Source organism: Pauljensenia sp. OF14-1SRA, assembly GCF_027694595.1.
Classification (GTDB): domain Bacteria; phylum Actinomycetota; class Actinomycetes; order Actinomycetales; family Actinomycetaceae; genus Pauljensenia; species Pauljensenia turicensis_B.
The window spans coordinates 1-57,671 of record NZ_JAQEVQ010000013.1 but is presented as its reverse complement, the minus strand read 5'-3'; the positions used below and the strand labels follow the sequence as shown (position 1 = coordinate 57,671).

54 protein-coding genes, 1 tRNA gene and 2 pseudogenes (1 of these 57 running past the window's edge) are annotated in these 57,671 nt (G+C 55.8%); 22 read left to right on the top strand and 35 right to left on the bottom strand.

Features of this window, described 5'->3' with window-relative positions:
* The 3 genes from PG731_RS07515 to PG731_RS07505 form a co-directional block, all read left to right on the top strand.
* Positions 1 to 319 carry the final stretch of a pyridoxal phosphate-dependent aminotransferase gene (locus tag PG731_RS07515; protein ID WP_270773140.1) on the top strand. Its footprint begins 896 nt before the window's first position, so only the last 319 of its 1,215 coding nucleotides appear in the window; the start codon falls outside the window, past its left edge; its stop codon occupies positions 317 to 319.
* Positions 320 to 501: 182 nt separating this feature from the next.
* Positions 502 to 1,311 (top strand): alpha/beta hydrolase, encoded by an 810-nt coding sequence (locus PG731_RS07510; protein WP_270773139.1) that lies wholly within the window; start codon positions 502 to 504, stop codon positions 1,309 to 1,311.
* Positions 1,311 to 2,474 (top strand): adenosine deaminase, encoded by a 1,164-nt coding sequence (locus tag PG731_RS07505; protein WP_270773137.1) that lies wholly within the window; start codon positions 1,311 to 1,313, stop codon positions 2,472 to 2,474. Before PG731_RS07510 ends, PG731_RS07505 begins: the two co-directional genes overlap by 1 nt.
* 25 nt (positions 2,475 to 2,499) lie before the next feature.
* Here PG731_RS07505 and PG731_RS07500 read toward each other — a convergent pair.
* Positions 2,500 to 3,633 (bottom strand): annotated as a pseudogene (locus PG731_RS07500) (UDP-N-acetylmuramate dehydrogenase); the annotation flags it as partial.
* 276 nt (positions 3,634 to 3,909) lie between these two features.
* Between PG731_RS07500 and PG731_RS07495 the strand changes: the two are divergent.
* Positions 3,910 to 4,863: a cation diffusion facilitator family transporter gene (locus tag PG731_RS07495; protein ID WP_270773136.1), complete on the top strand. Its 954-nt coding sequence runs from the start codon at positions 3,910 to 3,912 to the stop codon at positions 4,861 to 4,863.
* A gap of 891 nt (positions 4,864 to 5,754) precedes the next feature.
* Here the strand turns inward: PG731_RS07495 and PG731_RS07490 are convergent.
* The 7 genes from PG731_RS07490 to PG731_RS07460 all read right to left on the bottom strand — a co-directional run bounded on the left by PG731_RS07490 (position 5,755) and on the right by PG731_RS07460 (position 12,746).
* Complete coding sequence (locus PG731_RS07490) at positions 5,755 to 6,273, bottom strand: hypothetical protein (RefSeq protein WP_270773135.1); 519 nt, start codon at positions 6,271 to 6,273, stop codon at positions 5,755 to 5,757.
* Entirely contained in the window at positions 6,273 to 6,596 is a 324-nt protein-coding gene (locus PG731_RS07485; RefSeq protein WP_101628464.1) for a hypothetical protein, read from the bottom strand. The genes PG731_RS07490 and PG731_RS07485 overlap by 1 nt, the downstream gene beginning before the upstream one ends.
* Complete coding sequence (locus PG731_RS07480; RefSeq protein WP_270773133.1) at positions 6,583 to 8,001, bottom strand: hypothetical protein; 1,419 nt, start codon at positions 7,999 to 8,001, stop codon at positions 6,583 to 6,585. Before PG731_RS07480 ends, PG731_RS07485 begins: the two co-directional genes overlap by 14 nt.
* Positions 7,991 to 8,722, bottom strand: a complete 732-nt coding sequence (locus PG731_RS07475) for an ATP-binding cassette domain-containing protein (protein WP_101628466.1) — start codon at positions 8,720 to 8,722, stop codon at positions 7,991 to 7,993. Before PG731_RS07475 ends, PG731_RS07480 begins: the two co-directional genes overlap by 11 nt.
* A gap of 1,119 nt (positions 8,723 to 9,841) precedes the next feature.
* Positions 9,842 to 9,917: transfer RNA gene (locus PG731_RS07470), tRNA-Thr, on the bottom strand.
* A gap of 105 nt (positions 9,918 to 10,022) precedes the next feature.
* Positions 10,023 to 10,838: a DsbA family protein gene (locus tag PG731_RS07465; protein ID WP_101628468.1), complete on the bottom strand. Its 816-nt coding sequence runs from the start codon at positions 10,836 to 10,838 to the stop codon at positions 10,023 to 10,025.
* Positions 10,839 to 10,901: 63 nt separating this feature from the next.
* Positions 10,902 to 12,746 (bottom strand): serine/threonine-protein kinase, encoded by a 1,845-nt coding sequence (locus PG731_RS07460; RefSeq protein WP_270773128.1) that lies wholly within the window; start codon positions 12,744 to 12,746, stop codon positions 10,902 to 10,904.
* Positions 12,747 to 13,010: 264 nt separating this feature from the next.
* On the opposite strand from PG731_RS07460, the gene PG731_RS07455 reads away from it, so the two are divergent.
* From PG731_RS07455 to PG731_RS07445, 3 genes are all read left to right on the top strand, one after another.
* On the top strand, positions 13,011 to 14,135 hold the full coding sequence (locus tag PG731_RS07455) for an ABC transporter ATP-binding protein (protein WP_270773126.1): 1,125 nt from the start codon (positions 13,011 to 13,013) through the stop codon (positions 14,133 to 14,135).
* A 159-nt stretch (positions 14,136 to 14,294) separates the two neighbouring features.
* Positions 14,295 to 15,551, top strand: a complete 1,257-nt coding sequence (locus tag PG731_RS07450) for a DUF4032 domain-containing protein (RefSeq protein ID WP_270773124.1) — start codon at positions 14,295 to 14,297, stop codon at positions 15,549 to 15,551.
* A gap of 76 nt (positions 15,552 to 15,627) precedes the next feature.
* Entirely contained in the window at positions 15,628 to 16,377 is a 750-nt protein-coding gene (locus tag PG731_RS07445) for a glycerophosphoryl diester phosphodiesterase (protein WP_270773122.1), read from the top strand.
* Between the two features lie 134 nt (positions 16,378 to 16,511).
* On the opposite strand, the gene PG731_RS07440 is transcribed toward PG731_RS07445, so the two are convergent.
* The gene (locus PG731_RS07440) at positions 16,512 to 17,690 is read right to left on the bottom strand and encodes a hypothetical protein (RefSeq protein WP_270773121.1); all 1,179 of its coding nucleotides are present in this window, start codon (positions 17,688 to 17,690) and stop codon (positions 16,512 to 16,514) included.
* Between the two features lie 166 nt (positions 17,691 to 17,856).
* Positions 17,857 to 18,112 (bottom strand): annotated as a pseudogene (locus tag PG731_RS07435) (class II fructose-bisphosphate aldolase); the annotation flags it as partial.
* Between PG731_RS07435 and PG731_RS07430 the strand changes: the two are divergent.
* Positions 18,105 to 18,242 (top strand): hypothetical protein, encoded by a 138-nt coding sequence (locus PG731_RS07430; protein WP_270773156.1) that lies wholly within the window; start codon positions 18,105 to 18,107, stop codon positions 18,240 to 18,242. The pseudogene PG731_RS07435 and the gene PG731_RS07430 sit on opposite strands and share 8 nt — an antisense overlap.
* 108 nt (positions 18,243 to 18,350) lie before the next feature.
* Entirely contained in the window at positions 18,351 to 19,670 is a 1,320-nt protein-coding gene (locus tag PG731_RS07425; protein ID WP_270773119.1) for a hypothetical protein, read from the top strand.
* A 221-nt stretch (positions 19,671 to 19,891) separates the two neighbouring features.
* Here the strand turns inward: PG731_RS07425 and fbaA are convergent, their stop codons facing one another.
* Positions 19,892 to 20,908: a class II fructose-bisphosphate aldolase gene (gene fbaA, locus PG731_RS07420; protein ID WP_101628475.1), complete on the bottom strand. Its 1,017-nt coding sequence runs from the start codon at positions 20,906 to 20,908 to the stop codon at positions 19,892 to 19,894.
* A gap of 207 nt (positions 20,909 to 21,115) precedes the next feature.
* On the bottom strand, positions 21,116 to 21,739 hold the full coding sequence (locus tag PG731_RS07415; RefSeq protein WP_270773152.1) for a TrmH family RNA methyltransferase: 624 nt from the start codon (positions 21,737 to 21,739) through the stop codon (positions 21,116 to 21,118).
* A 149-nt stretch (positions 21,740 to 21,888) separates the two neighbouring features.
* Between PG731_RS07415 and PG731_RS07410 the strand changes: the two genes are divergently transcribed.
* The 4 genes from PG731_RS07410 (at position 21,889) to PG731_RS07395 (ending at position 24,699) form a co-directional block, all read left to right on the top strand.
* Positions 21,889 to 22,398, top strand: coding sequence for a PH domain-containing protein (locus PG731_RS07410; RefSeq protein ID WP_270773117.1), 510 nt, complete (start codon positions 21,889 to 21,891; stop codon positions 22,396 to 22,398).
* Positions 22,399 to 22,443: 45 nt separating this feature from the next.
* Positions 22,444 to 23,268 carry an HAD-IIA family hydrolase gene (locus PG731_RS07405; protein ID WP_270773116.1) on the top strand — a complete coding sequence of 275 codons (825 nt, stop codon included), beginning with the start codon at positions 22,444 to 22,446 and terminating at the stop codon, positions 23,266 to 23,268.
* Between the two features lie 225 nt (positions 23,269 to 23,493).
* Positions 23,494 to 24,063 (top strand): orotate phosphoribosyltransferase, encoded by a 570-nt coding sequence (pyrE, locus tag PG731_RS07400; protein WP_101628478.1) that lies wholly within the window; start codon positions 23,494 to 23,496, stop codon positions 24,061 to 24,063.
* A 240-nt stretch (positions 24,064 to 24,303) separates the two neighbouring features.
* Positions 24,304 to 24,699 carry a hypothetical protein gene (locus PG731_RS07395; protein WP_270773114.1) on the top strand — a complete coding sequence of 132 codons (396 nt, stop codon included), beginning with the start codon at positions 24,304 to 24,306 and terminating at the stop codon, positions 24,697 to 24,699.
* 155 nt (positions 24,700 to 24,854) lie between these two features.
* Here the strand turns inward: PG731_RS07395 and PG731_RS07390 are convergent, their stop codons facing one another.
* The 3 genes from PG731_RS07390 to PG731_RS07380 form a co-directional block, all read right to left on the bottom strand.
* A complete protein-coding gene (locus PG731_RS07390) occupies positions 24,855 to 26,855 on the bottom strand; it encodes an NlpC/P60 family protein (RefSeq protein ID WP_270773113.1) in 2,001 nt (666 codons plus the stop codon).
* Positions 26,856 to 27,097: 242 nt separating this feature from the next.
* Positions 27,098 to 28,381: a hypothetical protein gene (locus PG731_RS07385; RefSeq protein WP_270773112.1), complete on the bottom strand. Its 1,284-nt coding sequence runs from the start codon at positions 28,379 to 28,381 to the stop codon at positions 27,098 to 27,100.
* Positions 28,382 to 28,561: 180 nt separating this feature from the next.
* A complete protein-coding gene (locus PG731_RS07380) occupies positions 28,562 to 29,347 on the bottom strand; it encodes an SDR family NAD(P)-dependent oxidoreductase (protein WP_270773111.1) in 786 nt (261 codons plus the stop codon).
* A 242-nt stretch (positions 29,348 to 29,589) separates the two neighbouring features.
* On the opposite strand from PG731_RS07380, the gene PG731_RS07375 reads away from it, so the two are divergent.
* Positions 29,590 to 30,387, top strand: coding sequence for an exodeoxyribonuclease III (locus tag PG731_RS07375; protein WP_270773108.1), 798 nt, complete (start codon positions 29,590 to 29,592; stop codon positions 30,385 to 30,387).
* Positions 30,388 to 30,424: 37 nt separating this feature from the next.
* Here the strand turns inward: PG731_RS07375 and PG731_RS07370 are convergent, their stop codons facing one another.
* The 14 genes from PG731_RS07370 to dnaK form a co-directional block, all read right to left on the bottom strand.
* The gene (locus tag PG731_RS07370) at positions 30,425 to 31,237 is read right to left on the bottom strand and encodes a serine hydrolase domain-containing protein (protein ID WP_270773107.1); all 813 of its coding nucleotides are present in this window, start codon (positions 31,235 to 31,237) and stop codon (positions 30,425 to 30,427) included.
* 163 nt (positions 31,238 to 31,400) lie between these two features.
* A complete protein-coding gene (gene clpB, locus PG731_RS07365; protein ID WP_270773106.1) occupies positions 31,401 to 34,037 on the bottom strand; it encodes an ATP-dependent chaperone ClpB in 2,637 nt (878 codons plus the stop codon).
* A gap of 248 nt (positions 34,038 to 34,285) precedes the next feature.
* Complete coding sequence (locus tag PG731_RS07360; protein WP_270773104.1) at positions 34,286 to 35,275, bottom strand: DUF5692 family protein; 990 nt, start codon at positions 35,273 to 35,275, stop codon at positions 34,286 to 34,288.
* A 203-nt stretch (positions 35,276 to 35,478) separates the two neighbouring features.
* Positions 35,479 to 36,138, bottom strand: coding sequence for a TetR/AcrR family transcriptional regulator (locus PG731_RS07355; RefSeq protein ID WP_270773103.1), 660 nt, complete (start codon positions 36,136 to 36,138; stop codon positions 35,479 to 35,481).
* Positions 36,139 to 36,179: 41 nt separating this feature from the next.
* Positions 36,180 to 36,860 (bottom strand): YbjN domain-containing protein, encoded by a 681-nt coding sequence (locus PG731_RS07350; RefSeq protein WP_101628488.1) that lies wholly within the window; start codon positions 36,858 to 36,860, stop codon positions 36,180 to 36,182.
* Entirely contained in the window at positions 36,857 to 37,309 is a 453-nt protein-coding gene (locus tag PG731_RS07345) for a YbjN domain-containing protein (RefSeq protein ID WP_270773099.1), read from the bottom strand. Before PG731_RS07345 ends, PG731_RS07350 begins: the two co-directional genes overlap by 4 nt.
* 213 nt (positions 37,310 to 37,522) lie before the next feature.
* The gene (locus PG731_RS07340) at positions 37,523 to 37,693 is read right to left on the bottom strand and encodes a hypothetical protein (RefSeq protein WP_165778241.1); all 171 of its coding nucleotides are present in this window, start codon (positions 37,691 to 37,693) and stop codon (positions 37,523 to 37,525) included.
* A gap of 120 nt (positions 37,694 to 37,813) precedes the next feature.
* Positions 37,814 to 38,704: a hypothetical protein gene (locus tag PG731_RS07335; RefSeq protein ID WP_270773097.1), complete on the bottom strand. Its 891-nt coding sequence runs from the start codon at positions 38,702 to 38,704 to the stop codon at positions 37,814 to 37,816.
* 120 nt (positions 38,705 to 38,824) lie between these two features.
* Entirely contained in the window at positions 38,825 to 39,562 is a 738-nt protein-coding gene (locus PG731_RS07330; protein ID WP_270773096.1) for a type 1 glutamine amidotransferase, read from the bottom strand.
* A gap of 11 nt (positions 39,563 to 39,573) precedes the next feature.
* Positions 39,574 to 40,914, bottom strand: a complete 1,341-nt coding sequence (locus PG731_RS07325) for a MurT ligase domain-containing protein (protein WP_270773094.1) — start codon at positions 40,912 to 40,914, stop codon at positions 39,574 to 39,576.
* 102 nt (positions 40,915 to 41,016) lie between these two features.
* Positions 41,017 to 41,565, bottom strand: coding sequence for a heat shock protein transcriptional repressor HspR (locus tag PG731_RS07320; protein ID WP_270773092.1), 549 nt, complete (start codon positions 41,563 to 41,565; stop codon positions 41,017 to 41,019).
* 3 nt (positions 41,566 to 41,568) lie between these two features.
* Complete coding sequence (locus PG731_RS07315) at positions 41,569 to 42,582, bottom strand: DnaJ C-terminal domain-containing protein (RefSeq protein WP_270773089.1); 1,014 nt, start codon at positions 42,580 to 42,582, stop codon at positions 41,569 to 41,571.
* Positions 42,583 to 42,633: 51 nt separating this feature from the next.
* The gene (locus PG731_RS07310) at positions 42,634 to 43,320 is read right to left on the bottom strand and encodes a nucleotide exchange factor GrpE (protein ID WP_270773087.1); all 687 of its coding nucleotides are present in this window, start codon (positions 43,318 to 43,320) and stop codon (positions 42,634 to 42,636) included.
* Positions 43,317 to 45,173 (bottom strand): molecular chaperone DnaK, encoded by a 1,857-nt coding sequence (dnaK, locus tag PG731_RS07305; protein ID WP_270773085.1) that lies wholly within the window; start codon positions 45,171 to 45,173, stop codon positions 43,317 to 43,319. Before dnaK ends, PG731_RS07310 begins: the two co-directional genes overlap by 4 nt.
* 453 nt (positions 45,174 to 45,626) lie before the next feature.
* Between dnaK and PG731_RS07300 the strand changes: the two genes are divergently transcribed.
* The 3 genes from PG731_RS07300 (at position 45,627) to PG731_RS07290 (ending at position 48,046) form a co-directional block, all read left to right on the top strand.
* Positions 45,627 to 46,790, top strand: coding sequence for a methyltransferase domain-containing protein (locus tag PG731_RS07300; RefSeq protein WP_270773151.1), 1,164 nt, complete (start codon positions 45,627 to 45,629; stop codon positions 46,788 to 46,790).
* Positions 46,791 to 47,054: 264 nt separating this feature from the next.
* Positions 47,055 to 47,423 (top strand): recombinase family protein, encoded by a 369-nt coding sequence (locus PG731_RS07295; protein ID WP_270773150.1) that lies wholly within the window; start codon positions 47,055 to 47,057, stop codon positions 47,421 to 47,423.
* Between the two features lie 14 nt (positions 47,424 to 47,437).
* A complete protein-coding gene (locus PG731_RS07290; RefSeq protein WP_270773084.1) occupies positions 47,438 to 48,046 on the top strand; it encodes a DUF6037 family protein in 609 nt (202 codons plus the stop codon).
* A gap of 297 nt (positions 48,047 to 48,343) precedes the next feature.
* Here PG731_RS07290 and PG731_RS07285 read toward each other — a convergent pair whose 3' ends face one another.
* The gene (locus PG731_RS07285; protein ID WP_270773081.1) at positions 48,344 to 48,574 is read right to left on the bottom strand and encodes a DNA cytosine methyltransferase; all 231 of its coding nucleotides are present in this window, start codon (positions 48,572 to 48,574) and stop codon (positions 48,344 to 48,346) included.
* A 68-nt stretch (positions 48,575 to 48,642) separates the two neighbouring features.
* Positions 48,643 to 49,635: a ferrochelatase gene (hemH, locus tag PG731_RS07280; RefSeq protein ID WP_270773079.1), complete on the bottom strand. Its 993-nt coding sequence runs from the start codon at positions 49,633 to 49,635 to the stop codon at positions 48,643 to 48,645.
* A 242-nt stretch (positions 49,636 to 49,877) separates the two neighbouring features.
* Here hemH and PG731_RS07275 point away from each other — a divergent pair, with 242 nt between their 5' ends.
* From PG731_RS07275 to PG731_RS07260, 4 genes are all read left to right on the top strand, one after another.
* Positions 49,878 to 50,171: a hypothetical protein gene (locus PG731_RS07275; protein ID WP_270773077.1), complete on the top strand. Its 294-nt coding sequence runs from the start codon at positions 49,878 to 49,880 to the stop codon at positions 50,169 to 50,171.
* Positions 50,165 to 50,653, top strand: a complete 489-nt coding sequence (locus tag PG731_RS07270; protein ID WP_270773076.1) for a DUF523 domain-containing protein — start codon at positions 50,165 to 50,167, stop codon at positions 50,651 to 50,653. The genes PG731_RS07275 and PG731_RS07270 overlap by 7 nt, the downstream gene beginning before the upstream one ends.
* Positions 50,654 to 50,823: 170 nt before the next feature.
* Positions 50,824 to 51,144, top strand: coding sequence for a hypothetical protein (locus PG731_RS07265; RefSeq protein ID WP_270773075.1), 321 nt, complete (start codon positions 50,824 to 50,826; stop codon positions 51,142 to 51,144).
* A 702-nt stretch (positions 51,145 to 51,846) separates the two neighbouring features.
* A complete protein-coding gene (locus tag PG731_RS07260) occupies positions 51,847 to 52,299 on the top strand; it encodes a GNAT family N-acetyltransferase (RefSeq protein ID WP_270773074.1) in 453 nt (150 codons plus the stop codon).
* Positions 52,300 to 52,495: 196 nt separating this feature from the next.
* Here the strand turns inward: PG731_RS07260 and PG731_RS07255 are convergent, their stop codons facing one another.
* Positions 52,496 to 52,732: a hypothetical protein gene (locus tag PG731_RS07255; protein ID WP_270773072.1), complete on the bottom strand. Its 237-nt coding sequence runs from the start codon at positions 52,730 to 52,732 to the stop codon at positions 52,496 to 52,498.
* A gap of 36 nt (positions 52,733 to 52,768) precedes the next feature.
* The gene (locus PG731_RS07250) at positions 52,769 to 53,608 is read right to left on the bottom strand and encodes an aldo/keto reductase (protein WP_333558945.1); all 840 of its coding nucleotides are present in this window, start codon (positions 53,606 to 53,608) and stop codon (positions 52,769 to 52,771) included.
* Positions 53,609 to 53,649: 41 nt separating this feature from the next.
* On the opposite strand from PG731_RS07250, the gene PG731_RS07245 reads away from it, so the two are divergent.
* A complete protein-coding gene (locus tag PG731_RS07245; RefSeq protein WP_270773070.1) occupies positions 53,650 to 54,951 on the top strand; it encodes a M18 family aminopeptidase in 1,302 nt (433 codons plus the stop codon).
* A 341-nt stretch (positions 54,952 to 55,292) separates the two neighbouring features.
* Here the strand turns inward: PG731_RS07245 and PG731_RS07240 are convergent, their stop codons facing one another.
* Positions 55,293 to 56,861, bottom strand: coding sequence for an aspartate:alanine exchanger family transporter (locus PG731_RS07240; RefSeq protein ID WP_270773069.1), 1,569 nt, complete (start codon positions 56,859 to 56,861; stop codon positions 55,293 to 55,295).
* An 88-nt stretch (positions 56,862 to 56,949) separates the two neighbouring features.
* A complete protein-coding gene (locus PG731_RS07235) occupies positions 56,950 to 57,582 on the bottom strand; it encodes a TetR/AcrR family transcriptional regulator (protein ID WP_270773068.1) in 633 nt (210 codons plus the stop codon).
* Positions 57,583 to 57,671 lie beyond the last annotated feature (89 nt).

Below are 57,671 nucleotides of genomic sequence, written 5' to 3'. Positions count from 1 at the left end.
GCGTGAGGCATTCGACCGCAGGCGCAAGACCATGATCTCGATGCTTTCCCAAATCGACGGCCTCGATGTTCCGACCCCGAAGGGCGCGTTCTACGCCTACCCGAGCGTCGAGGGCATTCTGGGGCGCGAAATCCGTGGCAAGGTCCCCACAACGTCGGCTGAGCTTGCCGACCTAATCCTCGAAGAGGTTGAGGTTGCTGTGGTGCCCGGCGAAGCGTTCGGCCCATCTGGCTTCATTCGTCTCTCCTACGCCCTGTCTGACGGCGACCTTGTTGAAGGCGTCGGTCGTATTCAGGAGCTTCTCGCGCAAGCGCACTGAGACTAGGCCTTACTAGCACCTCCCCACGACTTCGCGCCCAGGATGTAGACCACCCACAAAGGGTCTGCATTCTGTTCACGCGTGGCATGTCTGGACGAACGGACGGCTCTGAGAACCGCACAGGTTCTCAGAGCCGTCCCGTATTCGGCACAAACTGCCTTCCACCTGTCACAATAGAGTGCATGAATATCCAGTATCGTTCCGCGTCAACGGACACCCCGAAGGGCACCGTCTTGCTCTGCCATGGATATGCTGAGCACTCGGGCCGTTTTCTTCCCCTGCAAGACGGACTTGTTGAAGCTGGATACGATATCGCGTTCTACGATCACTATGCTCATGGCACGTCCCCAGGCCCACGTTCGCAGGTTGATGTTGGTCGCCTCATCAAGGATCATCTCGACGCCCGACGCATTGTGTTAGCGCACGCGCGCACATCGGACCTCTTCCTCTTTGGCCATTCCATGGGTGGTTTGATTACCGCAGCATCGCTTCTTCTGAACCCCTCGAACGTGACCGGTGCGGTCTTGACGGCTCCAGCATTCCGCCCGCTTCCTCCGTTGCCGGCTGGCGTGGCTCACTTACTGCTTCCGCTTGCGCGCGTTTTCCCCGCTGTGACGGCACAGAAGCCTCGCAAAGCAGATGACCCTTCCATCCTCTCTCGAGACCCCAGAGTCCAAGAAGCGTTCGATGCTGATCCACTCAACTACACGGGTGGCGTTCCTCTGATCACGGGAGCAACAATGATCACTCAGGGCGACCGTGTCCTGAAGAATGCTCACCGCGCCACGACTCCCATGCTGATCCTTCACGGAAACGCAGATCAGTTGGCGTCGTTGAACGGCTCGAAAACTTTCGTTCAGAACGCACTGGCATCACACCCCGATGCTGATATTCACCTGCGAATCATTGACGGCGCGTACCACGAGGTCCTCAACGAACCCGAGGGTCCAGGCCTGATTAAAGACATCGTAGCCTGGCTGGACAGGCACTGATGTCCCAGTTCGTCGCCTCGTCCCCTATCCGCCGATTCACTGACCAGGTCAAACGCGCACGCCCAACCCAACCGAATCTGACTGTCACGGCACACCAAACACCTGGTCGACGCGATTTGTCGCGTCTACCGAAAGCGCATCTGCACCTGCATTTCACTGGAGCAATGCGCCCGCAGACTCTGATTGACCTGGCCGATGAACAGGGCGTTCGCTTGCCCAGCCACCTTCTGTCCATCGACCCGTTAAAGGTTCCCGCCGACGGACGAGGCTGGTTCCGCTTCCAACGTTCCTACGATTCTGCGCGTCATCTGGTGCGCTCAGAATCCGCCATGCGACGCATCGTCCACGAAGCTGTAGAAGACGACGCGAAAGAGGGATCGGTTCGCCTTGAAATGCAGGTGGATCCGACCTCGTACGCCCCGTGGGTTGGTGGCATCACTCCGGCTCTCGAAATCATCCTTGACGAGGCCCGACAGGCGTGGCGCGATACGGGCGTGGAAGTGGGAATTATCGTTGCCGCATCGCGTATCCGACATCCTCTCGATGCTCGAGTTCTGGCACGATTAGCCGCGCAATATGCTGGTGAAGGTCCAGGCAAGGTCATCGGTTTCGGCTTGTCGAATGACGAACGCGTGGGCACAACCAGCGAGTTTGGTGCGGCCTTCGGCATCGCACGGCGCGCAGGACTGGCTTCTCTTCCCCACGGTGGCGAACTGCTAGGACCGGAGTCAGTACGCAATGTTGTCACCGCACTCAACCCAGCGCGACTCGGCCACGGCGTGCGTACAACGGAAGACCCAGACCTGCTTCGCAGGCTCATTGACGAAGGCGTTGCTTTCGAAGTCTGCCCGACCTCAAACGTCCATTTGGGGGTCTACCAGGACTTTTCACACGTTCCCCTGCCTGTTCTTATGAAATACGGGGCAACGGTGGCACTGGGAGCAGATGACCCGCTGTTATTCCGTTCGCGACTGGTCGAACAGTACGCACGAGCACGCGACATCTTTAGTCTGTCCGATCAACAGATCGCAGACTTGGCTTCTCAGTCAATCAACGCTTCCCTGGCATCAAGCGCTTCGAAGAGCCAATGGCACGCCCACATTCAGGCGTGGCTCAACACGCCCCCATACGACGGTCGCAACGACTCAGCGGAGGCCTCGTAAACCGTCGAGAAAGCGGAAGCGGACGCTACCAGCTGACCCCAACCGCGACAGGCTCGGGGACTAGGGTGATGCCGAATTTTTCTTGGACGCCGGCGCGGACCGCGAGCGCAAGCTCGACGACCTCGTCGCTGGTGGCATCCCCGCGGTTGGTCAGGGCAAGAACGTGTTTCGTTGACAGCGAGGCGCCGTTTTCGCGCGCTCCGTCCACTGCCCAGCCTTTCGTGAAGCCCGCGTGGTCGATCAACCATGCAGCTGACGTTTTCGTCATGCCATTTCCGGCGTCAAAGCGTGGGGCTTCGAGTGGGAGCGCGGCAGCGGTTTCGGCATCGATGATGGGGTTCGTGAAGAAGGAACCGGCACTCCACGAATCGTGGTTGTTGGGGTCGAGCACCATGCCCTTTGACGTGCGGAGCTCAAGGACAGTATCACGCACACGCTGAGCATTCGCGCTCTGCCCTTGTTCAACGCCCAAGCGATTCGCGAGTTCGCGGTACAGGACGGGCGCGGAATGATCGGAGATTGTGAGACGGAACGTAGCTTCGAGGACGACCCAACGCCCGGTCGGCCCCCATATACGTCCCTGGTCGTCGCCTTCGCGGACTGAGCGCTTAATAATCGACTCACGGTAGGCAAGATCCAGTTCGGATGCATTCAAGCGCTTCTCGCACTGTTCACCGCGATCCCAGACGTCAACGTAGGCAAGCGTGTCAGCGATCTCGTGACCGTAGGCTCCAACGTTTTGGACAGGCGCAGCTCCGACGGTTCCGGGGATGCCGGACAGGGCTTCGATGCCCGAGAGGCCTTCGGCAAGGGTCCACTGAACGAATTTGTCCCAGACGGCGCCGGCAGTCGCCGTGACGAGAACGGTGTCGTCTGAGCTCTCATCACGAGTGATCTGCTGACGCCCATCTTTGATGACGATGCCTTCGAATGGGTCGTCGGAGGCAAGAATGTTTGAGCCACCGCCGATCATCAAAATTGGGAACTCAACCTTGTCTGCACTGTCAAAGGCTGCGATCAGATCGGAACGCGAATCGGCAAGAATATAGGTAGCAACCGGCCCCCCAACGTGGAAGGTCGTCAGTTCTTTCAGCGTCGTCATTGCCATTAGAGCTCCCTTATCAATTACTGTCTCTATCCTACGAGCAGGTACCGCCGGCTAGTCTTCGGCAGGCTCGATTCCACGCTCCTGACACATGGACTCACTCAACCGAAAACGCAGTGGTCACATCAGGTCGTATTGTCATTAAACGCCCTACGAGAGCCTCTCACTCACATAAAAACGACCTTTTTCCTAAGAAAGAACCAAGCAACTAAGGTATGACTTACTTAGATGCACGCCTCTTGGCTCCATTCAAGTTTTCCGCACTCTACGCGCTGGTACAGATGATGGATTCACGAGGCCGCGCTCGATTGATTCGACGAGAGGATGGTCATGGGGCACAAGAACGAGCACGCTCATCACCACGATGACGCTCACGGTCACACACATAGTCACGGGGCGAATGCGTCACGCACACGCCTTGCGATCGCACTTGGCATCACCGCATTCATCCTGGTGAGCGAAGTTGTCGTCGCAATCCTGACCGATTCACTGGCTCTTCTTGCCGACGCCGGTCACATGACAGCGGATTCTGCGGGCCTCGTATTGGCACTTGTTGTCGCCCACCTGGCTCACAAGCCCGCGACCGACCGTTCGACGTGGGGGTTACGTCGCGCCGAGATTATCGGCGCTGCTATCCAGGCTGGCGGGCTCGCCGTTATCGGCATCATCGTTGCCGTGCGCGCCGTGATGAACCTCGTCAACCCGCCCCAGATCGAATCTGGCGGAATGCTCATCATGGGCGTTATTGGTCTGGTCGCAAACGTCGCATCACTGCTTGTTCTCATGGGGGGTCGCGAAGCGAACCTCAATATGCGCGCCGCTTTCTTGGAGGTTGCGAACGACGCCCTAGGGTCGATCGGCGTTATCGTTGCTGCCGCGGTTATCCATTACACCAACTGGACCCGAGCGGACGCCCTCGCTTCCCTGCTGATCGTCGTACTCATCTTCCCCAGGGCAGCACTTCTGCTTCGTAGCGCCGGCATGGTTCTGATGGGGTTTACTCCCGAGAACCTCGACCTTGCCGAGGTTCGCGATCACATGCTCCGCATTGAAGGCGTCGAGGCAATCCACGACTTGCACGCGTGGACCGTCGCAACGGGTATGCCCGTCCTGACAGCACACATCATCATCAGCGAAGAGGCTTTCCAGGCCGGCAGAAGCGAGCAGATTCTTGACCGCCTACAAAATTGCGTCGCCAAGCACTTCCCCGTTGGAATCAAACACTCCACATTCCAGCTTGAGACTGCCGAACACCTGGCCCACGAGCAGATTGAGTGCTCATAAAGCCTAAGACAAAAGGGTGTAACGAGATGTTTAGCAACCCATTTGGATACACGGGTCTGGGTGGGTGCAGTTGACAGGATGGTGGCGTTATCGACGAGCGTGTTCCATGCGTCGTCGCTGTAGTCCAGGTTGGGGTGGTTGGTACGGTAGGCGTGAGCTTGCTCGATGTGTTGGCATTTTTCGAGGATCTGGCGGATCCGTGTCTCGAGATCGTTGTAGTTATGGATGTGACGTTCATAGTCGGCTTAGAGCTGGTCTAAGGCGTGTTCGTAGGCGTCTTGTCCTTGAGCATGGGTGGCGTTGGTGGTGACGAGCTGGCTAACCCCGGCTGGCTAATACTGCCTCACGAGCGAGCGCTTCTCGTGCGAGTTATTCTCCTAGCTCGGTGGTATCGCAGGTGTGGGCGATGATCACATCGAGAACCTCTTGCCTCGGCGGTGGGACAGAGTCGCGACTGCATGGTGAATGCGTCACGGATCTCCTCTTCGCTGAAATCGGGCAAGCGTAAAATCACAAGCGCTCGCAACCTTCCACGCGTTCATTACGATACGAATATTCTTCAGTACGTGACTAACATCCATATCGTACGGACTTACGACTAGCAGTCCCATAGGTACGAACCCAGGTAGACCGGATTCCAAACATTTACCGACCGTGTTTCCGCACGCCACAAAGCAACAATAGGACTATCTACAATCACTCCATCCTCCCCAATATCGATTCCGAAACGGACCCATATTTGGGAGCTGCAAAGCAACACAGAATCAGTTCGCATCGGGAAGGCACCCAATTATATAAGAGTTTTCGGACCAACTCCCGCCGACAAACAGAAGAAGGCGTCTATCTCACTATAACTTACTGGTGCCGGTCGCAGGTAAACGAAACAGGTTGTCACCGATTGACGCGCACCTGAGACCCCCAATTTCGAACACCAATTACTAACGCCCTTCCATCCCCAAAAAAGGGAAGTAAAAATAGCAAATGAAGCGCGTACCATCCCAGCAAGCCAGAGTTCGGGAAGACAATGCTCAAAATAACCCCGAATGCAACCGCGGCTATCGGCCCGCTTAAAGCAGTTGCAAAGATACCGCGGCCGGTACTGCTCCCAATGCCACGTACGGAAAATCGGAATAAATTAAATTCCAGTTCAATACGAATTAGCTCATTCATCGTTAGACAAATAAAAACAACATGTGCCATCTCGTGGATAAGACATCCAAGGGCGATACCACAAAATAGGTGCTTCAGGAACGCGCATCCTAAAGCAAAAAGAAACCTATCTTGGTAGAGGAAGCCTACAACAAATACGCCACCAGAAATCAGAATGCCGGCGCAAAAAAGCCACCCATAAGCTCTAAGAAATCCGGAAATAACCTGAAAAACACCACGCAACAGGTACGGCGAGTTCATTAATAAGCATTTGCTCCGCGCTGTTCCAGAAACTTCTTCCGCTTCCTCAACACTGAGAGAATGCTTAGAAATATCATAAAGATCGCGAAGATCCCAATAAATACCAAAGTCAATACCAATGGATTCTCAACGCCCACACCGACCATTACAGAACCCGCACCGCTTTCATGCGCATCAAAGAAAAGACTTCCGAATAGCCCAACGTGGTGACCGAGTTCCTTACCCTTGGTGAACATAAGCAGTATGACGGTAGCTCCGGAAACGACTGCTGTGGTAATTAAGGCGAGCGTTGCCGCGGCAATAATCCGCTTAAATATCTGCATAGTAGTTCCTCCTTTGTGTCGAAGCAATGCCGATTATCGAATAATACATACAGAGCGATGCCACTAAGAACCATACGACAGTCGTGTATTCGTCCGGAATTTCCCAGATTAGCGTGGTAAAAGCTATTAAAACCACAAGCGCCAAAGCTGTCACAATTCCTAATAGCACAGAAAACGGATTATGTCTCTCTGCTGGAAAGAAAATACTCACAGCGAGCGCAGCAATAAGAACAACCACACAGATAAACAATGTCTTTAACGCTTCCAATAAGGCCAGCCCCTTCACCATGCTTAATCCTAGTATGGGGAACGAGATCAACATCTCGACTACCAAGTATGGTGCCGATAAATATAAGTAATATCGCAAGGGATTTAGTCGGTACCGATACGTTTTACGTATCGGCTCAATTGTTGTAACTGCGTACACTGCCTGAAGAGATATAATAGCCAACCAGTATGGCGGGTAGTATCCCGGTATCCAAAGCACAACCACCGACAGAGATAAAACGAAAAACGTCGCTAAAAGAAATTCCCCATTACGTATCACGGCGCGCAGACATGAACCGAGTAGTCCCGAGGCATACGGCATAGGAATATTGAAAAAATATTTCCATTGCGAGTAATGATTCGGGGCTATCAAGATAATAAGTGCGGTTATAGCCAGCATCGTGGCGATAACAATACTCCCCGCCAAGAGAAGGCCGATCCTGTCATACAGGAGAACGTAAAGGCGAGAGTACCCGTAGTAAGGGCGTTGCTCATAAAATGCATCAAGAAACTCTGCAGACTCGCGTTTAACGTAGACGTACGCACCAAAGAGCATTGCGCCGAAAAGACAAGGTAGCAAAATGCTGCGCCATCTCTCGATATGCAATAGGTGTAGCACCCTGTCGAAACTGAGATACATCGCATCTAACAACAAGTAAAGAACGATCACTTGCACAATGATCCCAAACACAATCTCAGGAAGCACATCTAAACCACCACGAATTACAACCGAAGCTGTTAATGGTGCAGTTATTGAAGCAACGCAGAATAAGACTGTCATTCCTTCAAAAAGTGTGTAGGCGAGAATCCGCTGCTTATTTGTGACCGGGAAGGTATGTGTAAGCTCTATTAATCTCCCCGCCTTCATGAAGAGAACCCGAACGACGATAAAGAACAGTAGAGTCCACAACCCTACGGTGAGAGAAATGCTCTGACTTACCAACAGAACCGCGCTGGCATCGAGAACCATGCCCCGAACCACGATAAATGTGAGTATGCAAAAGCCGACATAGCTGACGCTTACAGTAGCCAAAAGCATTGCTTTTGAAATTCTGCTTTGCATTGCGCGATGAACAAGCAGACGGCGGATAAAAAACAGGAAGAGAAAGCGAACCAACCTTAGCGTGTTACCGTTCACCGCAGGTACCTTGATCTCGGGTAATACTATCCTTTACGAAAGCATCGATAGTCCCATATTTCGATACCAGCGACTGGCAATCTTCATGTACCAATATGCGACCATGACTCAAAAGGATTATGGTGTCAGCAATCCGCTCCAACATAGCAAAGTCATGAGTACAAAGGAGCACTCCGTGGTCTCCGGCAGCCAACTCGAGCAGGTCAGCTTCAAAGCTATATAGAGCCTCTATATCTATGCCGTTCGGAGTTTCATCAATCATAGTAAGAGGACGTGCCACCATCAGTGCTGCGATAAGTTGAACTTTCTTTCGCATCCCATGCGAATAATCCTCAATCAGATCTCCCCAACGATGTTCCATCTGGTAGCGCATGAACAAGCGTTTAAGTTCGTGAAGATCGCATTTTAGTCCGTACATCCTGTGGATGAACTGTAGATACTCAACCCCAGTCAAGAACTCTGGCAGGTAATCGTTCGATGCTACCAGAATCGAATTTCTCTTCGCTTCCTTTGCGTCATTTGGGGCAGCGCATACATGAACTTCCCCAGTTTGCGGTTTGAGAAGATCACCGGCCACCCGTATAAGGGTAGATTTCCCTGAACCGTTCGGGCCGATTAGACCGGTGATCCCCCCAAACTGCACTGAGAGCGAAAGATTCTTTAAGACTTCATGATCCTTTGAGTATCCAAACGATACATTTTGTAGACTTAGCGCCTCCACTAGCCCTCTTTTCCGATCAATCAGTCGAATCTCTCGTCATACGTTTAAGAGCATTCAGCCCAAACTGAGACGTACCATTTACCCCATTCCCATCTCCCCGTGAACCTCTTACCTTGGTAGGTTACACACCAAACGGCAAGGGCTGTGGCGACTACTACAGCAATTGTTAGCAGTACTGCCATTAATACCAGGAACCAAGCGTCATACCTGATGAGTAAACTATCAAATCTATCAACCACATGACGACCAGTCTGCTTTGCGGCCGCATGCGCACGCCAGATCTTGTTGCCAGCATAGGCACGAGGTGCCTCCAATACTTCCTTCACGATAGAATCCTCCTTGATCCACTCTTCCGTCGAATTCGGGTGCTGCACGCTCGGCTCCCGCCTCTAAGTTACCTAGGCAATTCTGCTTGCGTCAATAGGTTTCGGCCTTTCAGGTTCTCCTACACTGTCCGGTGACAACTGGTTTGGCAAGTATTGGACTGACTGGGAGAAGTAGTTGTTATGCCGAAGCGGCATTCGGAGGAGTTCCGCCAGGAGGCGATGCGTGTTGCGTTAGCTCGTGATCCGGGTGTGTCGTTGGCACAGGTGCCACTGATTTTGGGATCCATGCGGCGCGCTGCAATGAGTGGCGGCGCCAAGAGCGTCTCGAGCCCGGGGAACAAAAGACCTCTGCTGCTCGCTGCTGCAGGAGTTGCCTGAACTGCGGTGTCGTGACCATCTGCTCTAGCAGGAAAACTAGGCGTTGCGGCACATGGCCGCGCATTTATCGCAGGCGAGTCCGAGCTGGGAAGAGCATTCTTCCCGCTTAGTCCAAGCAGTTGCCGTAAGAGGGAATCCCTGCGGCGTTTACGCGAATGGGCTCTCCCCCGCACACCCCACAACCCCCAACCACACCGACCAGAAACACCACGAAATTCCGGAAGGAACCCCCACCCCAAAAGAAGGACTCTGACCATACAAAGACTGGGCCGGACACGCCCACTAGACCCACGACACACCACCTAAAGCACACGTTTGCGCCTATAACCCCAAAAACCCGCGATAACAAGCAAAAACACCCATCCCGATTCGCTACCCAGCCAAGCCAGGCGTTGTATCAAAATGGGTGTCTAAGTGGAGCCGCCTATCGGACTCGAACCGATGACCTGCTGTTTACAAGACAGCTGCTCTACCAACTGAGCTAAGGCGGCTTCGACAATTCAACGAATCGTCATCACATAGTGTGCCATGAAGAACGGGGTCCCGACCAATCGGCCAAGACCCCGCACTTCACGTTAGTCAGTTCTTCGAACTCATCAAAGGCCAAGTCCTGAACGCAAGGACGCCATGATCGAAGCAGAATCAGAGCCCGACAAGGTCAGCTTGTCCGTGTGATCCTTAATGAACTCCGGCGTGCCTTTCGACTCACGGTTCGTGAAATTCGCGTTGCTCCACGTGTCGGTGGCGGTTGTCAGATAGTCGGTGGCCACGTTCACGGGCAGGGACGAAACCACGTCAGAGGAAACGCCCACCTGAGAAGCGATCGTCTTCACCTGTTCCCAGGAGTTCGTCGCATTCTGAATCACCGTACCGTTACCAGCCTTGTACTGGGCAGCAAAGTACGCCATCAGACCCTGGTGAAAAGCCCCCCAGTGCTCAGGATCCCGCTGAGCTACAATCAGCGAAGCAGAGGTAGCGACATTCGCGTATTCCATGCCGACCGTCTTCACGGGCTGGAACTCAATGTTGTATTCGCCGTTGTCAGCGCCTGCGAGCAGGTCTTTGCCAATCAGAACCTCAAGATTCGCGCAGTGGTGGCACGAGTAGTCGAAGTATTCGGTGACGGTCGGAAGAGAGTCATCAACCTGGCCGATACCAAGATGCGAGTAACGAATCGGCTGGCCCGACGCGTAGTCGCCCAAGTAATCACTGGGGTTCGCGTTCTGCGCTTCATTCTTTGCAGAAATCTGCTGAGAAATAATCACACCAACGGTCGCAATCACCGCGATAACGATGACTGTAACGACTGCGATGATGATTGAACGTGTGCGACGCTCAGCCTTTTCCTGCGCTTCGCGCATCTGCTGAGCTTTCGCGCGCACGGAGGTATCCGTTACCTTCTTGCCTGCCATGGTTTTCCTTTCACAGGTCACATCTTTAAGGCAACCCTACCTAGCGCTAGGCGCGTATGCAGTTCAGAGCGCGCCTCCTGTGACGAGGAACCATGTGGCACCTACCACGCCAACGGCAAGGAGGCCGGCAATCGCACGCACCCATACTGGGCCCAGCAGTCGCCTGACTGCCATGCTGGTTCCAACTCTTAGATCGGAAGAGGTTGGCATCAACCAGGCTGAAACGATGGTCGCTAGGACAACGATCCATACGCCGATTGAGCCAATCGGTTCGGTTACTAAGGGGTCGAGTGTCGCATTCGGATCGGATGCCAGGACAATGTCCAGTAGCCGCATCCACTGTCCGCTTCCGCCGTGAGCAACCGTGTAGAGATTCCAAGCGAGATACGGGACGATTCCGCCGATACCTAGCCCAAACGTCACCTGCACCAGAGCGCGAATAAAGAGCAGTGGCGACGAGGCCACGGTCGCAGCAGTATCACTGGATCGCGCAATGCCGGCCCGGACACGGCGGTTTTCTCGATGCCGATGGAACGCACCACCAAACGCCATGAAAAACATGAGCACGATGACCGTAGCAGTCCCCATCACTCCTGCGAACATGGGGATGAGAGCAAGTGGCATCGCAATGATGCACCCGAAGATCCACACGGTTCTGGGAAGGTCAGCTTCATATCCCAAGTCCTCATACCGGTCATCGACGTCGAATTCATCCGCCCCCGGCCCCGTCCACTGCCCCGGAACCGCCATCGCATGAGGATCCACGTATCCGCCAACCACCTGCCCATACATGCCAGCAGGTGCGCCATTCGGGTAGGTCAGCGATTGAAAGTCCGCGGTGTCACTGACCGTTTGACCCATTCCCAGTTGGGGAATTGACGAGGCCGCGCTCCCCACATTCCACTCATCAGTTTCAGGGCGCGGAAGGGGCCTCGTCGATGGGTGAAGCGGAGAATCCCCAAACTGAACGGTTTCGTCATTGTTGGACCACCCCAGCATCCCTAACGAGGAGCCGACAACGCGGGGCTCATCTGCAACAACGGGGCGGACAGTGGAAACGTAGGGGTTCGCGAAAGCGGCGCTCCAGTCAAGCTGGTTAATCGACATGACGTCGCCGGGGAAACCGTAAAGTTCGACTAACGTTGCGACGACCTCGTCGGGTTCGGGGCGAGAATTCACGTCCGGAGACAGAGCCTGATGAATGATCTGCGCAAATGAGAGCGGAAGCCCCTCGGTGTCCGGCTCGCCCGTCAGAACACGAGTAATAATCGCCTGAACGTCGCCCGTGCCGTACGGAGGACGCCCGGTCGCAAGCGAAAGCAGGGTCGCCGACCACGCCCACCAGTCTGAATCATCGTCGGCCGGGCGAGCACGCAACAGCTCTGGAGCCGTGTAACCGGCAGTGCCTGAAACCAGACCGGTGCGGGTGAAATGCTCATCCGCTTCACCCATTGCGATCCCGAAGTCAATCAGAATCGGGCCGTGCGGGGAACAAATAACATTCGACGGCTTGATATCGCGGTGAACGATCCGCGCGTCATGGACAGCCATCAACGTGCGCGCGAGGCTGGCTGCAATCGCCGCAATCAACTCCGGCGCAAGCGGCTGGCCATTCATCAACGAGGCCAACGTCGGCCCCTCAACATATTCGGTCGCGATGAAGGGCTGCGAAGCATCGGTTTCAATGTCAACGACGTGGGCAACCCTGGCGGAGCGAACCGAATTCACGGTCGCAGCTTCACGTTGCAGACGACGGCGAGATTCTTCGTCGGCGGCCAAAGCAGGATGCACAAGCTTGAGGGCAACTCGATCGCCACCCTCATCCTCTGCAAGCCACACGGTACCCGCGCCACCCGCACCCAGCTGGGATACGAGCGTGTAGCCACCGATCTGATCGCCTTCATTCACCCGTTCAGATTACAAGGAGCCATGGGCAGATCAATTGAACAAACTCCGTGCAACGGTGAACAAGCGCGCTCTCAACAGCAGACCACGCGGTGAACAAGCGCGGTGGGTAACGCGCACGACACACTGAAACCTGTTGTAAAACCAAGTCGTGTGCTAGGTTGGAAAAGGTTGCTCGCACAAGGAACCCGCCAGTGATGACGCTGGTGAACATTGACCCACTCGGATCGTCCGGCACGTACCTGCCGGTGGGAAGGAAATTGAATAATGGCAACTGTCACCTTTGACAAGGCAACCCGTATCTACCCGGGTAACGACAAGCCCTCGGTCGACCAGCTCGACCTCGAAATCCAGGATGGCGAATTCCTAGTCCTCGTCGGCCCGTCCGGCTGTGGTAAGTCCACCTCTCTGCGTATGCTCGCCGGCCTCGAAGAAGTCAACAGCGGTCGCATCCTGATCGGTGATAAGGACGTCACCAACGTTGCGCCGAAGAACCGCGACATCGCAATGGTCTTCCAGAACTACGCGCTCTACCCGCACATGACCGTCCGCGAAAACATGGGCTTCGCCCTCAAGATCGCCGGCACCCCGAAGGACGAAATCAACAAGCGCGTTGATGAAGCCGCACGCATCCTCGACCTTGAGCCTTACCTCGAGCGCAAGCCGAAGGCACTCTCCGGTGGTCAGCGTCAGCGCGTCGCCATGGGTCGCGCAATTGTTCGTAAGCCTCAGGTCTTCCTCATGGACGAACCGCTGTCGAACCTCGACGCGAAGCTCCGCGTTCAGACCCGTACCCAGATCGCTTCCCTGCAGCGTGAGCTCGGCGTCACCACCGTGTACGTCACCCACGACCAGACCGAAGCTCTGACCATGGGCGATCGCATCGCCGTCCTCAACAACGGTCTACTCCAGCAGGTCGGCACCCCGCAGGAAATGTACGAGCGCCCGGCAAACGACTTCGTCGCAGGCTTCATTGGCTCCCCGGCGATGAACCTCGGCTCGTTCACCGTCGACGGCGCCAACGCTATCCTCGGCCCGGCACGCGTTCCGCTCTCGCAGGCAACCCTCGACGCCCTCACCCCGGCAGACGGTGGCAAGATCACCATCGGCTTCCGCCCTGAAGGCCTCGAAGTTGTTTCCGAAAACGAAGAAAACACGATTCCGATCGAAGTTGAATTCGTTGAAGAACTCGGCTCGGATGCCTACGTTTACGGTCATCTTGCAGGCTCCACCGAGGGCCTCGGATCCACCGATGAAGGCTCAGTGAAGCAGATCATCGTTCGCGTTCCTCCGCGCACCGCTCCGGCTCGCGGTGGCGTGATCCACGCTCGCATCCGCCCCGGCCAGCAGCACAACTTCTCTGCTGCAACCGGTATGCGTCTGCCTGAGTGATTCATCCACAGTTGGCCCCGTTCTCGTTGATAGCAACGAGGCGGGGCCACCTCATATTCCTCGATGCCTGACCAGTGCCCCACTTTTGGTGGGCTGGCGCTTTCGTTGGCGCATTCTCCTCAATAATTGCGTCCCTTTCAGCAATGAGAGAATAGGACTATGCCCGAATCACTAGAGATCATGGCCGCGACCGTTGATCCCACGCTTCTTGATCTTCCTTGGGAAATTCCGCTAGAAGAATGGCCCGACGAGATCCTCGCAGCTCTCCCCCGTGGCATTTCTCGCCACATCGTGCGATTCGTGAACCTCTCTGACCGTGTGATCGCCGTAAAGGAAATCGGCCCGACCGTCGCACATCACGAGTACGAGATGCTTCGTGACCTCTCACGTCTTGGTGCCCCTTCCGTGCTCCCTACCGCAGTAATCACCGGTAGGCGCAATCTTGACGGTGAGGAACTCAATGCCGTCCTGGTCACCGAACACCTGCAGTTCTCCCTGCCCTACCGTGCTCTGTTCAGCCAATACATGAGCGCTGACACGGCAACACGTTTGATTGATGCCCTAGCGGTACTGCTTGTTCGCCTACACCTTCTTGGTTTCTACTGGGGCGACGTTTCGCTGTCGAATACTTTGTTCCGTCGAGACGCCGGAGCATTCAGCGCCTACCTGGTGGACGCAGAAACCGGCGAGCTCCACCCAAAACTCACCTCTGGCCAACGCGAGTACGACGTTGATTTGGCACGGACCAACATCATTGGCGAACTCATGGATCTTCAGGCTGGAGAGTACTTCCCCGAAGACGCAGATCCCATTGAAGTTGGCGACCGTATTCGAAGCCGCTACGAAGAATTATGGAATGAGCTGACCGGAACAGAACTCATTGATTCTTCCCAGAAGTGGAAGGTTGCTCAGCGAATCGAACGCCTCAATGACCTGGGATTCGACGTTGCTGAATTGAAGATGACATCGGTTGCCGGATCAACCGAACTGATGATCCAACCGAAGGTCGTCGACGCCGGACATCATCATCGCAAGCTCATGCGACTCACCGGCATGGATGTTGGCGAACACCAAGCACAACGCTTATTGAACGACATCGCCACCTACCAAGCCACCTCGGGCACCCCGAACATGCCACTCGAATTGGCCGCACACCAGTGGTTGAACAACGCTTTTGAACCCGTCATGCGAGCAGTTCCAGCCGAGTTGAAAACCAAGCTCGAACCGGCTCAGATCTACCATGAGTTCCTTGAACACCGCTGGTACCTAGGCGAACAAGCCGGCCATGACGTTCCTCTCGAAGAAGCGATCGACTCGTACGTTGAAAAGATTCTTGCCGCCAAACGCGACGAAGAACGCTTCATCAACCAGGCAGAAGAAGAAACCACCGCCGCATCAAACCCTGACCTCTGGTAAGAACAAGCGACCTAGCCTCCAAGCGACTAACGTTGCAGGCAGACAACTGAAATAGAACACCCAAAAAGGAACACGCATGGCATTCCCCAGGATTTTCGCGCACCGCGGAGCCTCATCATTGGCGCCTGAAAACACAATCGCCTCCTTCGCGAAAGCAGCGGAGGTCGGTGCCCGCTGGTTCGAATTCGACGTCGACATCATCGGCGACGGATCTTTGATCGTCATCCACGACGATAAGCTTCAACGCACAACGACCGGCAAGGGTGGCTACTACAACCTCAGCTTCTCCGACATTCGCAAGCTTGACGCCGGAAAGTGGTTCTCCGACACCTACCGGTTTGAACGAATCCCGGAAGTAGCTGACGTCATCTCATTCGCCAATTCGACAAACATGGGCATGAACCTCGAGATCAAGCCCTGCCGTGGTGGCACCGAACTTCGCGAAAAGCTGATCGAGAACCTCGCTGTTGCAGTTGATTCGGTCGCGAACACCGACCGCTTCATCGTTTCTTCCTTCGACCACGAGGCTCTCGCACGCTTCCACGCTATGCGACCGAACATTAATCTCGGTTGGCTGTTCGACCGCGAAAACCAACCCGGCCCCACCTGGCAACAGGGAGCTGAGCTGCTGGGATGCACCGCAATTCACCCCGATGTCAACGGCCTCACCCCTGAAGAGGTCAAGGAAATGCGCGACGCAGGCTTCGACGTCAACGTCTGGACAGTCAACGATGTGGATCAAGCTCAGGAGCTCGCATCATGGGGCGTCACCGGTATCTTCACCGATCGCCCACAGGACTTCCCCGCTGAAGCACACGTGCTCTAAAACGCGCTTTTTAAAGCGCTAAGTTCCTGATGTAACGCACCGGGGTCGGCAGTTCGAATGAACTGCCGACCCCGGCCTCGTCAATAAGCAGTTGGCGCGATCAGTACACGAGGACGCATCAATCGCAAACGATACTAGCGGTCCTGCTTCGCACGCAGGTAACGCGACAGCGACAACTCTGCCACCGAATCAAACAGCAGAATCCCGCCGAGCACACCACCGAACTTCATCCAACCACGACGCGGAGCCTGCGCGCGCACCGCGAGGGTCAGCAACGTCGTGCCGACAATAGCCTCGGCACCGGCAAAATACTTCACCAGATGCGGACGATCAACGGCGATTGAATGGTAGGACTCCCATAGAGGCTGAGCCGGTGAATCCGGTTCCTTCAACATGATGTCCACGCTACGACCGATCGCGTTTGAAATACCGCGAGCCATGTGGAGCTTCGCGCCTTCAACCTCATCGGCATCAATACGCCCCAGCAGGAAGCCCGCAACGGACTCGGGCAGACCAAGCGCCTTCACCGCAGCGACAACAGCGTCATCACCGAACAGGGACGTCGACTTGTACAGATCGTCAACGTTCGACCCGTTCACCGCGTCCGCAATCTTCTTCAAATTCGGACGATCGCCGACGAGATCTAGGATCTCGTCGTCAACCTCTGTCGGCACATTGTGCGCACCCGGAATGATCTTTGAGTCCATCGCCCAGTTGTGAATAACAACGTGTTCCAAGTGGTCATCCGTGACCAGGAAAATTTGGAACTCATTATCCTGCTTCGACAGAGTTATCAGTGGCAGTTCACCGAAGTTCCAGCCGGCTTTTTCAGCCGGAAGCTCAGCAAGAAGCAGGCGCTGGCCACCATTGCCTTCAATATCGGCAAGATCGATACCCTCAAGCGCTGCAAGCAACGGCACCGACGACGCAGGCGTATTACCAATCTCAACGATTCGCGAGGATTCTGCCGGCTCATCGTCATCCAGGTCGCTATCCCACACGTCAGCAAGCGGGCTGACCCCTTCGGGAGTATGATCCACGACCACGGTCGAAATGCGGACTTCGCCTTCAAAACGGGATGCAAGTTCTTCGGCGAGATCCTCGATTGTGGGACCTTCAGAAAGCGTATTGTCACGAACAACGCCAAGACGACCGTCAGAAACAGCGAAGTCAACGCCCACAAAGTGCGGAGCAGACGGATACCACTCGACTTTCGCTAAGATGGCGCGCTCATGCAACTCATTGATAATGGCCTTGGGATCAAGCCCTGCGCCGATCATCATGCCTTCAACTGAAGTCCACACCTGGCCCATAACGACCACCCTTCTTACGTCGAACTGTTCTAATCTCATCACGTTTCACCCGTGTTTGTCGCTACCTGAGGCACTCTTTCAGTGAAAGCGCGCAAAACTTCCAGTGCGCCCGGACAAAAGTGCGCCTTCACGCATGCGAAACAGGGCTAAACGCGGACGGATGAAGGCCCAGGATTTCGGGACGGAGCTTGACATGACCCGGCTTGTAAACACCGTGGACCTTGCCGAAGGTCAGAGCGGTCAAGTAACGGCCTCTCGCCAAGACCGAGAGCCTCAACAGTCTTCAGCGCATCTTCAGTAGTGGTGTAGAGCTTCTCGTTGATCTCGCCGACAACACCGTCTTCTTCGCCATCGACAACACCGATTTCGATTTCGAGGATGGTCTTGGCCTTCTGGGAGAGGGCAAGGAGTCCCTTGGCGATCCGCCCGCTGAACTACTCCCCACTAGTCGGTAAGCGATTTCTCAGTCCAACTAATGGGGAGCAGTTCGAAATCAAGAACCTGCTCTCCCTGGGACGAGAAATCGAGAAGACCCTGTCGAAGAAGGAATAGGGGCTTCGAGAGCCCTCCCTCCTCAAAGGGGAGGAGTCTGAGTAATTCTATAACCGTGGCGGCACTAGATCAGCTAATAATCCCACTCAAGGAAATAGGATTAACACCATGAATGAAAGACCTTCTACTAAGGGATCAGAAGCCGCGCAGGAGACTTCGACATCCGCCACCCTGCGCGAGCACCCCAAACATATCATTCAATGGATAGTCTTCCTTTCTATACCCTTTCTCCTCCTCGTCGCCTACACAGAACTGATCACCATTCTCAACACTCTCTATCGGGAGGGGATCTCGGGCGATCCGAATGCTCCGGAGAAGTTATGGGCCTACCTCAAGATCATCGCTGTTCCCAACTCGACCCTTCTCAACGTTCAAAGCGGCCTGGTTTTTGCACTCCTCGGCCTGTCATTCATCGAGGGAACCACCTCCTCCCCCTCGGCGCCGGTGAAGAAGGACCAGTTCGGACCTGAATGGCTCGCTCATCAGAAGAAGACGGCGAAGCTGCTATCAGATGAAACCGCACTCCAGGCAGTCGTTTTCATAATCAGCGCCGCTATCACCGCGGTTTCGACCTTGAACTTCATCAAGCGCTTCCTATCAGACGCCGGCGGATGGGAGTCATCACTCCTCGCAGCAGCCCTGTTCTGGATGCTCTACTGGATCGTCTTCAAGTACATCATCAGGAAGTCCGAGGCATCCCCTTCAGCATCAGAACGCGTCCTGAGACTGCTAGACACCGCAGCCGCACTGGAGGACCTGAGGGCACTGTCCACGGGTGAATCAGGGATGACGATGTGGCGGATGGCGCGAGGCAGGACTCGCCCAGAACTTCCTGAAGACCTTCAGAAAGCACTTGAACAGGACACGGAGCCAAAAGTCATTGCAAGACCTGCGAGACTCAAGGGGCTTCTCGCATCCGTTTTGAGAAGGAGGTCCGAATTGTGGGCGATTCCAGTCGGGCTCCTCATCCCTCTCATCGTTGTCACCATGATGATTTGCCTCGACAAGAACACTCCGGCTGAAGCTGTTCTCAGGCACCTCGCGGCCCCTGCGGGCTTCAGCATGATTCTCACCCTCTGCTTCGGCTGTTCAGTGGTCACGCTTCACCAAGCCGTGCTCGAACGTCTTTCCCAGAAAGAATTCGTCCCCATTTATCTCCTCGCGTGGATTATGTTCATAATGAGCATCGTATTTCTCACCGTTATCTGGTTCTCCGAACTCACCACCCTTTACGCACGCGACATTGAATCCATCCGCGTCGCTTTATTCTTGTTCTGCCTTTTCTCACTCCCCGCACTCCTCAAATGGGGTCACATCATCGCCCACCCCCTGGCGGCCCCCGACAAGACCCCCTTCAAAGAGATCATCGATCATGTAAGCGAAGAGTTGAAGGCTGAGAAAACAGAACTGCTGACAGAGATCCGCTAGGCGCACCGCCGACAAACGACTACGCGGAAATACGAATCCGCCGGCAACTAGCGCACCCGCGGATCAAGAGACCCGCGCACGGCATCACTCGACTTATCAGGAATTCCACACCACCCGTCGCACAGTCCTCTTACAACACAACGGCAGTGGCCCCGCCACGACGAATCGCGACGGGGCCACCGAGTCCAATTCAGTGAATCAGCTCAACCACAGGCAAGCGTTCACTTCATCTTAGTTCCGACGGAACCGAGACGCTGGCAAGCCTCGACGACGCGAGCAGCCATGCCCGCTTCAGCGGACTTGCCCCACGAACGCGGGTCGTACTGCTTCTTGTTGCCGACCTCACCGTCGATCTTCAGGACGCCGTCGTAGTTGCGGAACATGTGCTCCACGACCGGACGGGTGAAGGCGTACTGGGTGTCGGTGTCGACGTTCATCTTGATGACGCCGTTTTCGACTGCGAGAGCAATTTCCTCTGCGGTCGAACCGGAGCCACCGTGCATGACCAGGTCGAACGGGCGGTTGTTCTTCCAACCAACCTTTGCTGCAACCTCTTCCTGGATGGTGCCCAGGATTTCGGGACGGAGCTTGACGTGGCCCGGCTTGTAAACGCCGTGGACGTTACCGAAGGTCAGAGCGGTCAGGTAACGGCCGTTCTCGCCAAGACCGAGAGCCTCAACGGTCTTCAGCGCATCTTCGGTGGTGGTGTAGAGCTTCTCGTTGATCTCGCCGACAACACCGTCTTCTTCGCCACCGACAACGCCGATTTCGATTTCGAGGATGGTGTTTGCCTTCTGGGAGAGGGCGAGGAGTTCCTTGGCGATCTCAAGGTTCTCCTCAAGCGGTACGGCCGAGCCGTCCCACATGTGCGACTGGAAGGTCGGCAGATCCTGGGTGGCTTCAATCTCCATGAGCGGGCGGATCCAGGAATCGATATTCTGCTTTGCGCAGTGGTCGGTGTGCAGAGCGATGGTCACGCCGTAGTTCTTGGCGACCTCGGTTGCGTATGCAGCGAGGGCGAGCGAACCGGTGACGCGGTTCTTGATCGTCGAACCGGAAGCGTATTCAGCGCCACCGACGGAGATCTGAACGATACCGTCAGATTCTGCCTCGGCGAAGCCCTGGATAGCAGCGGTAACGGTCTGGGAAGAGGTCACGTTGATCGCGGGGTAGGCAAACTTGCCTTCCTTCGCGCGGTTCAGCATCTCGGCGTAGACCTCAGGGGTTGCGACAGGCACAGGAGCCTCCTATTCGAACGACAGATTTGTCACTGGCTATTGTTCCACACATCGCAAGTTTCGTGTGAGGTAGGAAGTCCCTATTTCCTGCACATAAGTGCTTCCAAGGCGGACTTTTGCCCGTGCGGGCAACAAAAACAGCGAAGTTTGAGCTTCGGTATCCCGGCCTCGCCGATGAGGAACGAGGCCACGCACATCACTGAAACGTCAGACCAAACTGGACGCGTGCGCCCACATCGCGATTGCCGCCGCATGGCCAACGTTCATTGAGCGCGTCGATCCTCGCTGGGTAATGTGGACGATCACCTCGGCAAGGTCGCGCATTTCCTGGCTCAACCCGGAGGATTCTTCGCCGAAAATCAGGCACGCTCGCTTCGGTAGTTCAGTGGATTCCAGTGGCTTGGAGCCCTCCACGTTATCGACGCCGACGAGGCTCATTCCGCGCTCTGCACATGATCGGGCAAGGTCTTCGGGGGTCTGGCAGTGATCGACCTGCAGGTAGCGGTCAGTCACCATTGCCCCGCGACGATTCCAACGACGACGCCCAACAATGTGGACTCGACTGGCTCCCAGCGCATTTGCAGTGCGCACGATAGAACCGATATTGAAGTCATGACCGAGGTTCTCGATTGCAACCTCGAACGGGAGCGCGTGGGCTGCGATGTCTTCGCGGATCGCGTCCATCGTCCAGTAGCGATACTGGTCTTCAACGTTGCGATGATCGCCGTTTTTCAGTAGTTCAGGATCGTACTTTTCATCGGTCGGAAGCTCACCAACCCACGGACCAACACCGGGCAGGCTTTCTAAAGCAGGCGTGGCCTCGTCCCCCATTGCGCCACGGGAGAGCGCACGGTCTGGCACCTGCGCACCGCGCTCACCGGCGCTGACGACATCCTGATAAACATCACTCACGGGCATAACGATAGCGTCTTGCATTACATAGCAAGCACAAGCGAGGGAAATAATGGCACGATTAAGACATGTCTCCACGTCATGCACTCTTGTCCCAAGACGAACAAATCGTCCGCCACATGCGCACGCACTTCAAAGCCATCCTTGGCAATACGCTAGCTGAGCTGATTCTGATCATTGTCGGAATCTTCGCATCGGTCTACCTACCGACTGAGTGGGCGCCCTACAGCTACGAAATCGTCTGGGCAATCGTCATCGTCGCGACATTCCCGATCTTCATCATGCCCTTCATCCGCTGGTTCACCACGACCTTCACGCTGACCACGAAACGCATCATCACGCGCCACGGCATCATCAACAAGAAGGGACACGACCTGCCCATCACGCGCATTTCCGACGTGGCAATGGACCGCGACTTTATCGACCGCATCTTCGGGTGTGGCACTCTGACTCTGCAGACCAGCGCAGACGACCCGCTTGTCCTGCACGATGTTCCGCGCGTCGAATACGTTCAGGTTGAGATCTCGAACCTGCTGTTCAACGACATTCAAGGCGCAATCGACACAGACCCTGAATAAACCCTTCTCCATGTCTTTCCCTGATATTCCACATAGGATGAAGACATGACTGATAACGAAATCGCGCCCAAGGCCCTCACCGACATGCCACCTGTTTCCGCATGGCTTTCCGACATGGACGGTGTTCTGGTCAAGGAAAACCGGGCGCTTCCCGGAGCTCAGCAGTTCCTCGAGGCACTGCGCGCCAAGAACATGCCATTCTTGGTTCTGACGAACAACTCAATCTTCACCAACCGCGACCTGTCTGCTCGACTTGAACGGTCCGGTTTGGATGTTGCTGAGGAACATATTTGGACGTCGGCAAACGCGACCGCAGCATTCCTGTCGCAGCAGTCGCCCAACTCGTCCGCATTCGTGATTGGCGAGGCTGGACTGACGACCGCGCTCCACGGCGCCGGCTACATCATGACCGATCAGGATCCTGAGTACGTGGTGCTCGGCGAGACACGTAACTACGACTTCAACGCGATTACCCGAGCAATCCGACTAATCGAAAGTGGCGCAAAATTCATCGCCACCAACCCGGACGTCACGGGCCCCTCAGATGAAGGCACACTGCCCGCGACCGGTTCGATCGCAGCAATGATCACCGCAGCCACCGGTAAGCGCCCCTACTTCGTCGGCAAACCGAACCCCGTGATGATCCGCGCAGGTCTGAACAAGATCGGCGCCCACTCTGAGCACGCTGCAATGGTCGGCGACCGCATGGACACGGATATTCAGGCGGGTGTTGAAGCCGGTCTGCGCACGCACCTTGTGCTGTCCGGCTCAACGTCGATCGAACAAATTGAACAGTACCCGTACCGCCCATTCGGAATTCACGAGGGTATTGGTGAGCTGATTGAACTGGTCGAGGCATTCGCCGACTGACCGCCTATTTTCCCTTCTCGGGCTGATTGCTCGAGCTCTTGACGAAAGTTCCCCCAGCCTCAAGTGAACTGCCTCCCCCCCCCGGGAGAAAAACTGAATTAATCAGTCCAACTTCCGGGGGACAGTTCAAAGGTTGGGGCACTTTCATATGTGGCGCTCTACGGAGCGAAAGGTGTGGCGAAACCGTCCCATCGTCTATGCCACCTACCGTCTAGACTGTGAAGCATGACGAATGACTCTCAAAAAGCCCGCCTGTCCGAACTCGTCAAGGAACTTGCCGTCATCCACGAAAAGGTGACTCTGGCTTCCGGTCGCGAATCTGATTTCTACGTTGATATGCGTCGCGCAACGCTTCACCACGAAGCTGCACCCCTGATCGGTCACGTCATGCTCGATCTTTTGGAAGAATCCGGTTTTGCTCCGGGCGAAGATTATGTTGCAGTTGGCGGTCTGACCATGGGAGCGGACCCCGTTGCCACCGCAATGATGCATGCCGCTTCTTCGCGTGGCCTCGACCTTGATGCTTTCGTTGTGCGCAAGGCTGCCAAGGACCACGGCATGAAGCGTCGCATTGAGGGGCCGGACGTGGTCGGCAAGCGCGTGGTTGTCCTTGAAGACACTTCGACCACTGGCGGTTCGCCTCTGGAAGCTGCCACTGCTCTGCGTGAAGCAGGAGCCGAGGTCGTTGCGGTTGGAGTCATCGTTGACCGCGCAACCGGCGCTAAGGAACGCATCGAGGCCGAGGGATTCCCCTACTTCTATGCGCTTGGTCTTGAAGATCTCGATCTGGCCTGATTTCGCGGTAGAAATCTCATGCGAAATCGACTCTTCACGGGACGTTGCTCAGTGTGTTTGAGCGCGATAGCAGGTCTCACGCTTACTCTTGGCGCATGCTCACCATCGCCCCAGCCAAACCCGCAGTCTGCCCCCACAGCGCACTCAATCGGATCTGAGGCTGAATCGGGGATCTATGCAGATCCTCAATCGGCCCCATCGCTTCCCGAGATGGACGCTCCTACGGAGGGGTGCCAAGCGATGGATGACATTCTCGTCCAGGCACTCGAGTCCTTGCCTGAAGGACAAGCCTTTACTGAAGCAACACTCTCGGGCGATTCCACCACTGCAACTACCGCGTGGGCTTCTTTCGTCAAGGCTTTTGCCTCGGCGCAGACTGATGCTCTAGTGCAAGCAGGATCGGTGGATTCCACTGGTACTCATGCAATGGAAGCCTTCAAAGCGTACGCGGACGCAAGTGCACGCCTGTCTGATGGCTCCTTAAACGAATACGTTGATGATCGGGCTGGAGAAGAAGCAATTAAGACCGGGAAGACGCCCGAGTTGAACCCCGAATATGCATCAACTGTAGAGCTCTTTAACTCCGCGCACATCACTTTGACCGAGTGTCTTCCGCACTGGCCAATCGTGTTCTAAGGCAGAGTTCCAAGGCAGATCTCCAAGGAAGATTTTCAGACCCGTAAAGAATTTCGCTTCCCTACACTGACGAACGAGGCCCCTCGGTTTCCTGAGGGGCCTCGTTTCGCGCCGGCAAACTGGAAATCTACCGACCTGCTAGATCACGATTCTCTTTACGGGAACGGGCGAATAACCCACGGTGCCGTGTTGTAGTACCCGTAGCTGGTCCACACGGAATCAACACGAGCCGGATTCCCCATCCAGTCGGTGTGGACAACCCTCTCATTACCCAAGTAGAGCGACACGTGCGTCACTACGCCACCCGACGTGTAGAAGATCAAGTCGCCACGTTGCCTTTGCGACAGCGGAAGGTATTGGAATCCGGAGTAGTTGTAGAGCTCCTGCGAGGTGCGATAGGCCGGCCACGCATGCTTGTGCACGTTAATCGGTTGTGGATCAAGGCCACCTGCGTGTAGTGCTTGAAGCACCAAACCCGAACAGTCAAAGCCTAAGTTGTACGGACCAGCTCCACCCCAAGTGTAAGGCGATCCCACCTGCGCCAAAGCGTAGGAAATCATTGCTTCAATGTGTTCGGAGCGACTTGCACTAAGCGAAACGGTCGGCGCAACTTGATACTGGTCAACGTACCAGGAATACCCGGTTCCCATCGCATTCCATGTGCGCTCGTCGACAACGCCCGTTTGTGGCAGGCCCGCTCGACGTTGGAAGTTACGCACTGCCGACATAAAACCACTGTCAACGGACGCCAGCTTCATCGGGTGCCAGATACCTAGGCGCTGTTGAACGATTCTGACTTTCACGCCGTTCATGCCGTAGGTCAGAGTATTGGTAGCCCATCCAAGGGACTGAATTGACATTGTCGGTTGTAGATAGCCGGCGGGAGCTTGGTAGTTGACCCATTGACCCGATGAGAGGAAGTTGTACCATTTCCCGTCGATCGTGCGGCCAGCATTCGCCATGATGCCTGTAGCGGGATCAAGGTAGTACCAGTCCAAACCAACCCGTTGCCATCCAAGGCCGACTTCACCTGAAGGCTTGCGGTAATGCCAGCCATCTGCGCGCTTTTGCCAGCCAGTCAACATCGCGCCATCTGATGCGAACTCATAGGACTTCCCGCCGATGGTTCGCTCGCCTGTCGCCATGATGCCTGTAGCGGGATCAAGGTAGTACCACTTCTTACCGGAGGCGACCCAGCCGCGGGTTTCAGTACCGTTGGAGTTCAGGAAGTGCCAGCCATCTGCGCGCTTGTGCCAGCCGGTCCACATCGCGCCGGAGGCCTTGAAGAAGTAGGTTTCGTTTCCTACTTGCTTCTGGTCGGTGGCCATCTGCCCCGTTACAGGGTCAAGGTAGTACCAAGCGCCTCGGTCACTCAACCAACCATAAACTTCGGCGCCGTACGTAGTCGCATAATGCCACCCATCGGACATCTCAACCCAACCGGTACGCATCGCACCAGAACCATCAAACAAATAAAAAACAGAACCAACCTGATGACGCCCCGTCTTCATCTGCCCCGTTTCAGAATCGAGGTAGTACCAAGTACCTCGATCATTCAACCACCCACGAACTTCGGCGCCGTACGTAGTCGCATAATGCCACCCATCGGACATCTCAACCCAACCGGTACGCATCGCACCAGAACCATCAAACAAATAAAAAACAGAACCAACCTGATGACGACCCGTCTTCATCTGCCCCGTTACAGGGTCAAGGTAGTACCAAGTACCTCGATCATTCAACCAACCTGTGGTAAGAGCGCCAGACGCGGATGCGTAGAACCACGAATCAGAGTTGCGGAACCAGCTACTTGCCATGGTCCCGTTCGCGTCAAAGTAGTAGGTGGAGCCGTTAATGCGCGCCCATGAGTCTTTCAGGAGCGTTCCGTCGGGTTGTTTCCACTGCCAGACGCCGGAGTAGATCCATGAACCTTCAGGGGATTGCAAAGGTTCGTGGGCGGTCGTCTTTTTCGGGGTAGCGACAGGAGCTGTGGTTTCAGCTCCTAGAGGTGAAGTACCCCCATTTTGATTCTGCGGGTTTTCTTGGGGATCACTCTGGGTTGTGACAGTTGGAGGTGCGCTTTCACCGTTTTCGTCAGCAAACGTGGCAACGTTCGTCGACAGGACAAGCCCAGAGATGACAAATGCGCTTGCCAATGTACGCCACGGGACTTGATGTGAAACTCTCATTGTTCCCCTGTATTGCAACTCCGGCGATGACACCATAATCAGCCAGATTGGATTACTAGTAACTACTACTCGGTGGCCATCGAGTCAGATGGCGCATGTTACTGAACACTCGCGAATCGACGAAATGAGCACGTTGACTTCCAGTCTACACAGCACGTCGAACAATTTAACGTTCGGGGTTGCGCGGATTCACGAGGCCACCCAGACGTTCAAGAACGCCATGCTCCAGAAGCGTCGAAGGAGTAGATTTTTCCACCAATATTCTTCGAGGTGTTTGCGACCATGATGCCCGTTGAGGGATCCATGTAGTACCAGTAGCCGTTCACGACTGCCCAGCCAACAACCTCGGCACCACTGGTTGAGGAGTAGTGCCAGCCATCGCTCAGACGTTCCCAGCTGGTCGACATCGCACCCGAAGCGTTGAACACGTAGGTGGTTCCATTGATCGTACGTCGGCCGGTCTGCATGATTCCCGTGGTGGGATCAAGGTAGTACCACGTTCCTCGATCATTCAACCAGCCGTAGGTTTCGTACCCGGATGCGTTGAGGTAACGCCAACCGTCAGAGTTTGATGTCCAGCCGGTCTTCATCGCACCATTGGCGTCGAAAGTGTAGGTCCTGCCACCAATTGTCTTGGAAGCATGTTCGACCATGACGCCATTTGATGGATCGAAGTAATACCACGTCCCATTCAGGCCCAGCCAGCCGAGGCGCTCAACGCCGTTGGAATCGGAATAGCGCCAGCCTTCCTTCAGCTTGGCCCATCCGGTAGACATTGCACCCGAAGCGTTGAACACGTAGGTGGTTCCACCGATCGTGTGGCGTCCGGTCTTCATGATTCCCGTGGACGGATCAAGGTAGTACCAGGTGCCGTTCAGGTTTAACCAGCCGAAGACTTGGTCGCCCGATGCGTTGACGTAGTGCCAGCCTTGCGACGTGGAGGCCCAGCCGGTCTTCATCTTGCCGTCAATGTCGAAGACGTATCGCTTTCCGTTGATGGTCTTTGCCGTGTCTGCGACCATCTTGCCGGTCGTCGAATCAAGGTAGTACCAGGTTTCGCCGAGCTTAAGCCAGCCGGAAGTGTACAGGGCTCCCGCATATCCACCTGAAGGCTGGAAGTAGTACCAGGTGCCATCCTCTTCGTACCAGCTGGTATTCATCCAGCCTGTTGAATCAAAGTGGTAGATGTGCCCATTGATTTTCGCCCAGGTTGACGCAATCTGAAGGCCGGTGCCGTTGGCAGCCCAACGCCAATTGCCACCAATGTTCTGCCAGTTTCCTCCGGACGGAGCGTAGGGAGTGGTGGAGGTTGTCACCGTTGAGGGGGACAAAGGATTGACGCCCGACTGCAGGTCCATCTGAGCTGGTTGCGGAATACTTACCCCTGCTGCACTCTGCGCGGAGTCGGCGCTTGTCGCTTTAACTCCGGGAATGATGAGCGCGGCAGCTACGAGGCCAAGCAGAGCCGTTCGCTTCGTCATACGCAGTTTCATTGGCGAGTTCTTCCTTCAATCGACTGATCGTTGATGGGAGTCAACGGGCACACGTCGAGCAGACATGTCATTACAGAGTATCGGTGAACAAAATGAGGGAGCAAGAGCTCAACCACATTATTATCACCAATCACATTAGTAACAGTAGTAACAATAGCCCCATTTAATGCTGGTACGCACTCACATATGCGGAACAGCCCGCATCACACGACGCGTCAAAGAACGCGGAGCAAACTTCATCAACGCCATCCCGACCTTCGCAGGAACAGTCGGCGTGACCAGCACTTTCCCGCGACGCACCGCGCCAAGGCCAGCAGTCACAACTTCCTCAGGGGTCGCCAAGAACGCATCCGGCATCTCTTCCATATCGACACCAGCCTTTGTAAAGAATTCAGTACGAACCGGCCCCGGCATAACAGCGGTAGCAGTCACTCCCGAGCCTCGTAATTCCTCCGACAGGCCCTCGGTGAACGCAACGACCCACGCTTTATGCGCGGAGTAGGTGCCCGCCCCTGTCCGCGACGCTACCGACGCCGTGTTGATGATGGCACCTCGATGGCGCACACGCATCGACCGAGCCGCATGATGCGACAACACCATCACCGCACGAACCATGACATCTAAGCCATAGAGCTCAGCATCAAGATCGTTGTCAGGGAAGGACATGCCCAGCCCAAATCCAGCATTATTCACCAGCAGATCGACGGGCTTCAGAGCCGAAGCGCCCACTTCAGCGCCACCCACATCCAGACGCTCAGCGACGCGAGCCAGCTGGTCAGGATTCGCCAAGTCAGCGACGATCACCTCCGCGTTAATCCCCACGTAGGCGTGAAGCCGCTCCGCAAGCTGATGCAATGTCGCTTCACTCCGTGCCACCAGGACCAGGTCATGGCCACCTGCAGCCAGTTGCCAACAAAACTCTTCGCCAATGCCCGACGTCGCGCCGGTAACAAGTGCAGTTCCCATGAGATAAGCCTACGAGGCAAAGCACGCCAGCGTCAGGGACGTTCACCCACAACTACCGCAGGAGCGAAAGAAACTGACAAACAGGTCTTTGGTGAACAAGCGCGGGCTCAATCCGTGAACGAGCAGGGTTAATCCGTGAACAAGCGGGGTTAATCCGTGAACAAGCGAAGTCAATCCGTGAACAAGCGCAGACTCATTCCGCGAACAAGCGGGGTCGGAGCCTGCCGACTAGGGTTTATCCCATGAGATTTGCTACCTGGAACGTCAACTCCATCCGCACCCGCGTCGACCGCGTCATCGCTTTCCTTGATCGCTCGAGCACAGACGTACTGGCGATGCAAGAAATCAAGTGCAAGCCCGACCAGTTCCCCGTCGACCAGTTCACCGAAGCGGGGTACGAGGTTCGGATTCACGGCCTGAATCAGTGGAACGGTGTTGCGGTAGCCTCGCGCCTACCGATTCTTAAGGTCGAGGATCATTTCGCGGGCCAACCCGCATTTGGGAATCCTCCGGTTGTGGAGGCTCGTGCACTCGGCGTTACTGTCGAGTCGCCCGACGGCTCACCGTTCACAATATGGAGCCTGTATATCCCGAACGGTCGTGAGCTGACCGACCCTCATTACGTCTACAAGCTCGAGTGGCTACGCGTCTTGAAGGAAAACGGTGTGAAGTGGCTGTCTGAGGACCCGAAGGCGCAAATCGCCATGGTCGGTGACTGGAATGTTGCCCCCTTTGATGAGGACGTGTGGGACATGACCGCATTTGCCGGCGCCACCCACGTCTCACAGCCCGAGCGCGACGCGTTCTTTGCTTTCGCCGATGATGGGTGGGTCGAAATCACCCGCGAGCGCGTCACCAACTACACCTACTGGGATTACCAGAAGCTACGCTTCCCGAAGAATGAGGGAATGCGCATTGACTTTGTGTATGCCTCCCCCGCGTTGGCCTCGCGTGTGGCTGAGGCTCAGATCGATCGGGATGAGCGTAAGGGCAAGGGCGCGTCGGATCACGTGCCAGTCATCATCGATATTACCGACTGACCACGTGGGACCAGAGTCCACCTTCGCGCTCTGAACGTTAGGCGTTCACGAGGCCCAGCAATTGGGCGTTGAGCTGCGACCAGTGTTCCTTATGCCAGGGGCCGAATTCTTGCGACCCAAGGAACGCTGCGGTCGCATCGTGTTCACGGTCAACCCAGAGGAACGAGCCTGAGACTCCGAAGTGACCGAATGTTGTGGCCGGCGCATCTGGGGCGGTCCAATGCGGGTTCTTCGTTCCCCGGATTTCAAGGCCGAGACCCCACGGGCATGGGTTATGCCGACCGTATCCGGGGACAACGCCCGCAAGGTCGGGGAACTGCGGGGTTACCGCTTCACTCGATAGCGCATCGCTGATCAGAGTTGGATGCAGGAACTCCTGGCCGAGAATCAGCAGATCGTCAACATTTGCTCGCCCAGAGCGTGCGACCGAGCCGGGGACATCTGTCATCGTCATCCCCAGAGGCTCAATCACGGATTCTTCAATCCATCGACCGATGTCTGTTCCCGTTGCTTCGGCAACCGCATCACCAAGGATCTCGAAACCGGCGTTGGAGTAAACACGTCGTTTTTCGACGCCGAACTGTGCATCGCGAGATTCTGCGGGCAAGCCCGAGGCGTGAGCCAGAAGGTGGCGAATCGTGGACCCTTCGGGACCAGCTGGATCGCCCAAACTAATAAAACCTCGCTGGACTGCAACCAGCGTTGACCATGCCATCAAAAGCTTCGTGACGGACGCCAGCGGATAGACAGTCGACGTGTCACCAACCTTGACCAGGGTCTGTCCCCCAACATTCAACGCATACGCATGAGCAAAAGGAATATCCATCAGTTCGCTCGTGATGACTGCCATGCGTGTTCCTTCCGCATTGTGACGCTCGCTCGACTGTTCGAGCCGTGCTGTTACCGGTGTGCCCCTATTCTAAACGCGCCCTTATCGGCCACGGGTTCTGGTGGCAAGCGCACGTGTGGGGCGCGCGTTGCAAACGTGCGCCCCACACGGCCTCGTGAATCAATCAGCAGGAGAAGATGTCCGGCTCTTCACCTTCTGCGACTACCTGCATCGACAGAGTCTCCAAGTCTTCGGAAACATCGACGCGAACGGTCGAACCATCGCCAACCTCGCCGGCTAGAAGCATCTTCGCCAGCTTGTCACCGATTTCCTTCTGGATCAGGCGACGTAGCGGACGAGCACCGTAAGCCGGGTCGTAGCCAATCCGGGTCAGCAGACCGCGGGCAGGCTCGGACACGTCGAGCGTGATGCGACGGCTCTCAAGACGCTTCGCGAGCTGGCCGACCATCAGGTCAACAATGCCAGCCAAGTCATCCGCCGACAGCGGGTCGAACATGACCGTCTCATCCAGACGGTTTAAGAACTCCGGCTTGAATGCATGACGCACCGTCTTCATCACCGCATCAGCCTTCATCTCTTGCGTCAAAGACTGATCGGATAGGAACTGCGAGCCAAGGTTCGATGTCAAAATCAAGATCGTATTCCTGAAATCAACCGTGCGGCCCTGACCGTCAGTCAAGCGACCATCGTCGAGAACCTGAAGCAGAATGTCGAAGATTTCCGGATCAGCCTTTTCGACCTCATCCAAAAGGATCACCGAATACGGACGACGGCGAACAGCTTCGGTCAGCTGACCACCCTGCTCGTATCCAACGTATCCCGGAGGGGCGCCGACGAGGCGCGCGACCGAATGCTTCTCGGAGTACTCCGACATGTCGATGCGAATCATCGCTCGCTCATCATCGAAGAGGAACTCCGCCAGCGACTTCGCCAGCTCCGTCTTACCGACACCCGTCGGACCGAGGAACAGGAACGAACCGGTCGGACGATTCGGATCCGCAATCCCCGCACGGGAACGCCGAACCGCATCGGACACCGCCGCGACGGCCATCTTCTGACCAATCAGTCGATGCCCGATCGCATCTTCCATGGTCAGAAGCTTCTCGGTTTCCGTCTGTAGGAGCTTACCGGTCGGGATACCCGTCCAGGACTCCACGACTTCCGCAATCTCAGCCGGCCCAACCTTCTCTGCGATCATCGGCTCGCCGGCTGCTTCATCTTCCGCTTCAGCGTTCGCCTCGGCTTCGCCAATCTGGCGTTCGACCGCGGGGATTTCACCGTTCTGAAGCCTTCCGGCTTCTTCCCAACGATTCTCACGGATAGCAAGTTCCAACTGAGTACGCAGTTCATCCAGCTGAACGCGCAGATCACCGACCTTGTTATGCCCGGCCTTCTCTGCCTCCCAGCGTCCAGTTAATGCAGTCAGCTCTTCCTGCTTATCAGCGAGGTCCGCACGAAGCTTCTCTAGGCGAATCTGGGTCGCTTCATCCGTCTTATCCGAATCAGATTCGGTCAGATAGGATTCTTCCATTCGCAGACGATCCACCTGGCGACGCAACTCATCGATCTCGATCGGGGAAGAATCAAGTTCCATCCGCAGACGAGACGCAGCCTCATCAATCAAGTCGATCGCCTTATCCGGCAGTTGACGCCCCGTGATGTAGCGATCCGACAAGGTTGCCGCCGCAACGAGCGCACCATCGGAGATTGTCACCTTATGGTGGGCCTCGTACTTCGGCGCAATACCGCGCAAGATCGCAACCGTATCCTCAACGGACGGTTCGCCGACGAAAACCTGCTGGAAACGACGTTCCAGAGCCGGGTCCTTTTCAATGTTCTCGCGATACTCGTCCAGCGTGGTCGCGCCAACCATGCGCAGTTCGCCACGCGCAAGCATCGGCTTGAGCATATTGCCGGCATCCATCGCGCCTTCAGACCCACCACCGGCACCGACGACCGTGTGAAGCTCGTCGATAAAGGTGATGACCTGCCCGTCAGAGCGCTGGATTTCTTCGAGGACAGCCTTCAGGCGTTCCTCGAATTCACCGCGGTATTTCGCGCCTGCCACCATCGATGCCAGGTCGAGAGCAATAAGTGTCTTATCCTTCAGGGATGCCGGGACATCGCCCGCGACAATACGCTGAGCTAGCCCTTCGACAACCGCGGTCTTACCCACACCAGGCTCACCGATAAGGACAGGGTTGTTCTTCGTGCGACGCGACAGCACCTGAACGACGCGACGAATCTCCGCGTCACGACCGATCACCGGGTCGAGCTTGCCTTCGCGAGCGACCTCGGTCAGGTCTCGCCCGTACTTCTTGAGAGCTTCGAAGCTCCCCTCCGGATCGGGCGACGTAATCGGATTTGGACGGAGCGTCTTCAGTGCTTCCTCCAAAGCGTTGGGCGTTGCCGCGTTGCTAGAAAGAATGGTGCCGGCCTCGCTCTTTGACGCGGCAAGCGCAATCATCAGGTGTTCAGTCGACACATAGGCATCGCCGGCCTTTTCTGCGCGCTTGCGAGCGTCGTTGATGACTCCCATCAGAGCTTGGTCTGCCTGAGCATTTTGGGCGGTCGAGCCTTGAATACTCGGCAGTGCGACCAGCGCGTTACGCGCTCTCGTGCCGATTGTCTTACGGTCGGCGCCGACAGCATCGAGAAGCGCCGTCGCAATTCCTTCGTTCTGAGTCAGCAGAGCATTCAAAAGATGCAGGGGCGTAACTCCCGGGTTGCCAGCTGCCCTAGCTGACTCGAGTGCAGAGCCAATGGCTTCCTGCGCTTTCGTCGTGAATTCGTTGGTCATGTTTCCTCCAGTGACGTATTGCGTCGAGATATGGCACGCGACGATCCCACGCGCGTCTACATATATCAACGCTCCAAAGTTGAGTCTATTCCACTCAACTTTGTTTTTCTCGTCGAAAACTCAACTTCCACCCCTTCGGTCTCCCTATTCACGAGGCCAGCTAGTCACCCTCAGTCGGCAAAGGTGATCTGACAAGCGAAAACCCCGCCCGGCACATGCCGGGCGGGGCCTCGTCCATACGAACTAGATCAGGCGGTAGCCACACCCTCGCGGCGCGCCATCGCAGCCTCGAAGTCCTTCGTCCCCACGAAGATTTCATTCGTGTACGGGTTACGGCCGAGCTTGCGCGAACGATAGACCACATAGCCGAGAGCCAGAATGTTGGCAACCAGAGCGAGAATCGAAACAAACAGGTTTACATTCGGATTATTCACAGACTGAACCGAGAAGTTCGAGTAGTCCTGGAACGCGGGAACAACCTGCGCGAACATACACCAGAGAGCCAACGTGTTTGCACGATTCTGGATCCACCCACCCTTATTCCAGAAGGCATTGGCAACTGTCGGCGCAAGAAGCAGGGCAACACCGCAGTACCAGGCGTGAGTCGGCAAGCAGTTGTAGGTGTAGCAGAAGTTCCAGAGGTCGTAGGCGACAATGAACACCCACGTCATGTCCGGCCAGAGCATGTCCTGCTTCTTTCGAGAAGCGTAGATACCAAACCAGCCGGTCATTAGGAAGATATTGATCAGACCCGCAACGCCATTGAAGACATTGTGCCAGCCGCCCATCAGCGTGACACCTTCGGAGGAAACCCAGGTCGTGCCGAATGCGCGGAATGCCGACTCAAAATCAGAGACGACGGCAATCAGAATATTGATCGCAACAATAACGAACGGGAAGCACTTGAATGCGTGTGAACGACCGATCTTTCCCCAGCCATACTTCAGCATCATGAAGCCAATACAGCCAGCAGTTGCCGCATAGAGCTTCGCGTAGTGGAACCAGCTATTCATGTGCACGTAGGTCGGGTTATTGAGCGCCCACTCCACGCCCTGTCCGGCACCTACGTAGATCGCAATGAAATAGACCGTCAAAATAGCCGGTAGCACAAGGAAACAGAAGACGCCTCCCGCCTTTGTGCGACGCGCGATCTCATTCGCTCCGATGAGGGCAGCGAAAACTAACGCCCATCCAATCCACTGATATGCGGCATGTTCGCCGTAGACCTCGAACAACATTGTTCTTGCCTTCCTTGCATCACAGGACGTCGAGTCGTGACGCGGAGTCAAGAAACGAAGGTCTGCCCTTCGGGATCAGGATCCAGATTCAAGGCGCGCGCCACCACAGATATGAACTGACTCACACAGTCTAAAGCTAACATTTACACCCTGTCAATCACTGTTTGAGCCCCGTGTATTTCCCTCAATGAAGAAATCCCTCATCAATCGAGTTGAACGAGATCGTCAATCTGGAGGGTGTGGGCGACGATTCGTTTAACCGCCGCTTCGCTGATATCCGGGTGCGTTCTCATCAGGGAGATCAGACCGACGATAAGCATGTAGAAGGTCTCGTAAAGGTCACCAATTTTGATCTCATGGTGTCGGCGGAAATCTTCTACGGTGTTATCCACAACGAAGTGCGCGATACGGTCGGCCGCGCGGTCAATGAACTGCAGATACAGTTGCCCGTTCCCAGTCCCCGCCAAGCTCATGCTGAATGGGCCGTCTTGATCGATGATCGAACACATAAGATGCACTGCGTCATCAAGAGCTTTATCAACATTTCCGAGTTCTCGCCCTTCGTTCCAGTGACGAACCTGAGCAAGAAAGTCATCAATCACACTGTCAAGGACCGCCGAGGCGGCTTCATCTTTGGTCGCAAAGTAGTGGTAGAACAGCGAGCGCGTGAGGTTCGCTCGCTTCGAAATTGAAGAAACCGTCATCGCTGTAGCCCCACGCTCAACAATCTCAGCTTGGACAGCGTCAAGGATTTGAGAACGCGTCGTTTCACCGCGTTCATTCAGCAGTGGATAAGCTGTAGCTCGCGATGTGAGCGGAGCGCCCATCACATCCCCCCCATTTTTAATGACTTTGTCTGCCACATGATCGGCAGAGTCTCTACGCTAGTGTCGCAAACAGCGCACTATTCGCTGTAGTCGCCGTCCGTGTCCGTTTCCGATGGAGCTGGGCCGAATCTCTCATCTACTTCCTCAAAGAAGGAGGAGATTGTGCTGAGTCCACATTTGCACTGAGTAACAAGTTGCGCGTCAGAAAGCCCCCACTCACAGTCCAAGTTCATTTCTGCCAAAATGCGAATCTCTCCGTTCTTTTCAACGAACGAAGCCATCGGCCACAGGTGAGTCGCATGCCAATCTTCAATCAGTAACTCGACTTCTGACCTCAACTGAGAATCAACGAGGGTGCTTCGAAAGGCAAGAATTGTGAAGATTTCGTTCTTCTTGCCGGTGAGCCGGAACACGTACTGACTCGAATCGAAACCTGTCACAAAGTCACCGTCGTCGTCGATCCCCCAATTCCAACCCTGTGAGTCGAAAAAGAACCCGATACGTTCAAGGGTGACTGGACGAGTCAGATCCAGCTGATCGGGCTGGTCCGAACGATCCTGCACATCATCTGCCGAAGAAGCTACCCCACCTTGGTCTTCCCCGTTGGCCTCTTCACTGAGAACCTGGAGGGAGTGAAGTTCTTGCAGATCTGCATCTACATCTAGGACGACGCCATCTTTGGAAAAAGCATCCTTTCGCACTTCATCTGCTACTTGGGCATTCAAGATCTTCTTAATTCGATCAAAGATTCCGCTCATAACGACAGCTCCTCGTTCAGTTCTTCAAAAAATTGCATGCCCGTGCCAAGCGCACAATCGATCTGCTGGCAGAGCTGTTCGTCCGTTGCGCCAGACTCCCAGTCAACAGTGTTCTCTACTCGAATATTGACGACTCCCTGATCGTTAAGGGTCAAGCAGACTTTCGGCCAGAGGTGCTTCCTATGCCAGTCGGCAATAAAAGCACGTGCCTCTGGTAGACGGTCTGGATTGATGGGGTTACCCCAGCCACCCAGGATATGGAGAATCTCTTGGTTCGTTCCAGTCAACAAAAAATAAAAGGTGTAGCCATTCCAGCGACCACCCAAATCGCCTTCATTATCAACGAACCACGTCCAGCTACGTTGATTGAAAAGATCCTTCAGGCGGTCTTGAGTTACCGGGATAGGAATCTTCAATCGATCTGCGCTGTTTGGCTCAATGTGACTCATGCTTTCCCTTCCCCTTTTTTAACGAAACCACCGTTTATCTCTACCAATAACGCTAAGAAGCGCATTGTTTCACGAGGTCGACACTTGCGCTGGACCGTTCCCCATTCAGGAATGAGCAGTCATCACAGGCAATCACGTGCCACGGCATCGTTGCCGACCCATCATTGTTCCCAGTCTAGAAGAAACCATGTAGAAATCATCTTGCATTTAGCGTCAATCTGGTGTGTACATGGTCCATGTCAGAATCTTGATATGAATGTTGCCGACTTCTTCACTTAAAGCCCAAAACAGCGCCATGCGCCCGCTTAGCTCGACGATTGACAGTCCCGGAAAAGGAACACGAACACCCTCGCAGTTTTCAGTGAAGAGGATCATCCCTGCCACTCAGGAAGAAGCGAACCAGGAAGAATCTCGTCGACGCTGAGGAAAACACCCAGGGTGCGTGTGAGGGCGAGGCGGTATCACTACCAGCCTCGCCCTCACACGAAAGACACTGTCAGGACATCACTGCCACTGATATGGCGAACCTATCTGAGTGGCGCGGATTTGCGAACGCTTACGATTCGTCACCACCAGCCAGATGATGCCGGCAATCAGTAGGATCAGACCAAGAATTCCGATTCCCGTCGCCCAAGCAACTCCCGACATTCCAGCCCCCACCAAATCGTCGGCGGTAACACCAGAAATTGCCATCAATCTAGTGGTTTCACCCTCACATTCAACGACGTAATTTCCGGGCGCCAGACCATCAATGTAGAAAGTGTCCGTTGTGCTCGTCGTCATCTTATATTCGGTGTCCGTTTCAACCGAGGTGACCTTACACGAGTAGAGGGTGCCCGCGTAAGCCGAAGGATCCGAACGTGAGGCCGTCACCATCAGCGATCCGCCGTCACCGATGGTGATTGTGTCGCCAGAGCGGATCTCATTCGTTCCAGCAATAACACCGTCAAGATCGAGACCAGCCAGAGCGCCCACCAACAGGGAAATCGGGGCAACGATAAACATCATCAGCAAGCCAACGACCATCATGATGATCGAACCGGCACGGCTAGGAAGCTTCTGAGGCACACCCGGCATCGGCATTCCAGCAACGTTGGGGCCACCAGCCTGTTGGCCGCCATAGGGCTGTCCCATCGGCTGATTCATCGACTGACCGGGGTACTGAGGTGCACCAGAATTCCACTGCGCTTGCGCGCCCTGCGGGTAGCCCGCGCCACCATCATTGAACGTCCCACCCGCGTAAGAACCGTAGGTTGGATTCGATGAACCTAAGACCTCGCCGTACTGAGGCCACGGTGTTTGGGATGAAGCCTGAGGGGCTTGTCCGTTGAAACCGGTCGCGAAACCACCATTCGGCTGGCTACCAGTCGGATCGGTGTTCATTTCAGGGGTCATCAATCCTCCAGATCGATAGTCAATTCTTATCCATCGTATCGGTGAAGAAGCGCCCTGTCTTTGGGGAGCAACCCCGATCAAACCCTGATTTTCCGTAGAGAACAGCGCAAAGCACGCTGATCAGCGGCGCGCAAAATCCAAACGTTCAGCGCGCAGAGCTTCGACGCCTGGAACATCAAGTGGCGCCAGTTCAAGCCCTGTAGCGCGAGTAAGAAGCAAGTCGGCAAGCTCAGGATTTCGAGCTAAAACGGGTCCATGCATATAGGTAGCAATAACGGATCCTTGAACGACACCATCGTAGGCAATAGGCTCCGGTGTCATTCCTTCAGGAGTTCCGTTGCCAACGCCCGCAATGACGCGACCAAGTGGACGTGCTTTGGGTCCAAGAACCGTCCCACCACCATGGTTTTCAAAACCAGTCAATGGCTGGGTTAGTCCTTCAAGAAGGGGTTCACAGACAAGCTCGCCAATTGCACGATGCCCCTGCGGATCCGTGGTGACATCAAGAACGCCGAGACCTTCGACTCGCTCGTCGCGCGCATCGCGATACCAGTGCCCCAAAACCTGCAATGAGGCGCAGATGGCAAGAAGCGGCTTGCCGGCGTCCAAGGCATGAAGCAAACCCGAGTCGTCGCGGAATTTCTGGGCCGCCAGTGACTGCGCAGTGTCTTCGCCACCGCCTAGAGTGTAAAGATCCAGTTCTGCTGGGATGTCTTCGTTCAAAGACACTGTCACTAGTTCCGCGTCGATGCCTCGACGGCGGGCGCGCTCTGCCAGAATCAGGGCATTGCCCGTGTCTCCGTAGGTGCCCAGTACTTCGGGAAACAGGACCCCGATTCGCAGGGTTGATTCACTCATCGTCCACCCTCCTATCGTCTGGTTGCTGATTTCTGGCGAACATCAAGGATCACTTTAAAGTCTCGAAGAGCCGTGTAGTTCAGCAACATCTCAACCTTGCCGGGTTCAAGGAGCTTCAAGGCGTCCATGGGTAGTGGCGCAAGATCGCAGTGAATTCCCGCGTATTCAAGGCGGACGGCCAAATCGGCGCCTCGTTCACCGCACGCGACAACGCGACGATCGCCGGACGCGGACAACGCGGAGAAGTCGACATCCCAGAGCCACGAGAGATCCTGCCCGTCCGGAACCTGGCCGTTGACTGCAATCACGACCTGTTTGACACGCGGGTCAACCATCGTCATCGCTTCTTGCCAGCCTGCCGGATTCTTCGCCAACATGATGCGAGCGCGACGCCCATCAACGTCATGAATGGAATATCGTCCGGCAACCTGACGCACTTGACCGATCGCGTTGGCGGCCACCTGCGGATCAATCCCCAACGCGACCGCGGCCGCCACTGCCTGGGCAGCGTTGCCAAGGTTTGCGCGCCCCGGGAGCTGCAGGTGCAAAGGAACGCGAACGTCGTGTGGTCCGTACAGAATTGCCGAGGGCCCACTTGCTCCTTCCGGCATCAAATCGATGTTGCCGATTGTCCAGTCTGGCGTGGGACGCTCGCGAAGTTTGGGGAGTTTTTCGCCGGGGAAAGCTTCAATGAGGTGCCATGAATCGGAGTCACGAACAACCCTGCCACCGCGCGGATAGGCCGCGGAGTCCCCTCCCCATCCGGCGCCCGCAGCAACCCAGACAACGTTTCGCGCTTCGCAGGCTGCCGACACGATCAGCGGATCATCACAGTTCGCAACAACAAGGGAATCAGGGTTTTCTTCAACCGCTTGGCGCAGACGGCGTTCAACCGAACCAATTTCACCGACGCGATCCAGCTGATCGCGAGACAGATTGAGGAAGACAAAAACTTCGGGCGAAACGTGCGCTGCAACGGCGGGCACGTGCATCTCATCAACTTCGAGGGCGGCGTGTGGCGCGGTCGGCGCGGTCATCAGCGCGGTGATAATTCCCGAGCCCATGTTGTCGCCATTCACGTTCGAGGCAACCTGACCTGCTGTTTCAAGGGCCGCGCGAATGAATCGGTTGGTCGTTGACTTGCCGTTCGTCCCGGACACGATCACGGAGTTCATCGGGACTGCAAGTTCCGACAGAATATTCGGGTGGATACGGCTGGCGACTTCACCGCCGATCATTCCGCCTGATCCTCGTCCCAGAATTCGCGAGGCCGTGCGGGCAAGTGTGCCCGCACCAAGTGCAAGTTGGGCGCGCATCGACAGTCGGTGCGCCGACGAATCGTGAGAACTCATGGGGTAACCCTAACGCGAGTGGGGAACTATCTGCGCGAATATACTTCGGGGCGAGCATGACTATTGTCAACGCTCGCCCCGAAGATGCAGAGGTTGTGGCGGTTAGTCGACGACTGAAATCGTCCCGTCGATCACCCTGACGCCCGAAGGTCCTGCTTCGATAACAGCCCGGATTGTGCGTTCTGGGTACGGGCTTGCCGTACGGATTGGACGCCAGATAGAGATTTCCCTCCCCTGCCCACCGCGAGCAGAAGGATTAACCCACGGACGCTCACCGCGACGCATCGGCGATACCACGCCGTTTACGGACGCGGCGAAAACTCGATCTCGACGAACTTCAAGTTCTTCGATCCGCTGGCGTAGCGCGACGCGTTCGGCTTCGAGGCTTTCCACTCGGCGTTCAAGTTCAAGGATCCGCTGGATTCCAGCAAGATTGATGCCTTCATCCTGGCTCATCCTCTGCACATCGCGCAGACGCTGAACGTCGCGTTGCGAGTAGCGACGCCCTCTACCCTTTGTGCGCGCGGGCGTCACCAAACCGAGGCGATCGTATTGACGAAGAGTCTGCGGGTGCATGCCCGCAAGCTCAGCCGCCACTGAAATAACGAACGTCAATGCGTCATCAGAATCGGAAGAACGTCGCCTGGCCATCGGTCACTCCTTCGCCTTCTCCATCAGGGTGGCTCGCACGTCCTGGTGATCAAAAGAGTCAGCAAGTGCCTTCACGGCATCTTTCTGTTCCTTGGTCAGGTGGTCAGGAACGGCAACCATGATCTCGATCAGCAGGTCACCCGTGTGCTTGCCGGTTTCAACACCGCGTTTGCGCACGCGTAGGACCGCGCCTGATTGAGTTCCAGCGGGCACCTTCACAGTCACGGTATTCCCATCGATCAGTGGAACGTCGATCTTCGTACCCAAGGCTGCTTCGGCGAACGTCACGGGAACTCTCACGCGCAGATTGTCGCCATCCCGGGTGAATACCGGATGGGGTTCAACGTGGATCGTCACCTGAAGGTCGCCGGATTGGCCACCGTTTTCCCCGGGCATTCCTTTGCCACGAAGGCGAACTTTCTGACCTTCTTTAATGCCTGCGGGGATACGAACGGTGTTCTTCTTCCCGTCGACTTTCATGGTGAGCGTTGCTCCCTTGAGCGACTCACGGAAAGTGATCGACGTCGACGCGATTCGGTCGGCGCCTTTCCTTGGACGTGGCGGGGTGTTACCAAAGCGGGCACCAGCCCCGTAGTTCGGCTGAGGACCACCGGCGTTGAAGCCACCGGCCGCTCCACCGAACATTCCGAGGAGATCCTCGATATTGACTCCCGAACCGGAAGTTGAGAAGTTGAAGCTAGTGCCTTGACCACCGAACATCGACGAGAACGCATCTGTGAAGCCGGCACTACCCGGCCCGCCGGCGGAGAAGCGAGCTCCTCCACCCATGGCACGGATCGCGTCGTATTGCTTACGCTGTTCCTCGTCAGACAGCACCGCGTAGGCTTCGCCGATTTCCTTGAACTTTGTTTCCGCCTTTTCATCACCCGGATTCTGGTCGGGGTGATACTGGCGAGCAAGCTTGCGGTAGGCCTTCTTAATCGCTGTTTGGTCGGCATCTTTTGCTACGCCCAGCGTCTTATAGAAGTCTTTTTCAAGCCAATCTTGTCCGCTCACTGTCACTCACCTCCATCATTCTTTGAGTGTGGGCGGATACGGGTATGTGGTTTATTCAGGGTTGTCCACCATGACCTTCGCAGCACGTAGAATCTTTTCATCGCGACGATAGCCGGGCTGGAGGATCTGGGCGATGGTTGCTACTTGAACCTTAGGGTTCACGTTGGCAAGCAGGGCCTCGTGCTGAGCGGGATCGAATTCTTCACCTACAGCGCCGTAGCGTTCCAGATTGAAGCGCGAGGCCAGAACGCTTTCCAGCTTCGTTGCGATCGCAGCAAAGGGGCCATCTTCGAGCTCCCCATGAGTGCGGGCCGCATCGATGTCATCAAGAACGCTGATGAGCGCTTCAATGACTTCGCTCTGGCCGGATTCACGGTGGCCCGAAGCCGCTTCCTTCGCCCTGCGCACGTAGTTCGAGTACTCCTGATTCAGGTTGTACAGGTCAGCGTGCGCACGTGCCAGCTGGTCTTCGAGGTCAGCGATTTTCTCGAGTGCGTTTGCGAGGTCCGAGTCTTCAACTTGTTCCTCGAAGGCACTCATGTCAGTCAGTGCCTCGTCAGCAGGCTGCGCGGTGGCTTCGCCTGCAGTTTCCCCGGTTGATGCGGACGTGGCCGCGCCGGCTGCGAACTGTTCGTCCGAGCTCGGTGCGACCTGCGCCTGCGATGCCTGGTCGTTGGCCTCGGCATCGCTGTGATCCTGGGGACCGGACTGGAAGCCCTGGTTCTCAGTTTCGCTCACTTGGTGTCGTCCTCATCTACGATTTCAGCATCGATGACGTCGTCATCAGCTGCGGGAGCGTCGCCGGCCGGAGCCTCGGCGCCTGCTGCTTCAGCCGCCTGCTGGGAGGCATAGACCTCTTCGCCGATCTTCATCGCGGAAGCGTTGAGCTTCTCGAGAGTCGACTTCACGGCCTCGGTGTCTTCACCCTTGAGCGCTTCCTTGACGGCGTCAACGTCAGCCTGAACCGCGGTGCGAGTTGCCTCGGTGACGGTTTCAGCGTTGTCCTTAAGGAGCTTCTCGATCGAGTAAACGACCTGCTCGGCCTGGTTACGAGTGTCGGCGTCTTCACGGCGCTTCTTGTCCTCAGCTGCGTGCTCTTCAGCTTCCTTCACCATGCGGTCGATGTCTTCCTTCGGAAGAGCGGAGCCACCGGTGATGGTCACAGACTGTTCCTTGCCGGTGCCACGATCCTTCGCGGAAACGTGGACGATACCGTTGGCGTCGATGTCGAAGGTGACCTCAATCTGCGGGATGCCACGTGGAGCCGGAGCAATACCGGACAGCTCGAAGGTGCCGAGAAGCTTGTTGTCACGGGCGAACTCACGCTCACCCTGGTAGACCTGAATGAGCACGGACGGCTGACCGTCTTCGGCGGTCGAGAAGACCTCGGACGCCTTGGTCGGGATCGCGGTGTTGCGATCAATCAGCTTGGTCATGATGCCGCCCTTGGTCTCGATGCCGAGGCTCAGCGGGGTCACGTCGATCAGCAGGACATCCTTGCGGTCACCCTGGATGACGCCGGCCTGGAGGGCCGCGCCAACGGCGACGACCTCATCGGGGTTCACACCCTTGTTCGGTTCACGGCCTCCGGTCAACTGCTTGACCACGTCGGAAACGGCAGGCATACGGGTGGAGCCACCGACCAGAACCACGTGGTCAATGTCGTTGACAGAGATTCCAGCTTCGGCAATGACGTCGTGGAACGGCTTCTTCGTACGGTCGAGCAGGTCCGAGGTCATTTCCTCGAACTTTGCGCGGGTCAGGGACTCGTCCAGGTGGATCGGACCGTCTGCAGTCATCGACAGGTACTGCAGGGAGATGTTGGTCGAGGTTGCGCTGGAGAGTTCCTTCTTGGCCTGCTCAGCGGTTTCCTTCAGACGCTGCAGAGCGACGGCATCCTTGGACAGGTCCGCGCCAGTCTTCGCCTTGACCTGATCGATCAGCCAGTTGACGATGCGCTGATCCCAGTCGTCGCCACCGAGGCGGTTGTCGCCGGAGGTTGCGCGAACCTGAATAGTCGAGAAGCCGTCGTCGTCCTTGCCGATTTCGAGCAGGGAGACGTCAAAGGTTCCACCACCGAGGTCGAAAACTAAGATGAGTTCATCTTCCTTGCCCTTTTCGAGGCCGTATGCAAGTGCTGCTGCGGTGGGCTCGTTAACGATGCGCTGGACGTTGAGGCCTGCGATCTGGCCTGCGTCCTTCGTTGCCTGGCGCTCAGCGTCGTTGAAGTAGGCGGGGACAGTGATGACAGCATCGGTGACAGGCTCGCCGAGGAATGCTTCCGCGTCAGCCTTCAGCTTGGAGAGGATGCGCGCGGAGATTTCCTGAGCGGTGTACTTCTTGTCGTCAATTTCGACGCTCCAGTCGGTGCCCATATGACGCTTGACCGAAGAGATCGTACGGTCAACGTTGGTCACAGCCTGACGCTTTGCGATTTCGCCGACGAGGACCTCGCCAGACTTGGAGAATGCGACGACGGAAGGCGTGGTGCGCATACCTTCTGCGTTCGCGATGATTGTGGGTTCACCGCCTTCGAGGACAGCGATTGCGGAGTTGGTGGTACCGAGGTCAATGCCTACTGCACGTGCCATGTATGTTTTCCTTTCGTTCAGCCACCCAGCTTCGCTGGTGACTGCATGTGAAGTTTTCTTGGACCGCCATACGCGCGAGGCGCCTACTTGAGTCCGACAGACTCAACTTTATACACCCAAACCTCACCGCGCAAGAGGAAAATGAAAAGTTGAGTCACCAAAACTCAATGTTCACACGTTTATGCAGGTCAAGAGCATATTTGACTTCACCCTCTGGAGCGATACGGAAGCAGCGTTCGAGATCCTCGAATCCACTCTTGCTACACAATTCAAAACTAGGAACTACCCTGTTACCCGACAATCGCATCGTGCCTGCGGCAGTACCACCACTTCCGTCTTATCTCCCTGGGAGTGAGAGAATACTGAGACGTACCCGACGCTCCCTCTTACAGCGAATAGGCGGCCCTTGTGTCTTCGATCCAGCTCAGGCTTTCCCCGCGTTCCACAAGCGACATTCTCTGTCAGCACTGGAATACGGGTCGTTGCCACTCGTGCACGAATATTGAGGTTCCTTACGGCGACCAGCTTGCCACGAAGGAAACGTGTGTTCGCGACGAGTTAGCCGCCGTTGCCGGAGCCACCGATATTGCATGGCTTCCCCCTGTTGCCTCGTCGCCGACCGGCTTTCGCACGAGCGCAAAGTTGGTCGTCGGTGGTACGAGGCGCCGGCCGACTCTTGGAATTTTAGGACGCGATCGCAGGGGTGTTGACCTGCCGGATTGCCCAATTCAGCATTCTGCAATTAACCGTGCAACGCCGGGGTTGAAGCGCTTTATTCGCCAACTGAACCTGACGCCGTATGACGTTCCCACGAAGAGTGGCGAGTTGAAGTATGTGCTACTCACCGTCGGCGCGAACAATGCTCTGATGTGCCGCTTCGTGCTTCGCACGCGCGACCGCGTCTCCGATATTCGCGCGGCGCTCCCCTCCTTGTTTGACCTGGTGCCAAATCTTAAGGTCGTCACCGCAAACATTCACCCCACACACGAAGCAATCGTCGAGGGTCCCGACGAGATCATCCTGACCAAGCGTCGCACACTAGAGATGGAGGTCGGTGATGTTCAGCTTGCGCTCGGACCTCGTTCATTCACGCAGACGAATACGGACGTGGCCGGAGAGTTGTACCGCCAGGTCACCGAATGGGCAGTTTCGGACAACGAGGCCGACCAACCTCGCTCAGCCTGGGATCTTTACTGCGGGGTCGGAGGCTTCGCTCTTCACTTGGCATCAGCCGGCATTACTCCCGTGACAGGCGTGGAAGTATCGGATCAGGCGATAGCTTCGGCAATTCAAGGTGCTCGCCAGTTGAAGCTGGGGCGCACGGACGCCCTGTTCATTGCAGAAGACGCGACGACTTGGGCTACTCGCCAGCCCGCAGAAAGCCGACCGGACACGTTGGTTATTAACCCCCCACGTCGAGGGATCGGCTCAGAATTGGCCTCGTGGATTAACGAATCTGGAATCCCGCGAGTCATCTACTCGTCGTGTAACCCGAAATCGCTCGCACGCGACTTGACGGAAATGCCGAACTATCGCGGCCTCGAAGCGCGCGTATTCGACATGTTCCCGCACACGGATCACGCCGAGGTTGTCGTATTGATGTCAAGGGCTGATTAGGTGGGTGCAAGTCTGCCTTTGTGTAGCAGGGCTTAGCGAAGCTAAACGTTAAAAGGTTTAGTGGGTGGCGGATTTAAGCTGGGTTCTCGCGGTCTTTGAGAGTGATTTTGCTGTATAAGGAAACATGTCGACGCTTTAGGGTCGAGTGCACAGGATATTAACGTTAAAAGGTGCACCCACTTTGCACCCAGGGTGTAAAGTGGGAAAATAAGGTTTAGGCTAATTATCATGGTGAGAAAATCTAGAATTTATTAGTCTAATAATATTGATGAAGACCAAGCGCAAGTGGTAAGAGATATTTTTGACCGGTATTTAAAAGGATTGAATATCGGCGGTATTATTAGAAGCTTAAAAAGTAGAGGTGTTAAGTCTCCCAAGGGGAAAGACCTTTGGAGTAAACGGGCTGTTGAGAGCACTTTGACTAGGGGTAAATATACAGGTGATGTAGTGATTGCTGTTCCAGGAAATGCGGATTGTCAGTATTTGAATACAGATCATCATGCAGGCATTATTTCCAAAGAAACGTTTGAAGCAGTTGAGATAGAGATGGCAGCTCGCAGTAATATGGAACATGGAGAAGACAGAAAACTACACAGAAAGAGTAAGAAATATAGCTCGAAGAAGCGTTGGTAAAGGGAGATAGAAGTATGCTTGGAAACTTAAAACTATTAAAAGAAGATATGAAGAATAAAGGGTGGACAATTTGCACCTTCACGTTTCGATATAAAAGTATTAACTATATTGTCTTGGTAAAAAGATTTGTTGGTGGAGAAAAAAGAATAGACCGATACGCTTTAGTGAAATTAGAGTTTATGAAAGAAGCGAATCTAGATGACTCTTTGAGTATGGAAGCTAATTCCAGAAAGCTAATTATCGATGCAGAGACATTAAGAAAATACTTTGGTATTGAATATGCTAATAATTTAGGCTGCATACTTCAACAATTTACAAAAAGACTAGGTGGATGTATTCCTACTGAGATTAAACTCCAACCTTCGATTCTAGAAAAACAAGCGATGCTTCGTTCACTAAACAAAAGCGATTCGGAAGATCCAAACAAAATTTATTGCATTGGTGTCAAAAGAAACCCCGAGGGAAAAAATAGAAGCGAGTTTAATGCCGATAAAACAAAACTACTCAGAAAGAGATTATTCGAATACTACAAAAACGACCGTAGTATCAGTTTTTGCTATTCAGCAGACTCAACAAAAGAAAATGATGATACAACTATTCTAAAAAACTTTTCAAATCATTAGGAGAAAATTACTATAGGGCTGCAATTTTGAAAAGTAGCCTAATTAATGTTAAAAAATAAGCTGAAACAAAGCGCAAGAACCCTGATTACGTGAGGAAAATTAAGTTTCTTGACCAGTTTCCAAAATTAGCCTAACAATCTCACGCCGAGGTTGCAATTCTGCTGGAGCGTTGCTGACTACAATCGCCTCAGGCTTGGCTGAGCACTGAAACAAGCTCAGAAATTGGGCGCATATCCCCAGTTTGAACATTATGTCCTCCTTCGCCCATATTTGACGATATCCCGCCACTGAGAAAGCCTAACGGGGGAAACCTCCGACAAAGATATCGGCATCGGGTACTTCTTCGGGCGCAACCTCGTGAATATCGCGCCCATCTACTTTGAGATCAAAATTCTGTTCGTACGTTTGGGCAGCATATGGATCGAACTCGTTAGCGTACATCGTCTTTACTTTGCCGGTTTCTTCGAATCCGTGGTCGATCGCTCCGACTCCCGCAAAGAATGACGCTAACGTCCAGTTCTCGGCCATGAATATGCCCTATTTCCACTTGATGCACCCCAAGGCAAACAGGAATTGCGGCACGCCGCAGCTTGACCTCAATCACCCCAGCCGGCAAGCAGGTTTCGCGCCTGCTCAGCCAATGCGTCAATTGCAGGCTGCGTTTCATTGGCCCATGGAATGTAGTGGAACTCCGATCCGCCCGCATCGGTGAATGCTGTGCGGTTCAGCTGGTCGATCTCTTCAAGGGTCTCCAGACAGTCGGCAACGAAGCCGGGGCAAATGACATCGACGCGCCTCGTTCCCTGCTTGCCGAGTTCACCAACCGTGTCGATCGTCGCCGGACCATTCCACTCGGCAGGCCCGAAAACAGACTGGAAAGTAGCGATGCAGGAGTCTTCATTCAGTCCCAGTCGCTCACGCAGAAGCGCAGCCGTTTCCTTGCATTCGTCAATGTAGGGATCACCCTTCTTCGACATGGCAACCGGGATTGAGTGGAACGAGAGGATCAGCCGGTCACCACCGGAAAAGTCCGGAGTGCCGTTGCGCTGCCAAGACTCACGGATTGCCGTTTCAAGCGCATCAATATAGGTAGACGCAGTCGGGAACGAACGGGATAGCCGGATTTCAGGGTGCTCGCGCCTCGACAGTAGCCACTTGGCCGCCGCGTCATTCACGGACGCAATCGTGGTCGCCGAATACTGCGGGTAGGCCGACAGGATCGCGATCTTTCGGTAGCCCTGCGTCATCAGATCATCAAGGACGCTTCTGAGGCTTGGCTGGCCGTAACGCATTGCCGGCACGACTTTCATTCCAAGCTGTTCGCTCAGAAGTTCCGCCTGACGTGTCGTGTAGTGCAATAGCGGGGATCCTTCATCCAACCACACGGTCCGATATTTCGCGGCGGATTGGGCCGGTCGAACGCGCAGGATCACTCCCTCAAGGATCGGGCGCCAGACAGCTTTCGGCATTTCAATGACTCGCGGGTCACTGAGGAACTCACGCAAATACGTGCGAACATCCGCAGTCGTCGGAGTTTTCGGAGTTCCAAGGTTGGCAAGTACGAGGGCCGGAGCATCACTGTGGCGCATAGTCCGAGTGTAACGAGGGGGATCACAGCGCTTTTCTGACAGGTGTCATCAGAATTAATTCTGTCCGGTATGACGCACGAACCTGTCCGGTATTACGCACGAACCGTCGCATGTGTCGGTGACTACGTTACGACAACACATCTCGCAAATCTGCCCTAACTTGCTCAACTCACCAGGATACCGACTAAGGTGCCAACCAAGATAACTAGTGGAAGTTCGACAGTTTTCTTGGAGGGGTGCAGATGGGCCGCTACGATCCACCATTCCAGATCACTGATGAAATCATGAATCTGACGGCGCCTATCAGCGAACAGCTCGGACACATCGATTCGCGCTCACGCGAGACAATCCATCCATACCTTCGTCGAACCAACCAGATCCGCACAATCCATTCTTCACTCGCGATCGAGCACAATTCCCTCTCGCTCGAGCAAGTCACCGCACTCATTGAAGGTAAGCGCGTTCTCGGCAATCCAAACGAGAAGCCAGTTCCCTCAGTCTCGTTCATGAAAGCAGAAGGAAACTCCCGATGTTGATAACGCCTGACCATCCGAAGAATGGCATCCCCTCCGGTGGCGCGGATGATGTTCGCCCGATCGGAGTGAGCGCCTGTTTGCTTGGCGAGAATTGCAAGTACAACGGTGGGAACAACAGGAACGACGCCCTGATTGAGTGGCTTGGCTCGCGTGATGTCGTTCCCGTATGCCCAGAAGTCATGGGAGGCCTACCCACCCCGCGTCCGCCGGCTGAAATAGTGGACGGCGTTGTACAAACCGCGGAAGGATCCAGCGTGGATAAAGAATTCCATGACGGCGCCCAGATCGCGGAAGAAAAGCTCCGAGCAAGCGGAGCCGGCCTCGTCATTCTTCAATCACGAAGCCCCAGTTGCGGTGCGCTCCAGATCTACGACGGCACGTTCACCGGCACTCTCATCGACGGCGAGGGCACGTTCGCGCGCCAGCTTCGCGCCCACGGATACGAGGTCTTGGACGTGTCGGAATTCGAGGAACAGCGCTGAGATTCTCAGCTGATAATTGAAGCGAACCGCAATCGGAGATGCACATGTTGTGCACGCAACTTGGTAACACTGGCATAAAACTTCGAAGCTTTGCATTGGAACGATGAGTTTCGACAAGCCGGGAACGATACGCCGGTGGAGCGTCGGCTCCGAAGAAACCGGCGCGCTGGTTGGGCGCGACCCTGCTCAAACACACTCAGCGCAACAAAGTCATTATCGTCTCGAAGGTCTATTCAACGAAGGGCGTCACGTCGCCGATCATCGGTGCGACGAAGGAAAAGCACCTCGACGAGGCCACTACGGCACTCGACGTTGAACTGACCGGCGAAAAACTCGCTTACCTCGAGGAACTCTACGTTCCCCACCCGATTGTGGCGAACTCGTCGCTGTTCATCGTGAACTACACAGGTCAGACGCTGCGGGTTTTCGGCTCCATCGAAGAAGCTACGCAACGATTGCTTTTGCTCGCGATTATGCGGTTTCGGCTTTGAGCGCGTTTGGAACCTCGATCCGCAAGACCGCGCTTGTTCACGCCTCCTAATCAACTTCCGTCTAGATCCCGCCTAGCCCCTTTAGGGTTCGGGCGATTTAGAGTTCGGGCGATATCTGTTTCCTTCGACCGACCGCTATCAACCTGGTGCAACACCCTGACTGCTCAGACGGGAAGGATCGAGCGACCAACCGCACTCCACGCGACACATCCACACAAAAACACACCAAACCGTCGCACCAGATGCAGTCGGGAGCTAAAAACCCGCCAAACCAGGCCACCAACTACACCCCACGCGACACATCCACGCAAAAACACACCAAACCGTCGCACCAGATGCACTTGGGAGCCAAAAACCCGCCAAACCAGGCCACCAACTACACCCCACGCGACACATCCACACAAAAACACACCAAACCGTCGCACCAGGTGCAGTCGGGCGCCAAAGACCCACGTACGAGGTCGGACAGGTTTCGCTCCCTAGCCTTCCGCTCCGATTTCACCGCTCGCGACCGCAAGGCAGGCCGGCCAGGTCCATGCGGATCAGTCGAAAGAGCACGAGCTGTTTGCTCGCCTGACCTCGTGGTTTGGAAGACATAAGGCGGCGTGACACTCGAAGGGCGCTCACGGTCGTTTCCTTGGGTGTCCTTCGCCCGTAGAATTGCGACAGAATTGCGTGAAGACGCGAAGTGAAAGGACCCTTATGGCCATCGAGATCATCACCGAATCGTCCCCCGAAATCGTCGAAGCGATGGAGCGCCTGATTCCTCAGCTGTCCCGTTCAGCTGCCCCACTGGACGCGGCTGGGTGCGAGCGTTTCATTTCTCAGCCCGGCGTTCACCTGTTTGTTTTCCGCTCCGATAAGGCGGACGAGTCCGGTGCTTTCCCGATCCTCGGCATGCTCTCGCTGGCAACCTTCGAGATCCCGACCGGTGTGCGCGCCTGGGTCGAGGATGTCGTTGTCGATTCTGCTGCTCGTGGCCAGGGTGCCGGTCAGGCCCTCGTTGAGGCCGCGCTTCGCCACGCTCAGAAAGTAGGCGCACGCACGGTCGATCTGACTAGCCGCCCGTCACGCGCGGCAGCGAACCGCCTCTACCAGCGCGCCGGTTTCGAGCTACGCGAGACGAACGTGTACCGCGTCCCACTGGACAAGTAAGCGCTACGTCGCCAGTTGGCACCTTTTTCTTAGGTACGAGGCTGGGTCTGCTGACCTAGCCTCGTCCTTTTTGTTGCCCGAATTGCGAGCGAGGATCCGCTAGACGCACCGCGTATTCACTCCGCCCTTGATGCAAGAGAGGAGCGAGAAGTAGTGGGCGACCTCGTGAATCAATCACACGGCGAGCGAGTGAAAACTAGCTGTTATCGGCCAAGTCCGAAACCGTGGAGTCAACGACCTTTGGTGCACTGCCCGTCTCCATTCGGTCAGCATCCTTACGCAGTTTCAAGCCATAGAGAACGAAACCAATGGCAGCAGCAAGGAAAATCCAACGAGGCCAGAAATCCACGGCATAGACCAAGTACCCGGCAAAAGCTGCGACAAAAAAGTTAACGTTCGAGCTCCGACGAAGATCATCGGGTTTGCGTGCCATAGTTCATCCTTTTCATATGGGCTTGTGAGCGTCAGATTAGAACTCTTCGTAGAAAGCAGGATCTTGGTTCGCACTGCGACCATCGGGGCGAGCAAGAGTGGCAATACGCGCCATCTGGTCTTCACTAAGCTCGAAGTCGAACACGTCGAGGTTTGCCACCTGACGCTCTTTACTTGCTGACTTCGGGACCGGAAGAGTACCAAGCTGGAGGTGCCAACGAATGACAACCTGCGCGGGAGACTTACCAGCCTCGTTACCGATCTCGGTGAGAACAGGCTCATCGACAACGTGCAGTTTTCGGGCCAGCGGACTCCACGACATTGTCTGAACACCAAGATTGCGGTGGGCTTCAAGGGTTTCGGCCTGCGGGAAGTACGGATGAAGCTCGATCTGATTGACAGCGGGAACAACCCCGACTTCGTCACGCAGGCGCTCAATGTGTTCGGGCAGGAAGTTCGAAACGCCAACCGAGCGAATCAAGCCCTTCTTCTGCAGGTCAACAAGCGCTTGGAAGGCTTCAACGTAGAGGCCCTGGCGCGGATTCGGCCAGTGAATCAGATAGAGATCCCAGTAGTCCAAACCGGCGCTGAACAGGGATTCTTCAACCGTATCAACGGCTTCTTCGTAGCGGTGGTGACGCCCAGGAAGCTTTGAGACCAGGCACAGATCCTCGCGTGGAACGCCACAGGTGCGGACCGCTTGGCCCAGCGCCCCCTCGTTTTCGTAGTTGAACGCAGAGTCCAGCAGACGATAGCCGGAATGAACCGCGTTCACCATCGATTCAACGCCGGCATGGCCACGCAAATTGTATGTGCCCAAGCCGATCAAGGGAATTCTGGTGCCGTCGTTCAGGGCGTAGGAGTCTAAGAGCTTCATTGCAGACATACCCTCAGCATAGTCGGGCTTACGATTAACCCATGGGCTACTTCGATTACTCTGAGACTGACGTACACACGATCGATTATCAGCATTTCCTGCTTGACTCCCCTTCCCCATATCACGTCGCCGACTTGGTGGCGCAACGCTTGGTGGATGCAGGTTTCACTCGCCAGGACGAAACTGAGCCGTGGGACGCGAGCCCCGGCGGACACGTCATGGTTCGCGGTGGCGCCGTCGCAGCGTGGGTCGTTCCGACTTCTGTCACTGAGCAGACCGGCTTCCGTATTGTTGGTGCGCACACCGATTCCCCTGTTTTCCACGTGAAGCCGTCGCTGACGTCGTCGACCGCAGATGGTTGGGGGCAGATTGACGTCGAGGTCTACGGTGGCATGATATGGAATTCGTGGCTTGACCGCGAGCTTGCTGTTGCCGGCCGATTGATGATGAAGGACGGTCGCACGGTTCTGGTGCGCACCGGTGCACTGGCACGTATCCCACAGCTGGCAATTCACTTGGATCGTGGCGTGAACCCGGAAGGGCTGAAGCTCGATCCGCAGAAGCACCTGCACCCGGTGTGGACCGTCGATAACCCGGAAGCGAACTTCATGGCTGAAGTCGCGAAGTATGCCGGCGTGAGTGTCGCGGATATCGCGTCACATGATTTGATCCTGATTCCTCAGCAGGGTCCAGCAACTTTTGGCGAGTCCGGCCAGTTCTTCGCTGCGGGTCAACAGGACAATCTTTCCTCTGTTCACGCTGGTCTGACTGCATTTGAGCGCCTCACGAAAGCTGGGACTCCCACCGATGGCGACGTTCGAATCTTTATGTGTTTCAACCACGAGGAAATTGGTTCCGCAACTCGCGAAGGTGCTGCCGGCCCGATTTTGCAGACCGTTCTGGAGCGTACCGCCTACGCTCTGGGGCGCGACGCCGACGGGGTTGCGCGCATGTTTGCCGCTTCGTCGTGCATCAGCGCGGACGCCGCTCACTCGGTGCACCCCAACTACGCGGAGTATCACGACCCGGCAACTCATCCGGTGATGGGACGAGGCCCGGTCTTGAAGATCAACGCCAACCAGCGCTACGCAACCGACGGAGAAGGTATTGCCCTGTGGAAGCGTGCGTGTGCTGCTGCGGGTGTGCCATCTCAGGACTTCGTGTCGAATAACGCGATGCCGTGCGGATCCACGATTGGCCCGATCACAGCGACTCGCCTGGGTATTCTGACGGTGGATGTGGGCGTCGGCCTCCTCTCGATGCACTCGGCTCGCGAAATGAGCCACGTCGACGACCTGATCGGAATGTCGAAGGCGCTCGAGGCCTACTGGCTGGGCGCCTGACTTACTCAGACGCATTGGTGCCCCGCGGATCGTCCTCGGGGCACCAATGCGTAGTTCTTCGAAAACCCGCCCCTAGGCAAAGGTTCAGAAGATCTAAGGCTGGTGAGCTCAGTCCTTGAAGGAAGCAACGGCGGTGATGGCCTGACCGCCGCGGCCACCGGTGTTGGAAGAAGAACCGGTGTATGCAATTACGTTTGGTGTATTCGTGGTTCTATCTGACAACGGGATTCAAGTCCCACAATCCGAATCTCACACTGTGTGGGGTACTCATACCGCACACCCACCATCCGTTCAGCTCATGCAATGGACACCAGTGGCGCTGGCGGTGGAGTAAGCCGGTGTTAGATCGACCAAATGAACGGAACCAACAGGATTTTCACGACGATGGAGAAAGCAAACAGGCTCGCGTAGGCGGCCTCGATGCGTTCATCGGGAACGCGGGCGTCTGCGGCCTGCAAGACTGCCGGCTGCCCCAGGAAACCTGCGACTCCACCGGCGCTACGAGGCGCGGACAAGCCGGCAAATCGACCGGCAAGAGCCTGGGCCATGCAGCAGACCAATACCAATATCACAGCGAGCAGCGCCGCCTTCGGGCCATCGGGGCTGGTCAGAAGCGAAGCGAGTTCTGGCCCTGCATTCAAGCCGAGGCCAGCAAGGAAAAGAAGCAAGCCGATCTGGCGGATCGTAATATTCGCCGAGGTGGGAAGTGTCCATACCAGTGGCCCGGTGCGACGCAGGGCACCCAGCAACATACCAACGATCAGCGGACCGGCAGCAGAGCCAAGGGTGAACGAGGCCCCCGATGGCATCGGGAATGGAATCGCACCGAGCAACATGCCCAGCACCAGACCGATACCGAACGCCATTGCGTCGACTTCCGCAACGCGCTTTTCAGAGTCTCCGAAGAAGGACTGGATTTCATCAAGCTCATCTGTCGGGACAACGACAGCGACGTGATCGCCGAGTTGCAGATCTAGGTCATCTCGAGCAAGCAGGTCAAGGTCGCCTCGGCGGACGCGCGTGACAACAGCACCGAAACGTGTGGCTACATTGAGCGCAGAAATCGGCTGGCCAGCAACTTCGGGGTTCGAGACAACGATGCGCTCAAATGCGACGTCCGAGCGGTCATCTTCAAGGTGATGCTCGACAGGTTCGCCGATTTGATGCGCGGCTTCTGCAATCTTTGCCGGGTCGCCCACGACCAGGACGAGATCCCCTTCGTACAGGTCCTCACCGGGAACGACAACGCGGGTTTCGTCTTCGCGACGCAGGTAGGACAATCGAACCTGCTGGTCACGCCACAAGGTTACGTGACGGGTGTTGATGCGTTTGGCAACGCGAACGGTCATCGTTTCCAAGGACTGACCGGCCAGGGAGGGGGTGTCTTTTGCGCCCACCCATTTGCGGGTGACAGTCATGGTGACAACGATGATCCCGATGATGACGCCGATCGGGTATCCGAAGGCGTAGCCGACTGCGGCTTGCGGGTCGCCGGTGACGCGGGTGGCCGCATCTAGGGCAGGAGCAGCGGTCAAAGCGCCGGTGAATAGGCCGAGTGTCAGCCCCTTGGGAAGCTGAAGCAGACCGCCACCAATTAACGCGGTAATTGCACCGATGACGCAGACTACGGCACAGCTTCCAAGAAGCGCCGTCTGTTTTCTAATGTCTTTAAAGAACGCCGCACCCGACGAGATGCCGACCGTGTAGACGAAGAATGCTAGGCCGATCTGCTGGACGATTTCCATGCCTTCGCCGATTTCGGGGTTCCATGCGGAGGCTGCAAGGCCGACGAAGAGCGCACCGGCTGCGCCAAAACGAAGTGGTCCGAAGCGGATTGCGCCGAGCGCAGCACCCACTCCAACAACCAGGAAGAGGGTAAGCAGGTGGTTCGCAATCAGCAGGGAGGCCATGCTTCAACCCTAGTCAGGCTCCATTTTCAGTTCCATTTTCTGTGCGTGGAACTGCCCACGTTGGGGTGAGCCTTGCGTTAGTTGTGCTCTAGTTGTCGCCCTGGGTGGAAATCAGTCGCGACGAGGCGAAGATGACTCCTTCGATCATTTGAGCGAGCATCCGTTTATTTGTGCCACCGCCCGTTGAGGGCGCAAAGGACTCCAGATAGAAGGTGGTCAGGATTCGCGAGATCACTCCTGGCTCGAAAATCGATTGGCGTCCCATTCGCGCAAGCACGCCACGAACGATTCTTCCAACTGCTGCTTCGAGCTGTTCACGTTCAGTGACGGGGAATGCATCATCACTAGCGATAAGTTCGGGATGACGCATCATGTAGAGGTTGTATTCGCACGTCAGCACGTACATTGTTCGCCCCTGCGCCGAAAAACTGTCAAGGACTGCCATGATGGCGTCAACGTCGGGTTCACCGTCGATACCCGCGAGCGCTGCCTCAATTTCATCGACGATTGTATGGGCGCGTTGGACGAGGACATCTTTCAATACTTCGTCCATTGACGAGTAGTTGGAGTAGAAAGCGCCTCGTGTAAAACCTGCTGCTTTGACGACGTCGTCAATTTTTACGCCGGAGAATCCTTTTTCTACGAAGACGTCTGCGGCAGCGTCGAGAAGGCGGGCGCGGGTGTTGACGCGTTTGCGCACGTCGCGGGTTTTACTGCTCACTACTCCTCCTTCAAAGACCGGGGACTGAAAATATCTATAGGATCGGGTTAATAGACAAAAATCGTTGCTTAAGATCGGTGTTTTCAGTG

Excerpts from the sequence above, each read along its gene's own strand:
- PG731_RS07510 (WP_270773139.1), top strand. The coding sequence starts at position 502 with ATGAATATCCAGTATCGTTCCGCGTCAACGGACACCCCGAAGGGCACC.
- PG731_RS07505 (WP_270773137.1), top strand. The coding sequence starts at position 1,311 with ATGTCCCAGTTCGTCGCCTCGTCCCCTATCCGCCGATTCACTGACCAG.
- PG731_RS07495 (WP_270773136.1), top strand. The coding sequence starts at position 3,910 with ATGGGGCACAAGAACGAGCACGCTCATCACCACGATGACGCTCACGGT.
- PG731_RS07490 (WP_270773135.1), bottom strand. The coding sequence starts at position 6,273 with ATGAACTCGCCGTACCTGTTGCGTGGTGTTTTTCAGGTTATTTCCGGA.
- PG731_RS07485 (WP_101628464.1), bottom strand. The coding sequence starts at position 6,596 with ATGCAGATATTTAAGCGGATTATTGCCGCGGCAACGCTCGCCTTAATT.
- PG731_RS07465 (WP_101628468.1), bottom strand. The coding sequence starts at position 10,838 with ATGGCAGGCAAGAAGGTAACGGATACCTCCGTGCGCGCGAAAGCTCAG.
- PG731_RS07455 (WP_270773126.1), top strand. The coding sequence starts at position 13,011 with ATGGCAACTGTCACCTTTGACAAGGCAACCCGTATCTACCCGGGTAAC.
- PG731_RS07450 (WP_270773124.1), top strand. The coding sequence starts at position 14,295 with ATGCCCGAATCACTAGAGATCATGGCCGCGACCGTTGATCCCACGCTT.
- PG731_RS07445 (WP_270773122.1), top strand. The coding sequence starts at position 15,628 with ATGGCATTCCCCAGGATTTTCGCGCACCGCGGAGCCTCATCATTGGCG.
- PG731_RS07440 (WP_270773121.1), bottom strand. The coding sequence starts at position 17,690 with ATGGGCCAGGTGTGGACTTCAGTTGAAGGCATGATGATCGGCGCAGGG.
- PG731_RS07425 (WP_270773119.1), top strand. The coding sequence starts at position 18,351 with ATGAATGAAAGACCTTCTACTAAGGGATCAGAAGCCGCGCAGGAGACT.
- PG731_RS07415 (WP_270773152.1), bottom strand. The coding sequence starts at position 21,739 with ATGGGGGACGAGGCCACGCCTGCTTTAGAAAGCCTGCCCGGTGTTGGT.
- PG731_RS07410 (WP_270773117.1), top strand. The coding sequence starts at position 21,889 with ATGTCTCCACGTCATGCACTCTTGTCCCAAGACGAACAAATCGTCCGC.
- PG731_RS07405 (WP_270773116.1), top strand. The coding sequence starts at position 22,444 with ATGACTGATAACGAAATCGCGCCCAAGGCCCTCACCGACATGCCACCT.
- pyrE (WP_101628478.1), top strand. The coding sequence starts at position 23,494 with ATGACGAATGACTCTCAAAAAGCCCGCCTGTCCGAACTCGTCAAGGAA.
- PG731_RS07395 (WP_270773114.1), top strand. The coding sequence starts at position 24,304 with ATGGATGACATTCTCGTCCAGGCACTCGAGTCCTTGCCTGAAGGACAA.
- PG731_RS07385 (WP_270773112.1), bottom strand. The coding sequence starts at position 28,381 with ATGAAACTGCGTATGACGAAGCGAACGGCTCTGCTTGGCCTCGTAGCT.
- PG731_RS07380 (WP_270773111.1), bottom strand. The coding sequence starts at position 29,347 with ATGGGAACTGCACTTGTTACCGGCGCGACGTCGGGCATTGGCGAAGAG.
- PG731_RS07375 (WP_270773108.1), top strand. The coding sequence starts at position 29,590 with ATGAGATTTGCTACCTGGAACGTCAACTCCATCCGCACCCGCGTCGAC.
- PG731_RS07370 (WP_270773107.1), bottom strand. The coding sequence starts at position 31,237 with ATGGCAGTCATCACGAGCGAACTGATGGATATTCCTTTTGCTCATGCG.
- clpB (WP_270773106.1), bottom strand. The coding sequence starts at position 34,037 with ATGACCAACGAATTCACGACGAAAGCGCAGGAAGCCATTGGCTCTGCA.
- PG731_RS07360 (WP_270773104.1), bottom strand. The coding sequence starts at position 35,275 with ATGTTGTTCGAGGTCTACGGCGAACATGCCGCATATCAGTGGATTGGA.
- PG731_RS07350 (WP_101628488.1), bottom strand. The coding sequence starts at position 36,860 with ATGAGCGGAATCTTTGATCGAATTAAGAAGATCTTGAATGCCCAAGTA.
- PG731_RS07345 (WP_270773099.1), bottom strand. The coding sequence starts at position 37,309 with ATGAGTCACATTGAGCCAAACAGCGCAGATCGATTGAAGATTCCTATC.
- PG731_RS07335 (WP_270773097.1), bottom strand. The coding sequence starts at position 38,704 with ATGACCCCTGAAATGAACACCGATCCGACTGGTAGCCAGCCGAATGGT.
- PG731_RS07330 (WP_270773096.1), bottom strand. The coding sequence starts at position 39,562 with ATGAGTGAATCAACCCTGCGAATCGGGGTCCTGTTTCCCGAAGTACTG.
- PG731_RS07325 (WP_270773094.1), bottom strand. The coding sequence starts at position 40,914 with ATGAGTTCTCACGATTCGTCGGCGCACCGACTGTCGATGCGCGCCCAA.
- PG731_RS07320 (WP_270773092.1), bottom strand. The coding sequence starts at position 41,565 with ATGGCCAGGCGACGTTCTTCCGATTCTGATGACGCATTGACGTTCGTT.
- dnaK (WP_270773085.1), bottom strand. The coding sequence starts at position 45,173 with ATGGCACGTGCAGTAGGCATTGACCTCGGTACCACCAACTCCGCAATC.
- PG731_RS07290 (WP_270773084.1), top strand. The coding sequence starts at position 47,438 with ATGCTTGGAAACTTAAAACTATTAAAAGAAGATATGAAGAATAAAGGG.
- PG731_RS07285 (WP_270773081.1), bottom strand. The coding sequence starts at position 48,574 with ATGGCCGAGAACTGGACGTTAGCGTCATTCTTTGCGGGAGTCGGAGCG.
- hemH (WP_270773079.1), bottom strand. The coding sequence starts at position 49,635 with ATGCGCCACAGTGATGCTCCGGCCCTCGTACTTGCCAACCTTGGAACT.
- PG731_RS07275 (WP_270773077.1), top strand. The coding sequence starts at position 49,878 with ATGGGCCGCTACGATCCACCATTCCAGATCACTGATGAAATCATGAAT.
- PG731_RS07270 (WP_270773076.1), top strand. The coding sequence starts at position 50,165 with ATGTTGATAACGCCTGACCATCCGAAGAATGGCATCCCCTCCGGTGGC.
- PG731_RS07260 (WP_270773074.1), top strand. The coding sequence starts at position 51,847 with ATGGCCATCGAGATCATCACCGAATCGTCCCCCGAAATCGTCGAAGCG.
- PG731_RS07255 (WP_270773072.1), bottom strand. The coding sequence starts at position 52,732 with ATGGCACGCAAACCCGATGATCTTCGTCGGAGCTCGAACGTTAACTTT.
- PG731_RS07250 (WP_333558945.1), bottom strand. The coding sequence starts at position 53,608 with ATGAAGCTCTTAGACTCCTACGCCCTGAACGACGGCACCAGAATTCCC.
- PG731_RS07245 (WP_270773070.1), top strand. The coding sequence starts at position 53,650 with ATGGGCTACTTCGATTACTCTGAGACTGACGTACACACGATCGATTAT.
- PG731_RS07240 (WP_270773069.1), bottom strand. The coding sequence starts at position 56,861 with ATGGCCTCCCTGCTGATTGCGAACCACCTGCTTACCCTCTTCCTGGTT.